The 54,558-nt window shown below is 65.7% G+C and carries 58 protein-coding genes and 4 tRNA genes (1 of these 62 only partly in view); 49 read left to right on the top strand and 13 right to left on the bottom strand.

Annotation, left to right across the window (positions count from 1 at the left end):
- Nucleotides 1-198: the final stretch of a phosphoglucosamine mutase gene (gene glmM, locus A7X97_RS00335; protein ID WP_072168494.1), read on the top strand. The gene continues 1,164 nt to the left of window position 1, outside the view; 198 of the gene's 1,362 nt are visible here — the last part of the coding sequence; the start codon falls outside the window, past its left edge; it ends in the stop codon at nt 196-198.
- A gap of 81 nt (nt 199-279) precedes the next feature.
- On the opposite strand, the gene A7X97_RS00330 is transcribed toward glmM, so the two are convergent.
- From A7X97_RS00330 to A7X97_RS00320, 3 genes are read right to left on the bottom strand one after another with little or no spacing between them, the layout of a single operon-like run.
- Nucleotides 280-1,137 (bottom strand): polysaccharide deacetylase family protein, encoded by an 858-nt coding sequence (locus tag A7X97_RS00330; RefSeq protein ID WP_061480014.1) that lies wholly within the window; start codon nt 1,135-1,137, stop codon nt 280-282.
- Nucleotides 1,130-2,275: a glycosyltransferase family 4 protein gene (locus tag A7X97_RS00325; protein ID WP_088497825.1), complete on the bottom strand. Its 1,146-nt coding sequence runs from the start codon at nt 2,273-2,275 to the stop codon at nt 1,130-1,132. Before A7X97_RS00325 ends, A7X97_RS00330 begins: the two co-directional genes overlap by 8 nt.
- Nucleotides 2,276-2,295: 20 nt before the next feature.
- Nucleotides 2,296-4,173, bottom strand: a complete 1,878-nt coding sequence (locus A7X97_RS00320) for a DUF3413 domain-containing protein (RefSeq protein WP_072168492.1) — start codon at nt 4,171-4,173, stop codon at nt 2,296-2,298.
- A gap of 150 nt (nt 4,174-4,323) precedes the next feature.
- Between A7X97_RS00320 and A7X97_RS00315 the strand changes: the two genes are divergently transcribed.
- The 28 genes from A7X97_RS00315 (at nt 4,324) to A7X97_RS00180 (ending at nt 33,605) form a co-directional block, all read left to right on the top strand.
- On the top strand, nt 4,324-5,301 hold the full coding sequence (locus A7X97_RS00315; RefSeq protein ID WP_049414703.1) for an isopenicillin N synthase family dioxygenase: 978 nt from the start codon (nt 4,324-4,326) through the stop codon (nt 5,299-5,301).
- A gap of 628 nt (nt 5,302-5,929) precedes the next feature.
- Complete coding sequence (gene tpiA, locus A7X97_RS00310; RefSeq protein WP_072168490.1) at nt 5,930-6,685, top strand: triose-phosphate isomerase; 756 nt, start codon at nt 5,930-5,932, stop codon at nt 6,683-6,685.
- 31 nt (nt 6,686-6,716) lie between these two features.
- Nucleotides 6,717-7,154 (top strand): preprotein translocase subunit SecG, encoded by a 438-nt coding sequence (secG, locus tag A7X97_RS00305; RefSeq protein ID WP_111007444.1) that lies wholly within the window; start codon nt 6,717-6,719, stop codon nt 7,152-7,154.
- Between the two features lie 51 nt (nt 7,155-7,205).
- Nucleotides 7,206-7,290 (top strand) — tRNA-Leu (locus tag A7X97_RS00300).
- A gap of 111 nt (nt 7,291-7,401) precedes the next feature.
- Nucleotides 7,402-7,758: an NADH-quinone oxidoreductase subunit A gene (locus A7X97_RS00295; protein ID WP_005417937.1), complete on the top strand. Its 357-nt coding sequence runs from the start codon at nt 7,402-7,404 to the stop codon at nt 7,756-7,758.
- Nucleotides 7,749-8,303, top strand: a complete 555-nt coding sequence (locus A7X97_RS00290; RefSeq protein WP_005417936.1) for a NuoB/complex I 20 kDa subunit family protein — start codon at nt 7,749-7,751, stop codon at nt 8,301-8,303. The genes A7X97_RS00295 and A7X97_RS00290 overlap by 10 nt, the downstream gene beginning before the upstream one ends.
- Before the next feature lie 33 nt (nt 8,304-8,336).
- Nucleotides 8,337-9,086 (top strand): NADH-quinone oxidoreductase subunit C, encoded by a 750-nt coding sequence (locus A7X97_RS00285; protein ID WP_010486428.1) that lies wholly within the window; start codon nt 8,337-8,339, stop codon nt 9,084-9,086.
- The gene (locus A7X97_RS00280; RefSeq protein ID WP_005417935.1) at nt 9,083-10,390 is read left to right on the top strand and encodes an NADH-quinone oxidoreductase subunit D; all 1,308 of its coding nucleotides are present in this window, start codon (nt 9,083-9,085) and stop codon (nt 10,388-10,390) included. The genes A7X97_RS00285 and A7X97_RS00280 overlap by 4 nt, the downstream gene beginning before the upstream one ends.
- A 97-nt stretch (nt 10,391-10,487) precedes the next feature.
- Nucleotides 10,488-11,015 carry an NADH-quinone oxidoreductase subunit NuoE gene (nuoE, locus tag A7X97_RS00275; protein ID WP_005410460.1) on the top strand — a complete coding sequence of 176 codons (528 nt, stop codon included), beginning with the start codon at nt 10,488-10,490 and terminating at the stop codon, nt 11,013-11,015.
- 4 nt (nt 11,016-11,019) lie between these two features.
- Nucleotides 11,020-12,360: an NADH-quinone oxidoreductase subunit NuoF gene (nuoF, locus tag A7X97_RS00270; RefSeq protein WP_072168489.1), complete on the top strand. Its 1,341-nt coding sequence runs from the start codon at nt 11,020-11,022 to the stop codon at nt 12,358-12,360.
- Complete coding sequence (gene nuoG / locus A7X97_RS00265) at nt 12,357-14,591, top strand: NADH-quinone oxidoreductase subunit NuoG (RefSeq protein ID WP_111007443.1); 2,235 nt, start codon at nt 12,357-12,359, stop codon at nt 14,589-14,591. The genes nuoF and nuoG overlap by 4 nt, the downstream gene beginning before the upstream one ends.
- The gene (nuoH, locus tag A7X97_RS00260; RefSeq protein ID WP_072168488.1) at nt 14,588-15,682 is read left to right on the top strand and encodes an NADH-quinone oxidoreductase subunit NuoH; all 1,095 of its coding nucleotides are present in this window, start codon (nt 14,588-14,590) and stop codon (nt 15,680-15,682) included. Before nuoG ends, nuoH begins: the two co-directional genes overlap by 4 nt.
- Nucleotides 15,683-15,685: 3 nt before the next feature.
- Nucleotides 15,686-16,174 (top strand): NADH-quinone oxidoreductase subunit NuoI, encoded by a 489-nt coding sequence (gene nuoI / locus A7X97_RS00255; RefSeq protein WP_005417924.1) that lies wholly within the window; start codon nt 15,686-15,688, stop codon nt 16,172-16,174.
- Nucleotides 16,175-16,183: 9 nt separating this feature from the next.
- Nucleotides 16,184-16,840: an NADH-quinone oxidoreductase subunit J gene (locus A7X97_RS00250; protein ID WP_005417923.1), complete on the top strand. Its 657-nt coding sequence runs from the start codon at nt 16,184-16,186 to the stop codon at nt 16,838-16,840.
- Nucleotides 16,837-17,142, top strand: coding sequence for an NADH-quinone oxidoreductase subunit NuoK (gene nuoK / locus A7X97_RS00245; RefSeq protein ID WP_005417921.1), 306 nt, complete (start codon nt 16,837-16,839; stop codon nt 17,140-17,142). Before A7X97_RS00250 ends, nuoK begins: the two co-directional genes overlap by 4 nt.
- Before the next feature lie 7 nt (nt 17,143-17,149).
- A complete protein-coding gene (nuoL, locus tag A7X97_RS00240; RefSeq protein WP_111007442.1) occupies nt 17,150-19,318 on the top strand; it encodes an NADH-quinone oxidoreductase subunit L in 2,169 nt (722 codons plus the stop codon).
- A gap of 23 nt (nt 19,319-19,341) precedes the next feature.
- Nucleotides 19,342-20,850 carry an NADH-quinone oxidoreductase subunit M gene (locus A7X97_RS00235; protein ID WP_005410452.1) on the top strand — a complete coding sequence of 503 codons (1,509 nt, stop codon included), beginning with the start codon at nt 19,342-19,344 and terminating at the stop codon, nt 20,848-20,850.
- 15 nt (nt 20,851-20,865) lie between these two features.
- Entirely contained in the window at nt 20,866-22,326 is a 1,461-nt protein-coding gene (gene nuoN, locus A7X97_RS00230) for an NADH-quinone oxidoreductase subunit NuoN (protein ID WP_111007441.1), read from the top strand.
- Between the two features lie 127 nt (nt 22,327-22,453).
- A tRNA-Met gene (locus A7X97_RS00225) sits at nt 22,454-22,530 on the top strand.
- 82 nt (nt 22,531-22,612) lie between these two features.
- Nucleotides 22,613-22,689 (top strand) — tRNA-Met (locus tag A7X97_RS00220).
- Between the two features lie 366 nt (nt 22,690-23,055).
- A complete protein-coding gene (gene rimP / locus A7X97_RS00215) occupies nt 23,056-23,646 on the top strand; it encodes a ribosome maturation factor RimP (RefSeq protein WP_005417913.1) in 591 nt (196 codons plus the stop codon).
- A gap of 4 nt (nt 23,647-23,650) precedes the next feature.
- The gene (gene nusA, locus A7X97_RS00210) at nt 23,651-25,162 is read left to right on the top strand and encodes a transcription termination factor NusA (RefSeq protein ID WP_005417911.1); all 1,512 of its coding nucleotides are present in this window, start codon (nt 23,651-23,653) and stop codon (nt 25,160-25,162) included.
- 93 nt (nt 25,163-25,255) lie between these two features.
- Complete coding sequence (gene infB / locus A7X97_RS00205) at nt 25,256-27,904, top strand: translation initiation factor IF-2 (protein WP_053499259.1); 2,649 nt, start codon at nt 25,256-25,258, stop codon at nt 27,902-27,904.
- A 132-nt stretch (nt 27,905-28,036) separates the two neighbouring features.
- Nucleotides 28,037-28,420: a 30S ribosome-binding factor RbfA gene (gene rbfA, locus A7X97_RS00200; protein ID WP_005410447.1), complete on the top strand. Its 384-nt coding sequence runs from the start codon at nt 28,037-28,039 to the stop codon at nt 28,418-28,420.
- A gap of 105 nt (nt 28,421-28,525) precedes the next feature.
- The gene (truB, locus tag A7X97_RS00195; protein ID WP_072169119.1) at nt 28,526-29,434 is read left to right on the top strand and encodes a tRNA pseudouridine(55) synthase TruB; all 909 of its coding nucleotides are present in this window, start codon (nt 28,526-28,528) and stop codon (nt 29,432-29,434) included.
- A 173-nt stretch (nt 29,435-29,607) separates the two neighbouring features.
- Entirely contained in the window at nt 29,608-29,868 is a 261-nt protein-coding gene (rpsO, locus tag A7X97_RS00190) for a 30S ribosomal protein S15 (RefSeq protein ID WP_005417886.1), read from the top strand.
- A 151-nt stretch (nt 29,869-30,019) separates the two neighbouring features.
- Nucleotides 30,020-32,128: a polyribonucleotide nucleotidyltransferase gene (gene pnp, locus A7X97_RS00185; RefSeq protein ID WP_005417884.1), complete on the top strand. Its 2,109-nt coding sequence runs from the start codon at nt 30,020-30,022 to the stop codon at nt 32,126-32,128.
- A 286-nt stretch (nt 32,129-32,414) separates the two neighbouring features.
- The gene (locus tag A7X97_RS00180) at nt 32,415-33,605 is read left to right on the top strand and encodes a glycoside hydrolase family 18 protein (protein ID WP_088496153.1); all 1,191 of its coding nucleotides are present in this window, start codon (nt 32,415-32,417) and stop codon (nt 33,603-33,605) included.
- Nucleotides 33,606-33,642: 37 nt separating this feature from the next.
- Here the strand turns inward: A7X97_RS00180 and A7X97_RS00175 are convergent, their stop codons facing one another.
- The 3 genes from A7X97_RS00175 to A7X97_RS00165 are packed head-to-tail and all read right to left on the bottom strand — an operon-like array spanning nt 33,643 to nt 35,772.
- Nucleotides 33,643-35,202 (bottom strand): PepSY-associated TM helix domain-containing protein, encoded by a 1,560-nt coding sequence (locus A7X97_RS00175; RefSeq protein WP_072169122.1) that lies wholly within the window; start codon nt 35,200-35,202, stop codon nt 33,643-33,645.
- Between the two features lie 10 nt (nt 35,203-35,212).
- Nucleotides 35,213-35,476, bottom strand: coding sequence for a hypothetical protein (locus A7X97_RS00170; RefSeq protein ID WP_061478092.1), 264 nt, complete (start codon nt 35,474-35,476; stop codon nt 35,213-35,215).
- On the bottom strand, nt 35,476-35,772 hold the full coding sequence (locus A7X97_RS00165; protein ID WP_005410439.1) for a hypothetical protein: 297 nt from the start codon (nt 35,770-35,772) through the stop codon (nt 35,476-35,478). Before A7X97_RS00165 ends, A7X97_RS00170 begins: the two co-directional genes overlap by 1 nt.
- A gap of 428 nt (nt 35,773-36,200) precedes the next feature.
- Here A7X97_RS00165 and thrS point away from each other — a divergent pair, with 428 nt between their 5' ends.
- The 11 genes from thrS to A7X97_RS00110 all read left to right on the top strand — a co-directional run bounded on the left by thrS (nt 36,201) and on the right by A7X97_RS00110 (nt 44,651).
- Nucleotides 36,201-38,102: a threonine--tRNA ligase gene (gene thrS, locus A7X97_RS00160; RefSeq protein WP_088496155.1), complete on the top strand. Its 1,902-nt coding sequence runs from the start codon at nt 36,201-36,203 to the stop codon at nt 38,100-38,102.
- 48 nt (nt 38,103-38,150) lie between these two features.
- Complete coding sequence (gene infC, locus A7X97_RS00155; RefSeq protein ID WP_080104334.1) at nt 38,151-38,693, top strand: translation initiation factor IF-3; 543 nt, start codon at nt 38,151-38,153, stop codon at nt 38,691-38,693.
- Between the two features lie 266 nt (nt 38,694-38,959).
- Nucleotides 38,960-39,157, top strand: coding sequence for a 50S ribosomal protein L35 (gene rpmI, locus A7X97_RS00150; RefSeq protein ID WP_005410436.1), 198 nt, complete (start codon nt 38,960-38,962; stop codon nt 39,155-39,157).
- Between the two features lie 11 nt (nt 39,158-39,168).
- Complete coding sequence (gene rplT, locus A7X97_RS00145; RefSeq protein ID WP_005410435.1) at nt 39,169-39,528, top strand: 50S ribosomal protein L20; 360 nt, start codon at nt 39,169-39,171, stop codon at nt 39,526-39,528.
- A gap of 193 nt (nt 39,529-39,721) precedes the next feature.
- Complete coding sequence (locus A7X97_RS00140; protein ID WP_088496156.1) at nt 39,722-40,717, top strand: phenylalanine--tRNA ligase subunit alpha; 996 nt, start codon at nt 39,722-39,724, stop codon at nt 40,715-40,717.
- 87 nt (nt 40,718-40,804) lie between these two features.
- Nucleotides 40,805-43,186 (top strand): phenylalanine--tRNA ligase subunit beta, encoded by a 2,382-nt coding sequence (gene pheT / locus A7X97_RS00135; protein ID WP_088496162.1) that lies wholly within the window; start codon nt 40,805-40,807, stop codon nt 43,184-43,186.
- 27 nt (nt 43,187-43,213) lie between these two features.
- Nucleotides 43,214-43,513 (top strand): integration host factor subunit alpha, encoded by a 300-nt coding sequence (locus A7X97_RS00130; protein ID WP_005410432.1) that lies wholly within the window; start codon nt 43,214-43,216, stop codon nt 43,511-43,513.
- The gene (locus A7X97_RS00125) at nt 43,494-43,850 is read left to right on the top strand and encodes a MerR family transcriptional regulator (RefSeq protein WP_053518690.1); all 357 of its coding nucleotides are present in this window, start codon (nt 43,494-43,496) and stop codon (nt 43,848-43,850) included. The genes A7X97_RS00130 and A7X97_RS00125 overlap by 20 nt, the downstream gene beginning before the upstream one ends.
- 68 nt (nt 43,851-43,918) lie before the next feature.
- Nucleotides 43,919-43,995, top strand: a tRNA-Pro gene (locus A7X97_RS00120).
- 117 nt (nt 43,996-44,112) lie between these two features.
- Nucleotides 44,113-44,313: a hypothetical protein gene (locus tag A7X97_RS00115; RefSeq protein ID WP_088496157.1), complete on the top strand. Its 201-nt coding sequence runs from the start codon at nt 44,113-44,115 to the stop codon at nt 44,311-44,313.
- Nucleotides 44,310-44,651, top strand: coding sequence for a low molecular weight protein tyrosine phosphatase family protein (locus A7X97_RS00110; RefSeq protein ID WP_088496158.1), 342 nt, complete (start codon nt 44,310-44,312; stop codon nt 44,649-44,651). The genes A7X97_RS00115 and A7X97_RS00110 overlap by 4 nt, the downstream gene beginning before the upstream one ends.
- Before the next feature lie 203 nt (nt 44,652-44,854).
- On the opposite strand, the gene A7X97_RS00105 is transcribed toward A7X97_RS00110, so the two are convergent.
- A complete protein-coding gene (locus tag A7X97_RS00105) occupies nt 44,855-45,370 on the bottom strand; it encodes a DUF3011 domain-containing protein (RefSeq protein ID WP_088496159.1) in 516 nt (171 codons plus the stop codon).
- Between the two features lie 242 nt (nt 45,371-45,612).
- On the opposite strand from A7X97_RS00105, the gene A7X97_RS00100 reads away from it, so the two are divergent.
- Nucleotides 45,613-46,008, top strand: a complete 396-nt coding sequence (locus A7X97_RS00100; RefSeq protein ID WP_061478088.1) for a hypothetical protein — start codon at nt 45,613-45,615, stop codon at nt 46,006-46,008.
- Between the two features lie 12 nt (nt 46,009-46,020).
- Here the strand turns inward: A7X97_RS00100 and A7X97_RS00095 are convergent, their stop codons facing one another.
- Entirely contained in the window at nt 46,021-46,713 is a 693-nt protein-coding gene (locus A7X97_RS00095; protein WP_088496163.1) for an aspartate/glutamate racemase family protein, read from the bottom strand.
- A gap of 86 nt (nt 46,714-46,799) precedes the next feature.
- Between A7X97_RS00095 and A7X97_RS00090 the strand changes: the two genes are divergently transcribed.
- The 5 genes from A7X97_RS00090 to A7X97_RS00070 all read left to right on the top strand — a co-directional run bounded on the left by A7X97_RS00090 (nt 46,800) and on the right by A7X97_RS00070 (nt 49,115).
- On the top strand, nt 46,800-47,111 hold the full coding sequence (locus A7X97_RS00090; protein WP_072169128.1) for an ArsR/SmtB family transcription factor: 312 nt from the start codon (nt 46,800-46,802) through the stop codon (nt 47,109-47,111).
- Nucleotides 47,111-47,461 (top strand): SRPBCC family protein, encoded by a 351-nt coding sequence (locus A7X97_RS00085; protein WP_072169129.1) that lies wholly within the window; start codon nt 47,111-47,113, stop codon nt 47,459-47,461. Before A7X97_RS00090 ends, A7X97_RS00085 begins: the two co-directional genes overlap by 1 nt.
- 37 nt (nt 47,462-47,498) lie before the next feature.
- Complete coding sequence (locus A7X97_RS00080) at nt 47,499-48,107, top strand: ATP-dependent Clp protease proteolytic subunit (RefSeq protein ID WP_005417839.1); 609 nt, start codon at nt 47,499-47,501, stop codon at nt 48,105-48,107.
- 98 nt (nt 48,108-48,205) lie between these two features.
- On the top strand, nt 48,206-48,847 hold the full coding sequence (locus A7X97_RS00075; RefSeq protein ID WP_111007440.1) for a LysE family translocator: 642 nt from the start codon (nt 48,206-48,208) through the stop codon (nt 48,845-48,847).
- A 94-nt stretch (nt 48,848-48,941) separates the two neighbouring features.
- Nucleotides 48,942-49,115, top strand: coding sequence for a DUF1328 domain-containing protein (locus tag A7X97_RS00070; protein ID WP_005417836.1), 174 nt, complete (start codon nt 48,942-48,944; stop codon nt 49,113-49,115).
- 22 nt (nt 49,116-49,137) lie between these two features.
- On the opposite strand, the gene A7X97_RS00065 is transcribed toward A7X97_RS00070, so the two are convergent.
- Genes A7X97_RS00065 through A7X97_RS00055 form a run of 3 tightly spaced genes read right to left on the bottom strand, consistent with a single transcriptional unit; the run spans nt 49,138 to nt 50,034 of the window.
- Nucleotides 49,138-49,470 (bottom strand): SMR family transporter, encoded by a 333-nt coding sequence (locus A7X97_RS00065; RefSeq protein ID WP_053499229.1) that lies wholly within the window; start codon nt 49,468-49,470, stop codon nt 49,138-49,140.
- A 33-nt stretch (nt 49,471-49,503) separates the two neighbouring features.
- Nucleotides 49,504-49,737: a DUF1653 domain-containing protein gene (locus A7X97_RS00060; RefSeq protein ID WP_072169132.1), complete on the bottom strand. Its 234-nt coding sequence runs from the start codon at nt 49,735-49,737 to the stop codon at nt 49,504-49,506.
- A gap of 12 nt (nt 49,738-49,749) precedes the next feature.
- Complete coding sequence (locus A7X97_RS00055; RefSeq protein ID WP_072169133.1) at nt 49,750-50,034, bottom strand: hypothetical protein; 285 nt, start codon at nt 50,032-50,034, stop codon at nt 49,750-49,752.
- Between the two features lie 401 nt (nt 50,035-50,435).
- Between A7X97_RS00055 and A7X97_RS00050 the strand changes: the two genes are divergently transcribed.
- From A7X97_RS00050 to A7X97_RS00040, 3 genes are all read left to right on the top strand, one after another.
- Complete coding sequence (locus A7X97_RS00050) at nt 50,436-50,642, top strand: hypothetical protein (protein ID WP_072169134.1); 207 nt, start codon at nt 50,436-50,438, stop codon at nt 50,640-50,642.
- A gap of 132 nt (nt 50,643-50,774) precedes the next feature.
- Nucleotides 50,775-51,332 (top strand): DUF3011 domain-containing protein, encoded by a 558-nt coding sequence (locus A7X97_RS00045; RefSeq protein ID WP_005417825.1) that lies wholly within the window; start codon nt 50,775-50,777, stop codon nt 51,330-51,332.
- A gap of 174 nt (nt 51,333-51,506) precedes the next feature.
- Nucleotides 51,507-51,710 (top strand): hypothetical protein, encoded by a 204-nt coding sequence (locus tag A7X97_RS00040; protein WP_005417823.1) that lies wholly within the window; start codon nt 51,507-51,509, stop codon nt 51,708-51,710.
- A 132-nt stretch (nt 51,711-51,842) separates the two neighbouring features.
- Here the strand turns inward: A7X97_RS00040 and dxs are convergent, their stop codons facing one another.
- Together dxs and A7X97_RS00030 are read right to left on the bottom strand one after the other, a co-directional pair.
- The gene (dxs, locus tag A7X97_RS00035) at nt 51,843-53,750 is read right to left on the bottom strand and encodes a 1-deoxy-D-xylulose-5-phosphate synthase (RefSeq protein WP_111007447.1); all 1,908 of its coding nucleotides are present in this window, start codon (nt 53,748-53,750) and stop codon (nt 51,843-51,845) included.
- Between the two features lie 105 nt (nt 53,751-53,855).
- Nucleotides 53,856-54,521 (bottom strand): HNH endonuclease, encoded by a 666-nt coding sequence (locus A7X97_RS00030; protein ID WP_032954353.1) that lies wholly within the window; start codon nt 54,519-54,521, stop codon nt 53,856-53,858.
- Nucleotides 54,522-54,558: the final 37 nt, after the last annotated feature.

Below are 54,558 nucleotides of genomic sequence, written 5' to 3'. Positions count from 1 at the left end.
AAGGCCACCGTGCAGGCCGACAGCGTGCAGGCCGCGCTGGCCGTCGCGCAGCAGTCAGTGGCCGGCCGTGGCCGTGCGTTCCTGCGCCCGTCCGGTACCGAGCCGGTGGTGCGTGTCACGGTCGAGGCCGATGATGCAACGCTGATGCAGGACACGCTGGACCGCCTGTCTGCAGCGGTCCGTGAAGCCGCCGCCTAAGGCAGCTGTGCATTTGTCCAAACAGAAACGCCCCGCAATGCCGGGGCGTTTTTTCGTTCAGGCGGCAAGGCTGCGCGAGGCTCACGGCCCCGGCACCATCTTCTTCTGCCGCGCCTTGAAGCCATTGAACAGCGGCGCGATCAGGGGGGTGTAGCTCTGGGCGATGCGCTTGCGCAACCAGCTCGCCGGGCGGTTGCGGATCGCGAAGCGGTAGATGCGTTCCGGATCGCCGCCGACCACGTTACGGCCGAACGGGTGGGTGGTGTGCAGGTAGCGGAAGCCGTGCTCGCGTGCCACCTCGATGTGGTCCTGGTCGAAATCGCCGTAAGGCCAGCACAGCGTATCGGACACCTCGCCGAGCTTGTCCCGCAGGACTTCGCGCGAGACTGCCAGGTCGTGGCTCAGGCCCGCACGGCGCTGTGCGCGGTCCAGGTCGTCGCGGCGCAGCCAGCGGGTGTGGGTATGGGTGTGGCAATGCACTTCGAAGGTGCCGGCGGCGATGGCCGCGCGCGCTTCGCTCCAGCGCATCATCACGTCGTCGCTGCGGTTCTGCTCGTAGATCGCCGCTTCGCAACCGCGGTGGTCCGGCGTGGCAGGCAGCACTGCCCCGGCAAGCCCCGCGTGGGGCCGCTCCGGGCCTTCACCCATCCAGCCGGTGACCACGAACACCACTGCGTGCATGCCGTACTTCTGCAGGATCGGGTGCGCATACACCCAGTTGTCCAGGTAGCCATCGTCGAAGGTGATCACGATCGACTTGCGCGGCACCGGCTTGCCGGCCAGGAAGCCGGCGTACTGGTCCAGTGTCAGCGAAGTCCAGCCGTTGCCGGCCAACCAGGCGATCTGGCTTTCGAAATTTTCCGGTGACACGGTGATCATGCCCGGCGACGGACTGACGTGGTGGTGCATGAGCACCGGTACGGTTCGGGCATCAGCCATGTCCCAGCTCCTTCAGCCACTGGCGGTAGTAGTGTTCGGTGGTCTCACCGTGGCCATCGGGGGTGAACCGGTGCGCGCTGTGCATCCAGTCCCACCCGGCGCGGCCCATCTGCCGCCGCCGTTCCGGATCTTCCACCAGCAGGCGCAGTGCGCCTGTCAGGGCTGCATTGTCGCCCAATCGGGTGAGGATCGCATTGCTGCCCTCGACCACCATCTCCGGCACGCCACCTACGCGCGTGGCCACGATCGGTACCCCGACATAGGCAGCCTCCAGCAACACGGTACCGGCCGCTTCCTTGTGCGAAGCCAGCGCGAAGATGTCGAAGCCGGCCATCAGCCGGCACGCGCCGTCACGATAGCCGAGCAGGTGGACCTGTTGCTGCAGCCCATGCTCGTCGCGCAGCGCCTGCAGCCGATCCATGACCGGCTGGCCATCGCCGATCACCACCAGGTGCAGGTTCGGATGCGTCCTGCACAGCGGCACCATCGCCTGCAGGAGGTCGGCATGGCCCTTGGGTCCGCGCAGCACCGCCACGCAACCGACCACGATGTCCTGCTCGCCGAAACCGAGCTCGGCGCGCACCTCCGCGCGCACCTCCTGCAGGCATTGCCAGGGATCGGCCTTGCGGATCTCGCTCCAGCGCGGCGGGACTGCAATTGGCGGCACGATACCGATGTGCTCGGCCGGAATGCCGCGCTCCGTCAGCAGCTGCTTGACGAAGCTGCTGACGGTCATCACCCGGTGCGGCAGGCCGGTATAGGTCAGCAGCGAGTTGACCGGGCTCATCAGGTGGCGCGAGCGTATTACCAGCGGTGTGCCGCCCAGGCGTGCACCGGCGGCGGCGATCAGCGCGTCACGGCGGCTGGTGGTGTTGACCACGTCGTAGCGCTCGCGACGCACCAGGCGCGAGACCGACCAGATGCCGCGCAGCAGGCGCAGCAGGCCCCCCATGCGCAGGGTGTGTACGGTGAAACCGTCGTCGCGTGCCAGCTTGGCCAGTCGCGCTTCGGGCTGGCACAGCAGCGCCACCTCATGGCCACGCGCGCGCATCACCTGCATGTGGCGGAAGATGTAGATCTCCTGTCCGCCCATTCCCTTGGCGGCTTCGGTGTGCAGGATGCGCAGCGGACGGTTCATGCGGGATCGATCCTTGAAGGTCAACGATTGCGGAAGCGGGTCAACGCTTCCCATGCAGTGCGTACGGCAGCCGCATCAGGGGCCTGCTGGGGCAGCGGGAGGTAGTGCCGGTCCAGCGCTGTGGCGTTGCCGAACTTGTCGAACACGTAGATCGCGTCGCCATGGCGTATCGCGCGCTGCGACCAGCTTTCGACCACCAGGGCACGCGGGCCCTGCGGTTCGGCCAGCAGGTCCTGGCCGGTGCTGTAATCGCTCAGCGCGTTCTCGCAGCCCAGCGCATGGCGCATCAGTGTCGGTACCCAGTCTTCGTGCGAGCTGGTGCGGGCGTCGCGGCCAGCGGCCCTGCCTGGCCAATGCAGCACGAACGGGACCTGCAGCTGGTAGTCGGAGAAGTTGCCGTTGTGGCCCCAATAGTTCAGCTTGAGGTCGTTGAACTCTTCGGCATGGTCGCCGGTGACCAGCACGATGGTGTCCTCGGCCAGGCCCTGTGCGCGCAGGTCGTCCAGCAGCGAGCCGATCAGGCTGTCTGCGTAGTGCACGGCGGTGCGGTAGCGGTTGAGTTCCGGCGTCGGGTCATGCTCCGGGCCGAATTTGAGGAAGTCGATGTCCGCAGCCATCGGCGTCGCCACGGGCGGGTAACCATCGGGCATGTGGTACGGCGCGTGGGTGGAGTCGAGGAACACGAAGCCAAACCACGGGCGCTGCGCCGCCTGGCTGGCGCGGATGTCCTGCTGCAGTGCACTGATGATCGCGCGGTCGCGGCCGTCGGACTTCAGTGCCGATGGCCCCTGGTGCAGCTGGTCGCGCACATCGGCGAATGCCGTGCGATCGAATTCCGGGCTGTACAACGGCGCACTGCCGTACAGGTGCAGGTCGTAGCCCTGCTGGCCCAGCACCTGGAACAGCTGCGAGCCGCGCTGCTCGTCGAGCATGCTTGGCCAGTAACCACCGGGCAGGCCGTACAGCAGCCCGAACAGGCCGTAGCGGGTGGCATTGCCGGTGCTGAAGTGCTGGTCGAACACGCGCGCGTCCTGCGCCAGCGCCGACGTGTTGGGCATCAGCTGCGGTGTCAGCACGTCCTGGCGCAGCGATTCCAGCACCACCATCAGCACATTGGGACGATGCGGGTTCTGGCACCGCAGCGGGTGCAGTGGGTACTGCAGCTGCGCATGGCGCGGGTCGGGCAGGCCGGCCTGCTGCTGGCTGACCACGCCCAGGCGCCGCATGAAGCTCTTGGCGGTGATCGGTTGCGCCCACGGCAGGTAGTTCCACTGCGCGATCACATCGCGGTCGCCGCGGGCGTCGTAGTAGGCGGTGGCCACCTGGCCGCCGGCCATCAGAAGCGCGACCGCTGCCCACGCCTGCAGCACCCGTCGCCGGCGCGGCACTGCCGGCAGCAGCTTCCAGCACGCCCAGGCCAGCAGGCCTTCGGCGGCGAAGACCGCGGCGACCAGCAGCGCGACCTGCAGCCAGGTCTTCCAGGACAGGGCGACCTGGTCCTGCAGGGCGCCGCCGAACACCATGTTCACGACCATGGCGTTGAGGTGGAAGCGGTACAGGGTGAACACCTTGGCGTCGACCAGCAGCAGGCACAGCCACAGGCCCTGCAGGAGAACGGCGCTGATGCTCAGCGTACGGGCAGTGCGTGGCCACAGCCCCAGCAGCAACGGCAGCAGGCCGGCCAGCGCGCCGAACGCGAGCAGGTGGCCGGGCAGGGCGATCGCGAGGTAGGCCAGGCCCGCGCTGCCGCCTGGATTGTCCCGCAGCGGCACGTTGCCCAGTGCGATCGCCGCAGCCAGGACCGCATTGCCGGCGACGAACAGCGACCACCAGGCCAGCCGGCGCCAACGCCGGGTGAAGCCTTCAAGGGCGAGTGCGGCAGGGGCGGCTGCAGACATGGCGAAGCGGATTCAGGGAGCGGGGAAAAGGTCGGGCCCCACGTGACGGAAGCGTTAATCCGCGCGCGGGTCGCGCATTGTATCGGTTTGTTTCTTCGTATCGAGTGGCGTCCCCCGGGCGATCTGTCACAATGTTCAGGCGGGCCATGAATGCGCTGGCCCCCCAGACCCAATGACAAGCCAGGAACCGCTGTGAGCCAGATCCCCACCCTCGACATCACCCGTTTCGACAGCGACCGCGAGGCCTTCGTGGCCGAGCTGGGCGCGGCCTATCGCCAATGGGGATTCGCGGGCATCCGCAACCACGGCATCCCGCAGGCCGACATCGACGCGGCCTACGATGCCTTCAAGGCCTTCTTCGCCCTGCCGGAAGAGGTCAAGCGCAAGTACCACGTGCCTGGCAGCGGCGGGGCCCGCGGCTATACCCCCTTCGGCGTGGAGACCGCCAAGGGCTCCAAGCACTTCGACCTGAAGGAGTTCTGGCACATCGGCCGCGAGATCGCCGACGACTCCAAGTACCGTGACGTGATGGCGCCGAACCTGTGGCCGACCGAAGTAGAGGGCTTCCGCGAGCGGGGGTACGGCCTGTACCAGGCGCTGGACAACCTGGGGTCGCGCGTGCTGTCGGCGCTCGCCCTGCACATCGGCCTGCCGGAGAATTTCTTCGCCGACAAGACCAACTTCGGCAATTCGATCCTGCGCCCGATCCACTACCCGCCGATCACCACCGACGACATCCCGAACGTTCGTGCCGGTGCTCATGGCGACATCAACTTCATCACCTTGCTGGTGGGTGCCAGTGCCGCGGGCCTGGAAGTGCAGTCGCACGACGGCGAGTGGGTGCCGTTCACCTCGGACGCGGACACCATCGTGGTCAACATCGGCGACATGCTGCAGCGCCTGACCAACCATGTGTATCCGTCGACCATCCACCGCGTGGTCAATCCTCCGGGCGAGCTGGCGCGCCAGCCGCGCTACTCGGTGCCGTTCTTCCTGCACCCGAACCCGGACTTCCTGATCGACGTGCTGCCCTCGTGCATCACCCCGGAGAACCCGAGCCGGTACCCGGAGCCGATCACCGCCCACGGCTTCCTCGAGGAGCGCCTGCGCGAGATCAAGCTGAAGTAAAGAGAAGTGAGGCCGCCGAAAGGCGGCCTTGTTTTTTGCAGGGTCGCACCCTGCGCCCGCAGTAGTGCCGGCCGCTGGCCAGCAAGCCCAAAGCCAAAGCGGCTCTGGATTCGTGCCGGTTGAGCGGGGCGGCGTGGGTTGGCAGGACACGCCGTGAACCCGTCCATGGGAGCTCGATGGCGCCATCCATGGCGCCAACGGTCCTGCCAACCCACACCGCCCCACCCCCGACAGTTTCCCGGTGACGGTGGGTAAATCCCGATTCTCGGTAGGTGTCGACCTTGGTCGACACGGTAGATCCACGCCATGCGTGGATGAGATCTGTCAGATCGAAGTGGGGCAGGGCACCCGGAATGCCGCTTTTGCTCTTGCTCTTCTTTTTTCTTTCCGTGGCGGGCGGAACCGTCGGAATGTGTCAGAGGCCGGGCGGGCGGGGATGACGGGGGTGTTCGCGGCAACCATGCCGCGGCCAAGCCCCAGATCCAGCCGGGCTCTCCGCGACCAACCCGACCCCCGCCACGAGGGGCTGCGCCGTTGGCTGAAAACCCATGTAACCGCTTACACAGAAACGGATTTTTGCCGTAGCGGGTATCATGACCGGCTGACTTCACACAGGAGCCACCCGCTCATGCGCCGCAAGATCGTCGCCGGAAACTGGAAGCTGCACGGCAGCCGTCAATTCGCCAATGAACTGCTGGAGCAGGTGGCCGCCGGGCTGCCACTGGAGGGCGTGGACGTGGTGATCCTGCCGCCGCTGCCGTACCTGGGCGAGCTGGTCGAGGACTTCGGCGCGACCGGCCTGGCCTTTGGTGCACAGGACGTCAGCAGCAACGAGAAGGGCGCCTACACCGGCGAGGTCTGCGCAGCCATGCTGGTTGAGGTCGGGGCCCGCTATGGTCTGGTCGGCCACTCCGAGCGCCGCCAGTACCACCATGAAAGCAGCGAGCTGGTCGCGCGCAAGTTCGCCGCCGCCCAGCATGCTGGCCTGGTCCCGGTGCTGTGCGTGGGCGAGACCCTGGAACAGCGGGAGGCCGGGCAGACCGAAACGGTCATCGCCAGCCAGCTGGCGCCGGTACTGGAACTGGCCGGTGCGGCCGGTTTCGCCAGCGCCGTGGTCGCCTACGAGCCGGTCTGGGCCATCGGCACCGGCCGTACCGCCAGCAAGGAGCAGGCGCAGCAGGTGCACGCGTTCATCCGTGGCGAAGTCGCGCGTATCGATGCTAGAATCGCCGATTCACTGCCCATTGTTTACGGCGGTAGCGTGAAGCCCGACAATGCCGGGGAACTGTTCGCGCAGCCGGATGTCGATGGTGGGCTGGTCGGCGGCGCCTCCCTGGTGGCCGCGGACTTCCTGGCCATCGCACGGGCGGCGGCCGCGAACTAATCCTAGAAGTATTGTCCGAGGGCGGTTTCCAATGCTGATGTTGATCCTCAATGTCGTCTACGTGCTGGTCGCTGTGGCCATGATCGCGCTGATCCTGATGCAGCGTGGCTCGGGTGCGGCGGCAGGTTCGGGCTTTGGTGCCGGTGCCTCGGGCACGGTGTTCGGTGCGCGTGGCGCCTCGAACTTCCTGTCCAAGTCGACCAAGTGGCTGGCTGTCGTGTTCTTTGGCATCAGCCTCTTCATGGCCTGGTATGCCGGTCACGGCACCCGTCCGGCGGCCGACCAGGATCTGGGTCTGATGTCCGCCCCGGCAGCGACCGCTCCGGCGGCGCCGACGGGCGAGCTGCCGGCCGTCCCGAAGGCCGATGCGGTCCCGGCAGCCCCGGTTCCGGCCGCCAATGTGCCGGCTCAGGCGGAATCTTCGGTTTCTGGTGAAGAAAAGCCTTCGGAAGGCTCCCAGAAAGACTGAAGCCGGTTACAATACGCGGCGCATCGGAAAGATAGTCTGATGTGATCGTTTGCCCAGGTGGCGGAATTGGTAGACGCACTACCTTGAGGTGGTAGCGACGCAAGTCGTAGGGGTTCGAGTCCCCTCTTGGGCACCATTTGTAAGTAAAGCGGGTTCGTCTGGCGCGCAAGGCGCCAGGCAGGTTCCCGTCCACTCCCCCATGCCAAAGCGCCTGCAGGCGCAGCGGCAGAGGCAAGAGAGAATCGCTGTGCTGGCCGAATATTTGCCGTCTCTGCTGTTTCTGATCGTTGCCACCGGTATCGGCGTTACGCTGATGCTGGTTGGTCGATTCCTCGGTCCCCGCCGCCCCGATCTGGAAAAGCTGTCGCCGTATGAGTGCGGCTTCGAAGCCTTCGAAGACGCGCGCATGAAGTTCGACGTGCGCTACTACCTGATCGCGATCCAGTTCATCGTCTTCGACCTGGAAATCATCTTTATCGTGCCGTGGACCCAGGTCTTCATGGAACTGGGCGCCCGTTCGCTGGTCACCATGGGCCTGTTCGTCGGCATGCTGTTCCTCGGTTTCATTTACGTCTGGAAGAAGGGAGCGCTGGAATGGGAGTGATTCAGACTCTCGATGGCCTCATGAACAATCCGTCGCCGGAAGGCCGGGTTGATGACATCCTGCGGCCGGAAGGCGACAACCCGCTGCTGGAAAAGGGCTTCGTCACCACCAGCGTCGACGCACTGCTGAACTGGGCGCGCACCGGCTCGATGTGGCCGATGACCTTCGGCCTGGCCTGCTGCGCCGTCGAGATGATGCACGCCGGCGCCGCGCGCCTGGACCTGGATCGCTACGGCGTGGTGTTCCGCCCGTCGCCGCGTCAGTCCGACGTGATGATCGTGGCCGGTACCCTGGTCAACAAGATGGCCCCGGCGCTGCGCAAGGTCTACGACCAGATGCCGGACCCGAAGTGGGTCATCTCGATGGGTAGCTGCGCCAACGGTGGCGGCTACTACCACTACTCCTATTCTGTGGTGCGCGGCTGTGATCGCGTGGTGCCGGTGGACGTCTACGTCCCGGGCTGCCCGCCGACCGCCGAGGCGCTGGTGTACGGGATCCTGCAGCTGCAGAAGAAGATCTGGCGTACACAGACCATCGCCCGCTGACCCCTTCACCTGACTAGAGCGCGCCAAGCCCCCATGGCAGAGCAAGCATCCTTCATCGACCGACTCTCCGCACGTTTCGCTGGTGCGAAGGTCATCGTGGTCGAACCCCGCGGCGAAGTGACGCTGGAAGTGCCTGCCGCCGAGTGGCACGCCACCGCCCTGGCGCTGCGTGACGAGTTTGGTTTCGAGCAGGCCGTGGATCTGTGCGGCGTCGACTACCTCGGTTATGGCTCCGACGAATGGGACACCGCCGATGTGTCCTCGCAGGGCTTCAGCCGAGGCGTCGAAGGCAAGGCCCAGGGCCGCTTCGCGTGGGGCGAGTTCCCCACCGAGGAAAACGGTGCCGACGGTGCCCGCCCGCAGCACATGCCGACCCAGCGCTTCGCCGTGGTCGCGCAGCTGCGTTCCTACCAGCACAACCTGATGATGCACCTGCGCTGCTTCGCTCCTGACGAAGCGCTGCCGGTGGTGTCCTCGCTGACCAGTATCTGGCCGGGCCTGAACTGGTTCGAGCGCGAGGCGTTCGACCTGTACGGCGTGATCTTCGAAGGCCACCCGGACCTGCGCCGGATCCTGACCGACTACGGTTTCGTCGGCCATCCGTTCCGCAAGGACTTCCCGCTGATCGGCAATGTCGAAGTCCGCTACGACGAAGAGAAGAAGCGCGTGATCTACGAACCGGTCACCTCGGTGGAGCCGCGTGTCGGCGTGCCGCGCGTGATCCGCGACGACGCCCGTCTGCAGACCGCAGAAGGTGAGCGCGCGCAGGAGGCAGTGAAGTGAGCCACGTACACCAGGCCGGCGAAGCATTCGCCAGCAACGCCGCCGAGAGCCGGCAGGAAATCCGCAACTACACCATGAACTTCGGCCCGCAGCATCCGGCCGCTCACGGTGTGCTGCGCCTGATCCTGGAAATGGACGGTGAAACCATCATGCGCGCCGACCCGCACGTGGGTCTGCTGCACCGTGGTACCGAAAAGCTGGCCGAGTCCAAGCCGTTCAACCAGTCGATCGGCTACATGGATCGACTGGACTACGTGTCGATGATGTGCAACGAGCACGCCTACGTACGCGCGATCGAGACCCTGATGGGCATCGAGGCGCCGGAGCGTGCCCAGTACATCCGCACCATGTACGATGAAATCACCCGCATCCTCAACCACCTGATGTGGCTGGGCTCCAACGCGCTCGACCTGGGCGCGATGGCGGTGATGCTGTACGCCTTCCGCGAACGCGAAGAGCTGATGGACTGCTACGAAGCGGTTTCCGGCGCGCGCATGCACGCGGCGTACTACCGTCCGGGCGGTGTCTACCGCGACCTGCCGGACCACATGCCGAAGTACAAGGAATCGCGCTGGCACAAGGGCAAGGCGCTGAAGCAGCTCAATGCTTCGCGCGAGGGTTCGCTGCTGGACTTCCTGGAGAACTTCACCGTCGAGTTCCCCAAGCGCATCGACGAATACGAAACCCTGCTGACCGACAACCGCATCTGGAAGCAGCGTACCGTCGGCATCGGCGTGGTCACTCCCGAACTGGCCCACCAGTGGGGCATGACCGGCGTGATGCTGCGCGGTTCGGGCATTGCCTGGGACCTGCGCAAGAAGCGTCCGTACGCCAAGTACGATGCCGTCGATTTCGACATCCCGCTGGGCAAGGAAGGCGACTGCTACGACCGCTATCTGGTCCGCGTTGCCGAAATGCGCGAATCCAACCGCATCATCAAGCAGTGCGTGGCGTGGCTGAAGGCCAACCCGGGCCCGGTGATGGTGAAGAACTTCAAGGTCGCTCCGCCCAGGCGCGAGGACATGAAGGACGACATGGAAGCGCTGATCCACCACTTCAAGCTGTTCAGCGAAGGCTACTGCGTGCCGGCCGGCGAGACCTACTCGGCGGTGGAAGCCCCGAAGGGCGAATTCGGCTGCTACCTGGTCTCCGATGGCGCCAACAAGCCGTTCCGCGTGCACCTGCGTGCGCCGGGCTTCGCCCACCTGTCCTCGATCGATTCGGTCGTGCGCGGCCACATGCTGGCTGACGTGGTGGCGATGATCGGCACCTACGACCTGGTGTTCGGCGAGGTTGACCGGTAATGCCGTCCGCCACGCCAACGCCCGCTGCAGGCAGCCGGCGCAAGCCGGCGCCGCAGTTTCTGGAATTTCACGTTATGCATTTCGCTGAGGTCGGCCGATGAAGGCGACAGGTAATTTCGAGGCGGCGCGCGACGTCGACCCGATGGTGGTGCTGAGCGACAAGACCCGCGCTCACATCGATCACTGGCTGTCCAAGTTCCCGCCGGACCGCAAGCGCTCTGCCGTGCTGCAGGGCCTGCATGCGGCCCAGGAGCAGAACCAGGGCTGGCTGACCGACGAACTGATCGCCGGCGTGGCCAAGTACCTGGACCTGCCACCGGTGTGGGCCTACGAGGTCGCCAGCTTCTACTCGATGTTCGAGACCGAGAAGGTGGGCCGCAACAACGTGGCCATCTGCACCAACATCAGCTGCTGGCTCAATGGCGCCGAGGACATCGTGCGCCATTGCGAGAAGAAGCTGGGCATCAAGCACGGTGAATCGACCCCTGACGGCCGCGTCTACCTCAAGCGCGAGGAAGAGTGCCTGGCCGGCTGCGGTGGCGCGCCGATGATGGTCATCAACGGTCACTACCATGAGCGTCTGACCCTGGAAAAGGTCGACGAGCTGCTGGACGGGCTGGAGTAAGGGCATGGCACATCACCACGAATCCAAGGGTCCGGTCGGCCCCGCGCCGCTGCCGCACCAGGTGGTCTATACCACCCTGCATTACGACACCCCGTGGTCGTACGAAAGCTACCTGAAGACCGGTGGCTACGCTGCCCTGCGCAAGATCCTCGAAGAGAAGATCACGCCGGAGCAGGTCATCGAGATGGTCAAGGCCTCGGGCCTGCGCGGCCGCGGTGGCGCCGGCTTCCCGACCGGCCTGAAGTGGTCGTTCATGCCCAAGGGCAACATGCAGAAGTACATCCTCTGCAACTCGGACGAATCCGAGCCGGGCACCTGCAAGGATCGCGACATCCTGCGCTACAACCCGCATTCGGTCGTGGAAGGCATGGCGATCGCCTGCTACGCCACCGGTTCGACCGTGGGCTACAACTACCTGCGCGGTGAATTCCACCACGAGCCGTTCGAGCACTTCGAGCAGGCCCTGGCCGACGCCTATGCGAACGGCTGGCTGGGCAAGAACATCCTCGGCAGCGGCGTGGACATCGACATCTACGGCGCGCTGGGCGCCGGCGCGTACATCTGCGGCGAAGAAACCGCGCTGATGGAATCGCTGGAAGGCAAGAAGGGCCAGCCGCGCTACAAGCCGCCGTTCCCGGCCAACTTCGGCCTGTACGGCAAGCCGTCGACGATCAACAACACCGAAACCTACGGTTCAGTGCCGGCGATCATCCGCAACGGCCCGGAGTGGTTCAAGGGCCTGAGCCTGACCGCCAACGGTGGCCCGAAGTGCTTCTCGGTGTCCGGCTGCGTGCAGAACGGCGGCAACTTCGAAGTGCCGCTGGGCACCACCTTCGACGACCTGCTGGAAATGGCCGGTGGCCTGCGTCCGGGCCGCAAGCTCAAGGGCGCGATCCCGGGCGGCGTGTCGATGCCGGTGCTGACCGCGGCCGAGCTGAAGGGCCTGCCGATGGACTACGACACCATCCGTGCGCTGGGCTCCGGCCTGGGCTCGGGTGCGATCGTCGTGCTCGACGACAGCGTCTGCTGCGTCAAGTTCGCCTGCCGCATCAGCCAGTTCTTCCACAAGGAATCCTGCGGCCAGTGCACCCCGTGCCGTGAAGGCACCGGCTGGATGCACCGCGTGCTGGAGCGCATCGTCGCCGGCAAGGCCACGATGGAAGACCTGCACCAGCTGAAGGCAGTGGCCGGGCAGATCGAAGGCCACACCATCTGTGCGTTCGGCGAAGCGGCTGCATGGCCCATCCAGGGCTTCCTGCGCCAGTTCTGGGACGAGTTCGAGTACTACATCGTCAACGGTCATTCGATGGTTGACGGCAAGAAGGTGGAGGCAGCCGCTGCATGAGCGCGCAACCCGTAAATCCGAGCGTCCCACCCGATCACGTCACCATCGAGATCGATGGCAAGTCGCTGGTCGTGCCCAAGGGCTCGATGATCATCCAGGCGGCCGACAAGGCCGGCATTCCGATTCCGCGCTTCTGCTATCACGAGAAGCTGCCGATCGCCGCCAACTGCCGCATGTGCCTGGTGGACGTGGAGAAGTCGCCGAAGCCGGCGCCGGCCTGTGCCACCCCGGTGATGGACGGCATGAAGGTCGCCACCCGCAGCGAAAAGGCGCTGAAGTTCCAGCGCTCGGTGATGGAGTTCCTGCTCATCAACCACCCGCTGGACTGCCCGATCTGTGATCAGGGCGGCGAGTGCGAGCTGCAGGACGTGTCGCTGGGCTATGGCCGTTCGGTCAGCCGCTTCAACGAGCGCAAGCGCGTGGTGCCTGACGAGGACATGGGTCCGCTGGTTGCCACCGAGATGACCCGCTGCATCCAGTGCACCCGCTGCGTCCGCTTCACCGCCGACGTTGCCGGTACCTACGAACTGGGTGGCATGTACCGCGGTGAGAACCTGCAGATCGGTACCTTCGACGGCAAGCCGCTGACCACCGAGCTGTCCGGCAACGTCGTCGACGTCTGCCCGGTCGGCGCGCTGACCAACAAGGTGTTCCAGTTCCGCGCCCGCCCGTGGGAACTGACCGCGCGCGAGTCGCTGGGCTATCACGACGCGATGGGTTCGAACCTGTTCCTGCACGTGCGTCGCGGCGAAGTGCTGCGCACCGTGCCGCGCGACAACGAAGCCGTGAACGAGTGCTGGCTGTCCGACCGTGACCGCTACTCGCACCAGGGCCTGTACAGCGAAGACCGTGCGGTCAAGCCGCTGCGCAAGGTCAACGGCGAGTGGAGGGAAGTGAGCTGGGCCGAAGGCCTGGCCGCGGCCGCCGAAATCCTCAAGGCCAACCAGGGCGACAACCTGGGCTTGCTGGTGCACCCGTCGACCTCGAACGAGGAAGGCGCACTGCTGGCCCGCCTGGCCAAGGGCCTGGGCTCGGGCAACATCGACCACCGCATCAACAACCGCGATTTCTCCGACGCCGCAACCGCCGAAGTGTTCGGCCTGCCGCTGGCCGAGATCGAGGGCGCCGACCGCATCGTGGTCCTGGGCAGCAACATCCGCCACGAACTGCCGCTGCTGCACGCTCGCCTGCGCAAGGCGCAGACCACCAAGGGCGCGAAGATCCACGTCGTCAATCCGGTGGACTTCGACTTCGCCTTCAGTGTCGCCGGCAAGCAGATCGTTGCCCCGTCGAAGTTCGTCGACGCGCTGGCCAACGCCGAGCTGCGTTCGGCAGTGCAGGGCGGCAACAACACCGTGCTGATCGTTGGTGGCATCGCCGAGAACCACCCGCAGGCTGCCGCGATCCGCGCTGCCGCGCGTGACTTCGCTGCCGCTACCGGTGCCAAGCTGTGCCGCATCCCGCAGGGCGCCAACGCCGTTGGCCTGACCCGCGCCGGCGTGCTGCCGGCTGGCAAGGACGTCGCCGCGATGCTGGCGCAGCCGCGCCAGGCCTACGTGGTGTACGGCCTTGAGCCGGGCCTGGACTTCGCCGACGCCCCGGCCGCCCGCAAGGCGCTGGCCGGTGCGCAGGTGGTGGCCTTCAGCCAGTTCGCCTGCGCCTCGACCCGCGACGTTGCCGACGTGATCCTGCCGATCGGTGCGCTGCCGGAAATCGATGCCACCCTGACCAACCTCGATGGTCGCGAGCAGTCGGCCCGTGCCGGCGGCAAGCTGCCGGGCGAGGCCCGCGAAGGCTGGCGCGTGCTGCGCGCACTGGGCGGCGACATGGCCCTGGCCGGTTTCGACTTCACCGACCTGGCCGGCCTGCGTGCCAGCCTGGCCCCGGTGTCGGTCACCGTCGCTGCTTCGGCGCAGCCGGCAGTTGCCGGTGAAGGCCTGGAAGTGGCTTCGACCGCCGCGATCTACCGCACCGATGCGGTGGTCCGTCGCGCGCCGGCACTGCAGTCGCATCCGCTCAACAACGCCCCGCGCATCGTGCTGAACGCAGAAGATGCCGCTCGCCTGCAGCTGCAGGAAGGGCAGATGGCCAAGGTCGGCACCGACGCCGGCAAGGCCACCCTGCCGGTGGTGGTCGACGCCCGCGTCGCTGCGGGTTCGGTCTGGATTGAATCGGGCCACGGCGCGACCGCGCCGCTGGGTGCCGCTCGCGTATCGGTGGTGGCTGCATGAACGAATTGCTGTTGAACGCGGTCGACCCGCTGCACCAGTGGCTGCTGGGCCTCGGTGACATCGGCGCGCTGATCTGGATCATCCTGAAGATCCTGGTGATCGCCGTGCCGGTGATCATCTCGGTGGCCTTCTACGTGGTCTGGGAACGCAAGCTGATCGGCTGGATGCACGTCCGCCACGGCCCGATGTACGTGGGCATGGGCATCTTCCAGGCCTTCGCCGACGTCTTCAAGCTGCTGTTCAAGGAAGTGGTCCAGCCGAGCAGCGCCAACAAGGCGATCTATCTTCTGGCCCCGCTGATCACCCTGGCCCCGGCCTTCGCGGCCTGGTCGGTGGTGCCCTTCGATTCGCAGATCGTGCTGTCCAATGCCAACGCCGGCCTGCTGTACCTGCTGGCGATGACCTCGCTGGGCATCTACGGCATCATCCTGGCCGGTTGGGCATCGAACTCGAAGTACGCGTTCCTGGGTGCCATGCGCGCCTCGGCGCAGATGATCAGCTACGAAATCGCCATGGGCTTCGCCCTGGTCGGTGTGATGATCGCCGCCGGCAGCCTGAACCTGAGCAACATCGTCGCTGCGCAGGCCGGCAGTTCCGGCTTCTTCGACTGGTTCCTGCTGCCGCTGTTCCCGCTGTTCGTCATCTACTGGGTGTCGGGCGTGGCTGAAACCAACCGCGCGCCGTTCGACGTGGTGGAAGGCGAATCGGAAATCGTTGCCGGCCACATGGTCGAGTACTCCGGCGGTGCGTTCGCCCTGTTCTTCCTGGCCGAATACGCGAACATGATCCTGATCAGCTTCCTGATCTCGATCTTCTTCCTCGGCGGCTGGCTGAGCCCGGTCCAGGGCTGGGTCGATTTCGGCAATGTCTCGCCGCTGGTCGACTGGATCTGGAAGGGCGGTGCACCGTGGTTGTTCGTCAAGGTGTTCTTCTTCGCCAGTGCCTACATCTGGTTCCGTGCCAGCTTCCCGCGCTTCCGCTATGACCAGATCATGCGCCTGGGCTGGAAGGTCTTCATCCCGCTGGCCATTCTGTGGATCGCGGTTACCGCCGTCATGGTGTTCTTCGGCGTGATTCAAAAGGGCGTCTAAGTGATGAACAGGATTACCCATTACTTCAAGAGCCTGCTGCTGCTCGAACTGCTGGCCGGCCTCTGGCTGACGCTGAAGTACAGCTTCAAGCCGAAGTACACGATGATGTACCCGATGGAGAAGTTCCCGCAGTCGCCGCGCTTCCGCGGCCTGCACGCCCTGCGCCGTTATCCCAACGGCGAAGAGCGCTGCATTGCCTGCAAGCTGTGTGAAGCGGTGTGCCCGGCGCTGGCCATCACCATCGACTCGGCCAAGCGCGAGGACGGCACCCGCCGCACCACCCGCTACGACATCGACCTGTTCAAGTGCATCTTCTGCGGCTTCTGCGAAGAAAGCTGCCCGGTGGACTCGATCGTCGAAACCCACATCCTCGAGTACCACTTCGAGAACCGTGGGGAAAACATCGTTACCAAGCCGCAGCTGCTGGCCCTTGGCGACCGTCTCGAGTCCGAGATCGCCGAGCGTCGTGCCGCCGATGCCGCTTACCGCTGAGGTCGAGAGATGGATTGGGTAAATATCGCTTTCTGGGTGTTCGCCATCGCGGCAACGGTTTCGGCCGGTGCGGTGATCAGCGTGCGCAACCCGGTTCACGCCGTGCTCTGCCTGGTGCTGACCTTCTTCTCCATTGCCTGCGTGTGGCTGCTGGTGGGCGCCGAGTTCCTCGGCGTGGCGCTGGTGCTGGTCTACGTTGGCGCGGTGATGGTGCTGTTCCTGTTCGTGGTGATGATGCTGGACATCGACCCCACCAAGCTGCGTGAGGGCTGGGTGCGCTACCTGCCGGTCGGCCTCATTGTGGCGGTGGCGATGCTGGCGCAGATGCTGATCCTGATCGGCGTCAAGGCACGCTCGGTCACGCCGTTCCCGGCCGACAACGCCGCTGCGGTCGCCGCCGACAGTTCCAACATCACCTGGCTGGCACGCACGCTGTTCACCGAGTACCTGCTGCCGTTCGAGTTCGCCGCCGTCATCCTGACCGTGGCCGTGGTTGCCGCCGTGATGTTGACCCTGCGCCGCCGTACCGGCGTCAAGAGCCAGAACCCGGGCGAGCAGACCATGGTCAAGGCCGGCCAGCGCCTGCGCATGGTCAAGATGGGTGCCGAAGCACCGGTCGTGCACAGCAACAGCAAGCCGGCCACCGGCGAGGAGACCCAGCCGTGATTACCCTTGGCCACATCCTTGCGCTTGGCGCGGTGCTGTTCGCCATCAGCCTGGCCGGCATCTTCCTCAACCGGAAGAACGTCATCGTCCTGCTGATGTCGATCGAACTGATGCTGCTGTCGGTGAACATCAACTTCGTCGGCTTCTCGCGCCAGCTGGGCGATCCGTCCGGCCAGCTGTTCGTGTTCTTCATCCTGACCGTCGCCGCCGCGGAAGCCGCCATCGGCCTGGCGATCCTGGTGACCCTGTTCCGTACCCGCCGCACGATCAATGTCGGCGAAGTCGATTCGTTGAAGGGCTGATCCACAGATGGAAATCACTCTCTCCAAGAGTCTGTTGATCGCAGTGGTGCTCGCACCGCTGTTCGGCAGCATCATCGCCGGCCTGTTCGGTCGCCAGGTCAAGCGCTTCGGCGCGCAGACCATCACCATCCTCGGCGTCGCGGTGGCCTGCGGCCTGTCGATGTACACGTTCTACCAGTTGATGTGGGGCGGCGCGCAGCCGTTCAACCAGAACATCTACACGTTCTTCGAAGTCGGCCAGTACTCGGCCCACGTCGGCTTCATGGTCGACAAGCTGACCGCGATGATGATGGTGGTGGTGACCTTCGTGTCGCTGCTGGTCCACATCTACACGATCGGCTACATGCAGGACGATCCGGGCTACCAGCGGTTCTTCAGCTACATCTCGCTGTTCACGTTCTCGATGCTCACCCTGGTGATGAGCAACAACTTCCTGCAGCTGTTCTTTGGCTGGGAAGCGGTGGGCCTGGTGTCGTACCTGCTGATCGGCTTCTGGTTCAAGCGCCCGACCGCGATCTTCGCCAACATGAAGGCGTTCCTGGTCAACCGCGTCGGTGACTTCGGCTTCCTGCTCGGCATCGCCGGCGTGCTGTGGGTGTTCGGCACCCTGGACTACTCGCAGGTGTTCTCGCAGGCCGGCATGCTGGCCGACCCGCGCGCCCAGCTGCAGATCTGGGACGGCACCCTCCTGGGCATGCAGCTGCTGAACGAGCCGGTGATCTGGTCGATCGCCACCGTCATCTGTATCTGCCTGTTCATCGGTGCCATGGGCAAGTCGGCCCAGGTCCCGCTGCACGTGTGGCTGCCCGACTCGATGGAAGGCCCGACCCCGATCTCGGCACTGATCCACGCCGCGACGATGGTGACCGCCGGCATCTTCATGGTCACCCGCATGTCGCCGCTGTTCGAGCTGTCGCAGACCGCGCTGAATTTCGTGCTGTTCATCGGTGCCACCACCGCCTTCTTCACTGGCCTGATCGGCATCGTGCAGAACGACATCAAGCGCGTCGTCGCGTACTCCACGCTGTCGCAGCTGGGCTACATGACGGTTGCACTGGGCGTGTCGGCCTACTCGGCAGCCGTGTTCCACCTGATGACCCACGCCTTCTTCAAGGCGCTGCTGTTCCTGGGTGCCGGCTCGGTCATCATTGCCATGCACCACGAGCAGGACATGCGCAAGATGGGTGGCCTGCGCAAGTACATGCCGATCACCTTCATCACCATGTGGATCGGTACGCTGGCACTGGTGGGTACGCCGTTCTTCTCCGGCTTCTACTCGAAGGACACCATCATCGAGGCCGCCGAGCTGCACGCGCACCTGTCCAACAACTGGGTGGCCACCTACGGCTACTGGGCAGTGCTGGGTGGCGTGATCGTCACCAGCTTCTACAGCTTCCGCCTGCTGTTCCTGACCTTCCACGGCAAGGAGCGTTTCCGCGACGTGCATCATGACGATCATGGTCACGGCCATGACGATCACCACGCCGCCGACGCCCACCACGGCGATGCGCATCACGATGACCACGGCCATGGCCACGGTGGTCCGCATGAGCCGCACGAAACCCCGTGGGTGGTGACCCTGCCGCTGATCCTGCTGGCCATCCCGTCGATCGCCATCGGTTTCTTCAGCATCGGTCCGATGCTGTACGGCACCGACTGGGCCGGCCACCATGTCCACGATGCCATCAAGGGCCAGGCGCATACGTTCTTCACCGGCATCGTCGACTTCTACGATCCGGCCAAGAACACCATCGGCTTCCTGGGTGAGGAGTTCCACGGCCCGATCGCCTTCGCGCTGCACGGCATGATGGCTCCGGCGTTCATGCTGACCGTCGCGGGCTTCCTGCTGGCCGTACTGTTCTACCTGTGGAAGCCGGACCTGTCGGGCAAGGCGCGCAAGGCCTTCGCTCCGCTGGTGTCGGTGCTGGAAAACAAGTACGGCTTCGACAAGCTGTGGATCGATGGCTTTGCCGGTGGCAGCGTCAAGCTGGGCAAGGTCTCGCGCTGGATCGACAGCAACATCGTCGACGGCGTGGTCAATCTCTCGGCACGTGTTGTGGACGTCGCAGCCGGCGTGCTGCGTCGTACCCAATCCGGTTTCCTCTATCACTACGCCTTCGCGATGATCATCGGCCTGATTGCCCTGCTGGGCGTGCTGATGCATTACCTGCGTTGATGACCTGTACGGAATAAGAAGACGTGTCGAACTGGCCTCTACTCAGTGTCCTCATCTGGCTGCCGATCATCGGTGGCGCCCTGATCCTCGCGATCCGTGATGCGCAGACCGCCCGCTGGGCGTCGCTGGGCGTAGCGGTGCTGACTTTCGTGGCGAGCCTCTCGCTGCTGAGCGGCTACAACGCGGGCATCGACGGTCTGCAGTTCGTCGAGACCCATGCGTGGATCCCGGCGTACAAGATCGGCTACAACCTGGGCGTGGACGGCATTGCCGTGGCGCTGATCCTGCTGACTACCCTGGTCAGCGTGCTTGCCCTGATCGGCGCCTGGAGCGCCATCGACAAGCGCGTGAACCAGTACGTGGCGGCCTTCCTGATCCTGGAAGGCGTCACGGTCGGTATCTTCGCGGCGACGGACGCGATGCTGTTCTACGTGTTCTTCGAGGCGATGCTGATCCCGATGTTCCTGATCATCGGTGTCTGGGGCGGCCCGCGCCGCATCTACGCTGCGCTGAAGTTCTTCCTGTACACCTTCCTCGGCTCGGTGCTGATGCTGGTGGCGTTGATCTACCTGTACATGAAGGGCGGCAGCTTCCAGCTGGCCGACCTGTATGCACTGCCGCTGTCGGCCAAGGAACAGACCTGGATCTTCTTCGCGTTCCTGATCGCCTTCGCGGTCAAGGTGCCGATGTTCCCGGTCCATACCTGGCTGCCGGACGCCCACGTGGAAGCGCCGACCGCCGGTTCGGTGATCCTGGCCGCCATCGCCCTGAAGATCGGTGGCTATGGCTTCCTGCGCTTCAACCTGCCGATCGTCCCGGACGCTTCGCAGGAATGGGCCTGGCTGGTGATCGCGCTGTCGTTGATCGCGGTGATCTACGTTGGCCTGGTCGCCCTGGTGCAGGACGACATGAAGAAGCTGATCGCCTATTCGTCGATCGCGCACATGGGCTTCGTCACCCTGGGCACCTTTATTGCCCTGTGGCTGGTGCGTGAAGCCGGCAACGCCGATGCCGCCCGCCTGGGCCTGCAGGGCGCCATGGTGCAGATGATCTCGCACGGCTTCGTGTCCGGCGCGATGTTCTCCTGCGTCGGCGTGCTGTACGACCGCATGCACAGCCGCCGCATCGCCGATTACGGCGGCGTGGTCAACGTGATGCCGTGGTTCGCCACCTTCGCCATGCTGTTCTTCATGGCCAACGCGGGCCTGCCCGGTACCAGCGGTTTCGTCGGCGAGTTCATGGTCATCCTCTCGGCCTTCCAGCGTAATCCGTGGATCGCGCTGGGCGCGGCCACCACCCTGATCATCGGCGCCGCCTACACCCTGTGGCTGTACAAGCGCATCTTCTTCGGTGAAGTGGCCAACAGCCATGTTGCCGAACTGAAGGACATCAACGGCCGCGAATGGCTGGTGCTGGGCGTGTTCGCCATCGGCGTGCTGGCCCTGGGCATCTATCCCAAGCCGCTGACCGACCTGATGGAGCCCTCGATCGCGAAGCTGGCGATGCAGATCGCATCCAGCAAGCTGCTGTAATTCCAGGATTTGATGATGACCACCTCGCCGCTGCTGCCATTGACCGCCGCTGACCTGCCACCGCTCGCTCCCGAGCTGGTGCTGATCGGCAGCGCCTTCGCCCTGATGATCCTCGACCTGTTCGTCAGCAACCGGAACAAGATCGTCACCCACCTGTTCTCGCTCGCTGCGCTGGCCGTGGTGCTGTTCATGCTGGCCACCGGCGTGGGCGGGCAGGGCGAGGTCTTCCATGGCATGTTCGTGCGCGATACCGCCGCGGACGTGATGAAGACCGGGATCGTGCTGCTCAGCGGCCTGACCCTGGTCTATGGCTGGCGTTATCTGCGTGACCGCAACCTGTTCCAGGGCGAGATCCCGGTGCTGATCCTGTTCGGCACCGCCGGCATGATGATCCTGGTGTCGGCCGGCAGCCTGCTGATGGTCTACCTGGGCCTGGAACTGCTGGCGCTGTGCTCCTACGCCCTGGTCGCCAGCAACCGCGAAAACGGCCTGGCCTCGGAAGCGGCGATGAAGTACATCGTGCTCGGCTCGCTGGCCTCTGGCCTGCTGCTGTACGGCATGTCGCTGATCTACGGTGCTACCGGCAGCCTGCACCTGGACGTCATCCGTGACGCCATCCCGCACTCGGAAGAGCGCGTGCTGCTGATCACCGGTGCGGTGTTCATGATCGCCGGCGTCGCCTTCAAGCTGGGTGCGGCACCGTTCCACATGTGGCTGCCGGACGTGTACCAGGGTGCCCCGGCACCGATCGCGCTGTTCATCAGCTCGGCGCCGAAGCTGGCCGCCTTCGGCATGGCCTACCGCCTGCTGGAAATGGGCGTGGGCCCGCTGTCGACGGAACTGCAGCTGCTGATCGCCGGCCTGGCCGCAGTCTCGTTGGTCATCGGCAACCTGATGGCCATCGCGCAGAGCAATCTCAAGCGCATGCTGGCGTTCTCCACCGTTTCGCACATCGGCTTCCTGCTGATGGGCATCGCCGGTGGTGGCGCACAGGGCTATGCCGCTGCGCTGTTCTACGCACTGGCCTACGCCATCATGTCGACCGCCGCCTTCGGCGCGATCATCGCGCTGTCGCGTGCCGGCTTTGAAGCCGAGAACATCGAGGACTTCAAGGGCCTCAATGCCCGCAACCCGTGGATGGCAGGCCTGGTGCTGTGCATCATGGCGTCGCTGGCCGGCATCCCGCCGTTCCTGGGCTTCTGGACCAAGCTGGCGGTGCTGGGCGCGGCCGTCAACGGCGGCCTGCTGTGGCTGGCCATCCTGGGCGTGCTGTGCGCCGTGGTCGGCTGCTTCTACTACCTGCGCGTCATCAAGGTCATGTACTTCGATGAGCCGGTGGGCGGGGCCATGCCGCGCAACAACGACCGCGTGCTGGGTGTGGTGCTGGGCGTCAATGCCCTGGCGCTGCTGGCCCTGGGCCTGGCCTGGAACCCGATCATGGTCTGGTGCCAGCAGGCATTTGCGCATCTTGCATAAAAGTTGACACAAAGCTGCGCGATTCGTGTAATATGCGCAGCCTGAGTTGTCACTGCAGCGGTTCAGCCAGAACATCGTTGCGGTAGCCCTCCTCGAAAGAGCAGGGCAGCAGTTCAAGCACTTCCGGTGCGGGGTGGAGCAGTCTGGCAGCTCGTCGGGCTCATAACCCGAAGGTCGCAGGTTCAAATCCTGCCCCCGCTACCAACTTCGGATCGGCGCCAACCGATTTGATGAATGAGGGAAAGCTTGCAGTTTTTGGAGCCATCGCTCATAATTCCGCTTCTGATGCGGGGTGGAGCAGTCTGGCAGCTCGTCGGGCTCATAACCCGAAGGTCGCAGGTTCAAATCCTGCCCCCGCTACCAAGTAAGGAGATCGCCTTCGAAGTCCCGCTTCGAGGGCGTTTTTCTTTGGGCGGGTTCCGTTCTTGCAGAGTCGAGCCATGCTCGACTTCCGGTATGGAAAAGGGATCTGACCCGGCCCCGCACCTTGCACCAGCGCGGTGCAGCCGCTATCATCAGCGGCCTAGCAGTACCCCTGAAGGCGGCCTCCCAGCGGGAGTCCGGACCCGGAAGGAGGGCCGCGACCGGCAGGCAATGCAGGTTGCAACCGGAATCCAGTCACCGGAGTCTTTCCGGAAAAGGGGCCCAACGGGCCCTTTGTCGTTTCCGGGGCGTCATGTTTCCACGCCGGCCAAGGCCGGCACCCAACCATAGAGATCAAGGCAGGCTGTGAGCGACAAGGCAACCGACATCGCGAATCTGCTCGCCCCGACCGTTGTGTCGCTGGGCCTGGAGCTGCTGGGCGTTGAGTATCTGCCGGCCCCCGGCGGTGCGACCCTGCGCCTTTACATCGACGTGCCGCTGGCTGAACAGCCCGAGCGCATCATCAATGTCGACGACTGCGAGCGGGTCAGCCGCGAAGTCTCGGCGCAGCTGGACGTCGAAGACCCGATCAGCGGCAATTACACGCTGGAAGTGTCCTCGCCGGGCGTGGACCGCCCGCTGTTCAACCTGGAGCAGTTCGGCCGCCACCAGGGTGAATCGGCCAAGGTGACGCTGAAGCTGCCGCAGGACAACCGTCGTCGCCTGCAGGGCCGCATCGAAGCGATCGACGAGGCCGCGGGCACCATCACCTTCATCGTCGACAAGGCTGAAGTGGTCGTGTCGGCCGACAACATCGACAAGGCACGGATCATGCCCGACTGGGTGGCGCTGGGGCTGGCCCCGAGCAAGCCGACCGGTCCGGCACCGAAGCGTCCGAAGCCGAACACGAATTCTTCTTCCAACGAGCCGGCGGCAAAGAAGCCGCGCGCGGAGTGAGCCAATGAGCAAGGAACTGTTGCTGGTAGTCGACGCAGTCGCCAACGAGAAGGGCGTGCCGCGTGAAGTGATCTTCGATGCCATCGAGGCCGCCCTGGCCTCGGCAGCGAAGAAGCGCTATCCCGAGGAGGAAGTGCTGACCCGCGTGGTCATCGACCACAAGGATGGCAGCTACGAAACCTTCCGCCGCTGGGAAGTGGTGGCTGATGACGTGGTCATGGAATCCCCGGATCGCCAGATCCGCCTGATGGACGCCGTCGACGAGGCCGAAGGCGTCGAGGTCGGCGACTACATCGAAGAGCAGATCGAGAACCCGGACTTCGGCCGCATCGCTGCCCAGGCCGCCAAGCAGGTCATCGTCCAGCGCGTGCGCGAAGCCGAGCGCCAGCAGGTCGTGGATGCATGGAAGGATCGCGTGGGTGAGCTGATCACCGGTGTGGTCAAGCGCGCCGAGCGCGGCAACATCTACGTCGACCTCGGTGGCAATGCCGAAGGCTTCATTCCGAAGGACAAGGGCATTCCGCGCGACGTGCTGCGTGCCGGCGACCGCGTGCGCGGCTACCTGGCCGAAGTGCGCTCGGAGCCGCGTGGCCCGCAGCTGTTCATCAGCCGCGCCGCGCCGGAGTTCATGATCGAGCTGTTCAAGCTGGAAGTGCCGGAAGTCGGCCAGGGCCTGGTCGAAATCAAGGCCTGCGCCCGCGATCCGGGCGACCGCGCCAAGATCGCCGTGCTGGCCCACGACCAGCGCACCGATCCGATCGGTGCCTGCATCGGCATGCGCGGTTCGCGCGTGCAGGCCGTGTCCAACGAGCTCAATGGCGAGCGCGTGGACATCGTGCTGTGGAACGACAACCCGGCCAACTTCGTCATCAACGCGATGGCGCCGGCCGAAGTGCAGTCGATCATCGTCGATGAGGACAAGCACTCGATGGACCTGGCCGTTGCCGAAGACCGCCTGGCCCAGGCGATCGGCAAGGGCGGCCAGAACGTGCGCCTGGCCAGCCGCCTGACCGGCTGGCAGCTCAACGTGATGACCCAGGACCAGGTCACTGCCAAGTCGGAGGCCGAGCAGGCTGCCGCCCGCCAGCTGTTCATGGACAAGCTGGAAGTGGACGAGGAAATCGCCGGCATCCTGGTCAGCGAAGGCTTTGGCACCGTCGAGGAAATCGCATATGTCCCGGTCGGCGAACTGCTGGCCGTGGAAGGTTTCGACGAGGACATCGTCGAAGAGCTGCGCGCTCGTGCCCGCGATGCGCTGCTCAATGAGGCCCTGGCAGTCGAGGAAGGCCTTGAAGACGGCCAGCCGGCGCAGGACCTGCTGTCCCTGAAGGGCATGGACGAAGCCACCGCATATGCGCTGGCCGGCCACGGCGTGCGTACCAGCGAGGACCTGTCCGACCTGGCCGCCGACGAGGTCATGGACTTCGGCATCGAAGGACTGGATCAGGCGCGCGCCGCTGCGCTGATCCTGGCCGCCCGTGCCGAGGAGATCGCCCGACTGGAACGCGGCGAATGAGCCGGCAATGAACAGGGCCCTGAGCCGCTCAGGGCGTAGAATCCGCGCCACCTCCAGATGCGGGGGGGGCGCCCACAAGATCATAGGATCCGAATGTCGCAGCAAACCACCATCCGCAAGCTTGCCGAACTGGTCAACACGCCGGTCGAAAAACTGCTGGAACAGCTGGCCGGTGCCGGCATGAAGTTCAGCGGTCCCGACCAGGTCGTGACCAGCTCCGAGAAGGTAAAGCTCCTGGGCTTCCTTCGTCGTTCGCACGGCAAGCCCGAGCAGGCCCCGGAAGAGACCGATCAGTCTGCGAAGAAGATCACGCTCAACCGCCGGAAGCAGCAGGAAGTGACGGTCAATTCCGGTCGCAGCAAGACGACCGTGAATGTCGAGGTGCGCCAGAAGCGTACCTACGTCAAGGATGGTGCTCGCGCCATGACGCCGGACGAAGAGCGCGCCGACATCCTGCGCAAGCTGGAAGAGTCGCGTGCGCGCAACCTCGCCGAACAGCAGGCCCTGGCCGAGAAGGATCGTCTGCGCGACGAGGCCATCGTCCGTGCCCGTGAGGAAGAGGCCGCCGCCAAGGAACGCGCCGAAGCCGAGAAGAAGGCTGCCGAGGAAGCTGCGGCTGCGGCCAAGGCGGCCGAGGCACTGGCCGCCAGCAAGCCCAAGCGTGCTCCGATCGACGAAACCGCGCCGCGCCCGCCGCGCGCCCCGGCCGCCGCCCCGGCTGCGCCGCGTGGTGCTCCGCCGCCGCCGCCGCGCAACGACGAGCGCAACAACCGCAGCGCGCCGCGCAACGAGCGTGGCCCGGGCGACCGCTTCGCCGGCCAGATGCACCTGTCGGCCGCCGATCGTGCGCGTCGCGGCAACAGCAACAACAGCAATTCGCGTGGACGTCCGGGTGGCCGCAACCAGTCCGGTGGCCGTCGCGACATGTCGCGTGGTGGCAACAATGCCGGCCCGCACGCGTTCGAACGCCCGACCGCCCCGGTCGTGCGTGAAGTCGCGATCGGCGAGACCATCACCGTGGCCGACCTGGCGCAGAAGCTCGCGCTGAAGGGCGGCGAGGTGGTGAAGGCGCTGTTCAAGATGGGCGTGATGGCGACCATCACCCAGTCCATCGACCACGACACCGCTGCGCTGGTGACCGAAGAACTCGGCCACAAGGCGATCCGTGCCAACGACAACGATGCCGAAGACGCGCTGCTGGCTTCGACCGGTGAAAACCAGGGCGAAGCCGTGCAGCGCCCGCCGGTGGTCACCATCATGGGGCACGTCGACCACGGCAAGACCTCGCTGCTGGACTACATCCGCCGCACCAAGGTTGCCCACGGCGAAGCCGGCGGCATCACCCAGCATATCGGTGCCTATCACGTCGAAACGCCCAAGGGCGTCATCAGCTTCCTGGATACCCCGGGCCACGCCGCGTTCACCTCGATGCGTGCCCGCGGCGCCAAGCTGACCGACATCGTGGTGCTGGTGGTTGCTGCCGACGACGGCGTCATGCCGCAGACCAAGGAAGCGATCCAGCACGCCCGTTCGGCGGGTGTGCCGCTGATCGTGGCGATCAACAAGATCGACAAGTCCGGTGCCGATCCGATGCGGGTCAAGAACGAGCTGCTCTCCGAGCAGGTCGTGGCCGAAGAGTTCGGTGGTGACATCCAGATGGTGGAGATCTCGGCCAAGACCGGCCTGGGCATCGACGACCTGCTGGACGCGGTGTCGGTGCAGGCCGAACTGCTGGAACTGAAGGCCGTCGACGAAGGCCGCGCCTCGGGCGTGGTGATCGAATCGTCGCTGGACAAGGGCCGCGGCCCGGTCGCTACGGTGCTGGTGCAGCAGGGCCGCCTGAAGAAGGGCGACTACCTGGTGTGCGGTATCCAGTACGGCCGCGTGCGTGCGCTGTTCGACGAAACCGGCAAGCAGCCGGAGTTCGCCGGCCCGTCGATCCCGGTGCAGGTCCTGGGCCTGTCCGGTGTGCCGGAAGCCGGAGACGACTTCGTGGTGGTCGAGGACGAGCGCCTGGCCAAGGATGTTGCGCAGCAGCGTGAGACCAAGCGTCGTGAGTCGCGCCTGGTCGCCACCGCTGGCAGCCGCATGGAAGACATCATGGCGACCCTGGGCAAGGGCGAGGGCCAGCAGGTCCTCAACCTGGTCATCAAGGCCGACGTGCAGGGTTCGGTGCAGGCCCTGAGCCAGGCACTGGTCGCGCTGTCCAACGAAGACATCCGCATCAACGTGATCCACTCCGGCGTCGGCGGCATCACCGAATCGGACGCCAACTCGGCGGCTGCTTCGAAGGCCACCGTCATCGGCTTCAACGTGCGTGCGGATGCTTCGGCCCGTCGCATCATCGAATCCAACGGCGTCGACCTGCGTTACTTCTCGATCATCTATGACGTGATCGATCAGGTGAAGCAGGTGGCATCCGGTCTGCTGGGCGTGGAGATCCGCGAAGAGATCATCGGTATCGCCGAGGTCCGCGACGTCTTCCGCAGCTCCAAGCTGGGCGCCGTTGCCGGCTCGATGGTCATCGAGGGCGTGGTCAAGCGCAACAAGCCGATCCGCGTGCTGCGCGACAGCGTGGTGATCTTCGAGGGCGAGCTGGAATCGCTGCGTCGCTTCAAGGAGAACGTCGAGGAAGTCCGCAACGGTACCGAATGCGGTATCGCGGTGAAGGCCTACAACGACGTCAAGCCAGGCGACCAGATCGAGTGCTTCGAGCGTATCGAAGTGCCGCGCACCCTGTAATGCTGCAAGGTGGCCCGACCAACGGTCGGGCCCTACCATGTACCTGTAGCGCCCGGCCGTTGGTCGGGCGACAATCGAATCAAAGGTAGTGCCCGACCGTTGGTCGGGCGACAACTGAACCAAGAGCTCCTCGTGCCCAAGACTTTCCATCGAACCGACCGTGTCTCCGCCCAGCTGCGCCGTGAGCTCGGCACCCTGGTGCACAACGCCGTGCGCGAGCACGGGTTGCCCTCGGTGAGCGTGTCCGACGTGGAAATCACCCGCGACATGGCCCATGCCAAGGTGTTCGTCACCGCGCTGATGCCGGAACGCTCGGCTGAAGCCGTGGCCGGCCTGAAGGAGCTGGGTTACCGCCTGCGCATGGATCTGGCCCGCGCGATGAAGCTGCGCCACGTGCCGGAGCTGCATTTCCACTACGACGATTCGGTCGACCGTGGTGAGCACATCGACAACATCCTGCGCGACCTGCCCGATACGCTGGCCGCGGAGAAGCGTCGCGAGAGCGACGAAGAATAAGCTAGCGCCGGGCCCATGCCCGGCGTCTTTCCATTCCGGCAACGCGATGCCTGTGCGGGCCGCGCCGCTGCAGCCGAGCATGGCTCGGCTCTACAACATCCTGTCATGACCCGAATTCAGTTCCGCCGCCTGGATGGCATCCTGCTGCTCGACAAGTCGACCGGCATGAGCTCCAACGCCGCCCTGCAGGTGGCGCGCCGCCTGTTCCGTGCCCAGAAGGGCGGCCACACCGGCAGCCTCGACCCGTTGGCCACCGGCCTGCTGCCGCTATGCTTCGGCGAGGCAACCAAGATCGCCGGCCTGCTGCTGGGTTCGGCCAAGGCGTACGATGCCGAGATCGTGCTCGGCCAGACCACGGATACCGATGATGCCGAGGGCCAGGTACTGCTGCAGCGCCCGGTGCCGGCGATCAGCGCCGAGGCCCTGCAGGCTGCGCTGGCGCCACTGACGGGGAACATCCGCCAGCGGGCTCCGATCTATTCGGCGCTGAAGCAGGGCGGTGAACCGTTGTATGTGAAGGCCCGCCGCGGCGAGGCCATCGAGGCCCCGGAGCGCGAGGTCCAGGTGCACGCCATCGAGGTACTCGAGCAGCAGCCGGAACGGCTGCGGCTGCGCGTGACCTGTGGCTCCGGCACCTACATCCGCAGCCTGGCACGCGACCTCGGCGAACGCCTGGGCTGTGGCGCCCATATCAGTGCGCTGCGCCGGCTGTGGGTCGAGCCGTTCCGTGAACCGGTGATGGTCACCCTGGACCAGCTGCGGGTGATGGCTGAGGCCGGCGACGAGGCGGGCATGGACGCGCTGCTGCTGCCGCTGGCGGCTGGCCTGGCCGAGTATCCGCGGGTCGACCTCGACGCCGCCCAGGCTCACCGTTTCTGCGTCGGCCAGCGCCAGCGTGACATGTCCTGGCCGCATGGCCTGGTGGCCGTGTTCGGTCCGGACGATGCTGTCCAGGGCCTGGGCCAGGTCGACGACAGTGGCCTGCTGGCCCCGCAGCGCCGTTTCAACCTCTGACCGGGGCAGGGTGGTTCAGCCCCGGTCCTTGTCCCGGAAGCCCCTGGCCGTTACAATTTCGCGGCCGTTTTCCGGCAACCTGCCTCGCGCAGGTTTCATCCTCGTAGTCCACGGCGAGCCTGGCGGTGCGCGAAGCGCGTTCCTGCCGGCCACGCATCACAGAGAAAAAAGAAATGTCGATCGACACCCAGAAGGTCATTGAAGACAACAAGCGCAGCGCCGCTGACACCGGCTCCCCGGAAGTCCAGGTTGCCCTGCTGACCGCCCGCATCGAACTGCTGACCGGCCACTTCAAGACCCACAAGAAGGATCACCACAGCCGCCGCGGCCTGCTGCAGATGGTCAACCGCCGTCGCAGCCTGCTCGACTACCTGAAGAAGAAGGACGTCGAGCGTTACAAGGCCCTGATCGAAAAGCTTGGCCTGCGTCGCTAAGCAACGAATCCCCCGCGGCGCAGCGATGCGCCGCGGTTTTGTTTTGTAGCACCGCAATCCCCGATTCAGGCCGGAACGATCCGGCCACCCGCTGGCGGCAAGGGTCGCCGACGGTCCAAATTCGCAGACAGCATCCCCAAGGACACCCTCCGTGGCAAAAATCACCAAAACCTTCCAGTACGGCAAGCACACCGTCACGCTTGAGACCGGCGAAGTCGCCCGCCAGGCCAGCGGCGCGGTCATCGTCAAGATGGACGACACCGTACTGCTGGTCACCGCCGTCGCCGCCAAGAGCGCGCGCGAAGGCCAGGACTTCTTCCCGCTGACCGTCGATTATCAGGAAAAGTTCTACGCCGGCGGCCGCATCCCGGGTGGTTTCTTCAAGCGTGAAGGCCGTGCAACCGAGAAGGAAACGCTGATCTCGCGTCTGATCGACCGTCCGATCCGTCCGCTGTTCCCGGAAGACTACAAGAACGAAGTGCAGATCATCGCCACGGTCATGTCGCTGAACCCGGACGTGGACGGCGACATCCCGGCCCTGATCGGCGCCTCGGCTGCGCTGGCCCTGGCCGGCACCCCGTTCATGGGCCCGATCGGCGCTGCCAAGGTCGGCTACAAGAACGGCGAGTACATCCTGAACCCGACCGTCAGCGAACTGGCTGACTCGCAGCTGGAACTGGTTGTCGCCGGTACCTCCAACGCCGTGCTGATGGTCGAATCCGAAGCCGCGCTGCTGTCCGAAGAAGTGATGCTGGGCGCCGTGACCTTCGGTCACCGCGAAATGCAGAAGGTCATCAACGCGATCAACGAGCTGACCGTCGAAGCTGGCACCAAGCCGTCGACCTGGGAAGCCCCGGCCAAGAACGACGCGCTGATCTCCGCCCTGAAGGAAGCCATCGGCCCGCGCCTGGGCGAAGCCTTCCAGGTGCGTGACAAGCTGCAGCGCCGTGACGCCATCTCGGCGATCAAGAAGGACGTGTTCGAAGCCCTGGCCGGCCGTGTGGCCGCCGAAGGCTGGAACCCTGCCGAGCTGTCGAAGGAATTCGGCGAACTGGAATACCGCACCATGCGTGACTCGGTGCTGGACACCAAGGTCCGCATCGACGGCCGTGCGCTGGACACCGTCCGCCCGATCACCGTGAAGACCGGCGTGCTGCCGCGTACCCACGGTTCCTCGCTGTTCACCCGTGGCGAAACCCAGGCCATCGTGACCATCACGCTGGGCACCGCCCGTGACGGCCAGGTCATCGACGCCGTTGCCGGTGAGTACAAGGAAAACTTCCTGTTCCACTACAACTTCCCTCCGTTCTCGGTGGGTGAGTGCGGCCGCATGATGGGCCCGAAGCGCCGCGAAATCGGCCACGGTCGTCTGGCCAAGCGCGGCGTGCTGGCTGTCATGCCGTCGCTGGAAGCCTTCCCGTACACCATCCGCGTCGTCTCGGAAATCACCGAGTCGAACGGTTCTTCGTCGATGGCCTCGGTCTGCGGCTCGTCGCTGGCCCTGATGGACGCCGGCGTGCCGGTGAAGGCACCGGTGGCCGGTATTGCCATGGGCCTGGTCAAGGAAGGCGACCGTTTCGTGGTCCTGTCCGACATCCTGGGTGACGAAGATCATCTGGGCGACATGGACTTCAAGGTGGCCGGTACCGCTGAGGGCATCTCCGCCCTGCAGATGGACATCAAGATCGAAGGCATCACCGAAGAGATCATGAAGCAGGCCCTGCAGCAGGCCAAGGCTGGCCGTCTGCACATCCTGGGTGAAATGGCCCACGGCCTGACCGCTCCGCGTGAGGAGCTGTCGGACTACGCGCCGCGCCTGCTGACCATCAAGATCCACCCGGACAAGATCCGCGAAGTGATCGGCAAGGGTGGCTCGACCATCCAGGCCATCACCAAGGAAACCGGCACCCAGATCGACATCCAGGACGACGGCACCATCGTCATCGCGTCGGTCAACGCCATCGCTGCCCAGGCTGCCAAGGCCCGCATCGAGCAGATCACCTCGGACGTCGAGCCGGGCCGCATCTACGAAGGCAAGGTCGCCAAGATCATGGACTTCGGTGCGTTCGTCACCATCCTGCCGGGCAAGGACGGCCTGGTCCACGTGTCGCAGATCTCCAGCGAGCGCGTCGAGAAGGTCGGCGACAAGCTGAAGGAAGGCGATGTGGTCAAGGTCAAGGTGCTGGAAGTCGACAAGCAGGGCCGTATCCGCCTGTCGATGAAGGCCGTCGAAGAAGGCGAAGGCGCCAGCGCCGAATAATCGACCTCCGGTCATTACGGTAGGTGTCAACCCTGGTTGACACGCTTCTGGAATGGCTGAAATGAAAAAGCGGGCTTCGGCCCGCTTTTTCTTTGCCTCGATGTTGTGAAGAGACGCTCATCCAGGTCGCTGCATGTCCTGCTGCAGTGCATGATCGCCGCCACGCAGCCATCGTTCTGTCACCGTTGCACGGATCGCGCCTGTCCATGGGACGACATGCCGCGACATCCGTACCGCAGCCCTATCGGTTTGCTAACGTGGCGGCGCCTTTGAACCGGGAGATCCCATGTTCCGCCAGACCGTGGCCGTCCTTGCCGTGCTGATTGCCGGAGCCTTGCCCATTGCCGCGCACGCAGCGCCCGCACAGCAGCCGATCTTCGGCGCCTATTACCCTGGTGGATCGGCCGAGCGCTATCCGGTGTCGAGCATTCCGGCCGAGCGCCTGACCCACCTGTTCTACGCGTTCTCCACCATCGAGGACGGCCGCTGCACGGTCGGTGCGGAAGCGCCGAAGAATTTCGCCGCACTGGCCGAACTCAAGAAGGCGCACCCGCACCTGCGCACGCTGATTTCCATTGGCGGCTGGGGCGCAGGCGGCTTCTCCGATGCGGCACTGACCGAAACCAGCCGCAAGCGCCTGGTCGACTCATGCATGGCGCTGTTCTTCGAGCGCCATGCAGGCAGCTTCGATGGTGTGGACATCGACTGGGAATTCCCGGTCAGTGGTGGGCCGGAGGAGCTGGCACACCGCCCGCAGGATCGCGCCAACCTGACCCGGCTTGCGCAGGCCTTCCGCCAGGCACTCGATGCGCGCGGTCGCAAGGTTGGCCAGCCGATGCTGCTGACCGCCGCGTTGGCCGCCGGTCGCCTGCAGACCGATGGCCCCTATGATCCGGCGGCGAGCTACGACCTGCCGGCGCTGGCCAGGGTGTTCGATTTCATCAACCTGATGAGCTACGACATGGGCACCGGCTTCTCGTCGGTGTCGACCTTCAATGCGCCCTTGCATGAAGTGCCGGCCGATCCGCTGGCGCCGGAGCTGCGCCGCTGGAACAACGTGGCCGGCGCGGTGCAGTACTACCGCGAGCACGGTGTACCGGCCGACAAGCTGGTGCTGGGCGTGCCGTTCTACGGGCGCGGCTTCAAGGTCACCGGCGTTGCACCGGATGGCCTGTATCAGCCTTACAGCGCACCGGCCGACGCCGGCGACTGGCGGGTGATCAAGGCGCGCTATCTCGACCACCCGGGCTGGACCAGGCACTGGCAGCCGCAGGCGCAGAGCCCGTGGCTGTACAACGCCGAACAGAAGGTCTTCATCAGCTATGAAGACCCGCGCTCGATCGGGCTGCGTGCGCAGTTCGCCCGCGAGCAGGGCCTGGCCGGGGTGTTCATGTGGGAGCTGACCGGCGACGACGAGCAGGCCAGCCTGCTCAACGCCATGCTCGGCCCGTGGCAGAAGGCGCGCATCGGCGATTGAGTCGCGTGCTGGCGCCGGGCTCATGCCCGGCGACGCTTCAGTTCGCCCAGACGCTGTTCGGATCGCCGTTGCGGGCGCGGCGCTGGCTGGCGACGGCCAGGCGGGCGAAGCCGAAGGCCATGGCCAGCGCGATGGCATCGATCCAGAACAGCGGCCACTGGCCACGCGCGGCGGCGCGCCACAGCCAGTCACCATTGAGTGCACCGTGCAGGACCGGCACCAGTGCAGTGCTGATCGCTGCGGCCCACAGCAGTTCGCGCGCGGCCTGCGCGGGGCGGCGCAGTGCAGCCCACAGCGCACAGGCTGCCCAGCTGCCGAAGCAGGCCCAGCGGATGCCGTGGTCGACCGCCGACGGTGCCAGCCGCTCCAGCACCAGTGCGGTGACGAACGCGATCGAGATCGCCACGCACAGGCCGATGCACACGCCGACCGTGGCCCGCGCCATGTTCACACCGGCACGTGGCTGTTGCGGCTGGCGACGCTTGCGCCGCGACTCGATCCACAACAGGTTGCCGGAGTAGAACAGGAACGCACCGCCGAGGCCGAGCAGGAAGTACAGCCAGACCACCACGCCGTTGCCGAACTCACCGAAGTGCAGCGCGTAGACGGCGCTGAGCGTGGCGTGGTTGGCGTCGCGCTGGCCCGGCAGCTGGGAGGCCAGCAGGTCGCCGCTGGCCACGTCCAATGCCACGGCACCAAGCGGACCGAGGGTGCCACTGGCCTCGCCGGTGATCTCGATCGTGGCGTTGGCATCGCCGCCATTGGCCAGCTTCAGGTAGGCCGGCTCGAAGTTGGCCACGCCCTGCGCGCGGGCCACTTCAAGTGCGCGCGCATGCAGCACGCGCAGGCTGCCCGGTGGCGCCGGAATCCCGCTGGCATCGCGCACCGGCGCAGTGTCCATCGCGGTCGGTACCGCCTGCAGCGCCTTGCCATCGTAGATCAGCGGATTGAGCAGGGCCATCTGCACGAACACCAGGCACAGCAGGGCGCCCGTGACCGCGAACATCAGGTGGAAGGGCAGGCTGAGCACGCCGATCACGTTGTGCGCGTCCTGCCACAGCTGCTTCAGGTTGCGACCCGGGCGCAGCGCGAACAGGTCGCCGAACAGCCTAGGCAGGTGGATCACCAGGCCGCTCAGCAGCGCCATGCCATACAGCAGGCTGACGATGCCCATCACATAGATGCCGGCCACCGGCAGGCCGAGGCTGTAGTGCAGTTCGTTGACCAGTTCGGCCAGTCCGGTCTGCGGCGGCGCGGGGCTGCCGGCGATCTGGCCCGGCCAGGCGTAGCGCCAGCTGCCGTCATCGGCCTGCCAGTACGCCAGGGGTTGCGGGTGTTCGGTACCGGGGAAGGTCATGCCAACGTGGCGGCGGGCCTCCGGGTGTGTCGCCAGTACATCTTCCAGCAGGTACTGCGCATCGTCCAGGCCCGCCGGCAAGGCGGTGGCGGCGCCCGGGGTCTGCCACAGCGGCAGGTCGTGATGGAACAGGGTCAGCGCACCCGCATAGAAGGCCACGAAAAGGCCGAAGCCGGCGACCAGGCCGACCCAGGTGTGCAGGGTGGTGAATGTGCGCAGCGTCTGCGAACTGAACTTCATGGGGGAGCTCTCATTGCACCGCGCCGGCCAGGCGCAGCAGCCCGAGCACGGCGAAGCCGGCCGCGGCGCTGCCACCCAGAACCAGCCAGGCGCGCAGTGCGCTGCGGAAGCTGAACGCCCACAGGGCGGCCAGCATCCATAACGGGATGAAGGCGATCAGGGTCGGCACCAGTGCGCGCTGCCACGGGCCGGGCGGTAGCCAGGCCAGCAGGCCGGTCGCGGCGGCCGCAAGCAGGAAGCCAGCGATGATGCCGGCGATGGCGCGCGACCACATCACGGCGACTCCGTGCCCGGGCGATGCCAGGCGGCCAGCGCCGGCAGCAGCATCGCGGCGAGCATCCAGGTGCACAGCATCGCCACCAGACCGGCAGCGAAGCCGAGTTCGGCCATCCACAGCCACAATGCGGCAGCCGCGGCGACCAGGCCGATCTGGCGGCCGAGGCGACCGGCGCGGCGCAGGCGCGGCCAACGGCAGTGCGGCGAGGCGGCATAGAAGGCCAGTGCCGAAAACATCGCTGCCAGCATGCCCAGGCTGCAGAAGCCCAGGGTGGAAAGGCCGACGGTGATCATTGCAGGCGGGCGCCGCGGCAGTGGGCCGGCGAACGCGGGGCACGGGCGGGGCCGGCGGGAGCCGGTCGGAGCGGGTGGCGCATCACGAGGTCCTGGGGGAAGCGGGCAGGCTGGCACGGGGCGGGCTGCGCGGACATGGTAATCATTGCGTTTTCACGCCGCCAGCGCCGGCCATTCAGCGGACCGTACGGCAGCCCTTGGGCTTTCCGGTGCGCTGGTTTAAGATCGTCGCAGACTCCTGACTGGAACAAGGTGGCCCGCGCCCAGCGCCGGCCGAGCGTGCGACATGAGCACTACCACCGCCCACTGTTGACCTGCCCCCGAAGGCCCTGTGTTCCAGGCGCCCTCGCGGCGCTTTTTTATTGCCCGGGCCGCGGCCCGGGAACGCTTTCCAGCCCGCCCCGCGGGCCCCGCACGAAGCCAATGCGATGATCAACATTACCCTCCCCGACGGCAGCCGCCGCGAGTTCGAAAATCCCGTCAGCGTCATGGACGTCGCCCAGTCGATCGGTGCCGGCCTGGCCAAGGCCACCATCGCCGGTTCCGTCGATGGCGTGCTGGTCGATGCCAGCGACGTCATCGACCACGATGCCAGCCTGCGCATCATCACCGCCAAGGACGAGGAGGGCGTGGAGATCATCCGCCACTCCTGCGCCCACCTGGTCGGCCACGCCGTCAAGCAGCTGTACCCGGACGTGAAGATGGTGATCGGCCCGGTGATCGCCGAGGGCTTCTACTACGACATCTATTCCGAGCGCCCGTTCACGCCGGACGACATGGCCGCGATCGAGAAGCGCATGGGTGAACTGATCGCCCAGGACTACGACGTCATCAAGAAGATGACGCCGCGCGCCGAGGTGATCGAGATCTTCAAGGCCCGTGGCGAGGACTACAAGCTGCGCCTGATCGAAGACATGTCCGACGACATCCAGGCGATGGGCATGTACTACCACCAGGAATACGTGGACATGTGCCGCGGCCCCCACGTGCCGAACACGCGCTTCCTGAAGGCCTTCAAGCTGACCCGCATCTCCGGCGCCTACTGGCGCGGCGATGCGCAGAACGAGCAGCTGCAGCGCATCTACGGCACCGCCTGGGCCGACAAGAAGCAGCTGGAGGCGTACATCAAGCGCATCGAGGAAGCCGAGATGCGCGACCACCGCCGCATCGGCAAGCAGCAGGACCTGTTCCACCTGCAGGAAGAAGCCCCGGGCCTGGTGTTCTGGCACCCGAAGGGCTGGGCACTGTGGCAGGTGGTCGAGCAGTACATGCGCAAGGTCTACCGCAGCAGCGGCTACGGCGAAGTGCGCTGCCCGCAGATCCTGGACGTGAGCCTGTGGAAGAAGTCCGGCCACTGGGACAACTACCAGGACAACATGTTCTTCACCGAATCGGAGAAGCGCACGTACGCGGTCAAGCCGATGAACTGCCCGGGCCACATCCAGGTGTTCAACCAGGGCCTGCACAGCTACCGCGACCTGCCGATCCGCTACGGTGAGTTCGGTTCCTGCCACCGCAACGAGCCGTCCGGCGCGCTGCACGGCATCCTGCGCGTGCGTGGCTTCACCCAGGACGACGGCCACGTGTTCTGCACGGAAGACCAGATCGAGTCGGAAGTGACGGCCTTCCACCAGCAGGCGCTGGCGGTTTACCGGCACTTCGGCTTCGACGAGATCCAGATCAAGATCGCGCTGCGTCCGGAATCGCGCCTGGGTGACGACGCCACCTGGGACAAGGCCGAAGGCGCGCTGCGCTCGGCACTGACCGCCTGTGGTGTGGAATGGCAGGAGCTGCCGGGCGAGGGTGCCTTCTACGGCCCGAAGATCGAGTACCACCTGAAGGACGCGATCGGCCGTACCTGGCAGCTGGGCACCATGCAGGTCGACTTCATGATGCCGGGTCGCCTCGGCGCCGAGTACGTGGACGAGAACAGCCAGAAGAAGCACCCGGTCATGCTGCATCGCGCCATCGTCGGCTCGATGGAGCGCTTCCTGGGCATCCTGATCGAGCACCATGCCGGCCAGTTCCCGGCCTGGCTGGCGCCGACCCAGGTGGTGGTGGCCAACATCACCGATGCCCAGGCCGACTACGTCGCGGGCGTGACCAAAACCCTTGCGGAGCAAGGCTTCCGCGTCAGCTCGGATTTGCGTAACGAGAAGATCGGCTATAAAATCCGCGAGCATACGTTGCAGCGCGTGCCCTACCTGCTGGTCATCGGTGACCGCGAGAAGGAGAATGGGGCTGTAGCGGTGCGTACGCGTTCTGGCGAAGACCTGGGCAGCATGAGCCTGCAGGCCTTCATCGAGCGGCTCCACGCCGAGGGCGCGTAAGCAAAGGTCCGGTCCGGGCGCACAGGCACCCGGACCGGTTCGATACCCTTGGGAGAACGTAATATCAGCACCCCTGACAACAAACAGAACCGCAAGAATCAGGAAATCCGTGTGCCGCGCGTCCGCGTGATCGGCAGTGACGGAGAAATGATCGGCGTGTTGTCGCGCGACGAAGCGCTGTCCATGGCCGAAGATGAAGGCCTGGACCTGGTCGAGATCCAGCCGCAGGCCGATCCGCCGGTCTGCAAGATCATGGACTTCGGCAAGTTCAAGTTCGAAGCGCAGAAGAAGGCCAGCGAGGCCAAGAAGAAGACCAAGCAGGTCGAGATCAAGGAAGTGAAGTTCCGTCCGGTCACGGACGAGGGCGACTACCAGATCAAGCTGCGCAAGATGCGCGGGTTCCTTGAAGAAGGCGACAAGATCAAGGTCAACATCCGCTTCCGTGGCCGTGAAATGAGCCACCAGGAACTGGGACGTGAAATGGCCAACCGGATCGAGGCCGATCTGGGCGAGGACATCGTCATCGAATCCCGTCCGCGCCTGGAAGGGCGTCAGATGGTCATGATGATCGCGCCGAAGAAGAAGACCTGAGGCATGACGGGCCGCCTTGCGGGGCGCCTGGCTGAATGGTTCAGAGTAAAGGGGCGCCGCTGGCGTCCCTTTGCTTTTGCAGGAGGCCGGTGAAGTGCCGGCGAAAGGGTTGCAGGGGCTGGTGGCAGGGCGGTTTTGCCTGTATCATGCCCGGCTCGACCCACCCAGGACGGGTCGTACGCCGATCATGGCAGGACGGAAAGAGCGGCCCAGGCCGCCGCCAGATCAGTCAGAAACCAGGGTCATATCCCATCAAGGACATTGCAATGCCCAAGATCAAGACCAACCGGGCAGCGGCCAAGCGTTTCCGCAAGACCGCCTCGGGCAAGTACAAGTGCGGCCACGCCAACCGTAGCCACATCCTCACGAAGAAAGCGACCAAGCGTAAGCGTAATCTGCGTCAGACGGGCCATGTCCGTGCAGAAGACGCAGGCCGTCTGGACCGCATGCTCCCTTACCTCTGAGGAACTGAAAAATGGCACGAGTTAAGCGTGGCGTACAGGCGCGTCGCCGCCACAAGAAGATTCTGGATCTCGCCAAGGGCTATTACAACGCCCGTCGCAAGGTCTTCCGCGTCGCCAAGCAGGCGGTCATCAAGGCACAGCAGTACGCCTACATCGGCCGTAAGCAGAAGAAGCGCAACTTCCGTTCGCTGTGGATCACCCGTATCAATGCGGCTGCCCGCATCAACGGCCTGAGCTACAGCCGCTTCATGAACGGCCTGCTGAAGGCTGGCATCACCCTGGATCGCAAGGTCCTGGCTGATATCGCCGTGCACGACGCAGCCGGTTTTGCCGCGCTGGCCGAAAAGGCCAAGGGCGCGCTGGCGGCATAAGTCCTTCCCGATGCCGTAACCGTTCACTCGGAACGGTGTCAGGTCAAGGCAATGCATGGGGAAGGGCGCAAGTCCTTCCCCATTCTTTTTTGGGTTCCGGCGAGGCCATGGCGGCAGCGCGGGGACGGCGGTGGCGACAGGGGTCGGCCCTTCGCGCATCGCGATGGCAGATCGACTGGAGTTCCGGCCCCCCATGAGCGACATCCAATCCCTCACCACCCAGGCGCTGGCCGATGTGGCCGCCGCACAGAGTCCCGACGTGCTGGAACAGCTGCGCGTTGCCCTGCTTGGCAAGAGTGGCAGCATCACCTCGCAGCTCAAGCAGCTCGGCGCCCTGCCGGCGGACGAGCGCAAGGCCGCTGGTGAAGCGATCAACCAGGCCCGCGACGCGCTGACCCGCGCGCTGGGCGAGCGCAAGGCGCTGCTGGAAGACGCGGCGCTGGATGCGCGCCTGGCCGCCGAAGCCATCGACATCACCCTGCCGGGCCGCAACTGCGAGCGTGCCGGCCTGCACCCGATCACCCGCACCCTGGAGCGCATCACCGGCATCTTCGGCCGGCTGGGCTACGAGCTGTCGGAAGGGCCGGAGATCGAGGACGACTGGCACAATTTCGAGGCGCTGAACTTCCCGCCGCACCATCCGGCGCGCGCCATGCACGACACCTTCTATTTCGGCGACGGCCGCCTGCTGCGCACGCACACCTCCGGCGTGCAGGTGCGCTACATGGGCGACCACGCGCCGCCACTGCGCATGATCGCCGCCGGCAAGGTGTACCGCAGCGACAGCGACCAGACCCACTCGCCGATGTTCCACCAGGTGGAAGGTCTGCTGGTCGACGAGCATTCGACCTTCGCCGACCTGAAGGGCACGCTGGCCGAGTTCGTGCGCGCGTTCTTCGAGCGCGATTTCGAGATGCGTTTCCGCCCCAGCTACTTCCCGTTCGTGGAGCCGGGTGCGGAAGTGGACATCGCCTGGCAGCAGCCCGACGGCAGCACCCGCTGGCTGGAAGTGCTGGGCTGCGGCATGGTCCATCCGAACGTGCTGCGCAACGTCGGCATCGATCCGGAGCGTTACACCGGCTTCGCGTTCGGCATGGGCGTGGAGCGTTTCGCGATGCTTCGTTACGGCGTCAACGATCTGCGCGCGTTCTTCGAGAACGACGTGCGATTCCTGAAACAGTTCGCGTAAGCCGCAGCCACGTAGAGCCGAGCCATGCTCGGCTGCTCCTAAATTTGCAGGCCCAGGCGCATGCGCCGGGCCCACCAGGGTGACACCATGAAATTCTCCGAAAACTGGCTGCGCAGCCATGTCCCGACCGGCGCCTCGCGCGATGAACTGAGTGCAGTGCTGACCGCCATCGGCCTGGAAGTGGAAGACGTGACCGCGCTGGGCGAAGGCCTCGATCACGTGGTCGTGGCGCGCATCGTCGAGGCCGTGCGCCATCCCGAAGCTGATCGCCTGCAGGTGTGCAAGGTCGACGCCGGGCAGGGCGAACTGCTGCAGATCGTCTGCGGCGCACCGAACGCGCGCCCGGGCCTGGTCGCGCCGCTGGCCATGGTGGGTGCGCAGATCGGCGAGCTGAAGATCAAGCCGGCCAAGCTGCGCGGCGTGGAGTCCAACGGCATGCTGTGCTCGGCCAAGGAGCTGGGCCTGGACAACGATGCCTCCGGCCTGCTGGAGCTGCCCGATGACGCACCGGTCGGCCAGGCCCTGATCGAGTACCTGGGCCTGCCGGACGCCAGTATCGAGATCAAGCTGACCCCAAACCGCGCCGACTGCTTCAGCTTGCGCGGCATCGCCTACGACGTCGCCGCCGCCACCCGCAGCGAAGTGCTGGACTTCGCCGCCGATGCCATTCCGGCGGTCGGCAGCCGTGAGCTGAGCATCCAGCTCGACGCTGGCGCCGAAGCGCCGCGTTACCTGGGCCGCGTCATCGAAGGCGTCAACGCCGCCGCCAAAACCCCGTTGTGGATGGCCGAGCGCCTGCGCCGCAGTGGCGTGCGTCCGGTCTCGCTGCTGGTCGACATCACCCAGTACGTGATGCTGGAGCTGGGCCAGCCGATGCATGCCTACGACCTCGGCACCCTGCAGGGCAGCATTGCCGTGCGCCGTTCGCGCGCGGGCGAGACGCTGAAGCTGCTGGACGGCCGCGATGCCGCGCTGGACGAGAGCTTCCTGGTGGTCACCGACGCCGATCGTGCGATCGGCTTGGCCGGCCTGATGGGCGGCTTCGACACCCGCGTCACCGACGCGACGACTGCCGTGTTCCTGGAAGCCGCGCACTTCGCGCCGGCTGCAATCATGGGCCGTGGCCGCAAGCTGGGCCTGCACACCGATGCCGGCCACCGCTTCGAGCGTGGCGTAGATCCGGCACTGCCGCGCACCGCCATCGAATACGCCACCCGCCTGGTGCTGGACCTGGCCGGCGGTACCCCGGCGCCGGTCACCGAGGCCGTGCGTGAAGCCGATCTGCCGCAGCCGGCAACCATCGTGCTGCGCCGCGCCCGCATCACCCGCGTGCTCGGCATCACCATCGACGATGCGGAAGTCGAGCGCATCCTGCGCGCGCTGGGCATGGTCGTGGTTGCTGCTGCCGACGGCTGGCAGGTGGTCGCGCCGAGCCGCCGCTTCGACATCGCCATTGAAGAAGACCTGATCGAAGAGCTGGCCCGCATCCACGGTTACGAGCAGATCCCGACCACGCTGCCGGGCGGTGCCTCGCGCGTGGCGATGCCGAGCGAGACCCAGTTGGACGCGCTGAGCGTGCGTCGCCAGCTGATCGCCCGCGACCTGCAGGAAACCGTCAATTTCGCCTTCGTCGACGACGCACTGCTGGCCCAGTGGCAGCTGCGCGACGCCCTGGTGCCGCTGGCCAACCCGCTGTCGGCCGAACTGGCGGTGATGCGCCCGTCGCTGCTGCCGGGCCTGGTCGCCACGCTGGGCCGCAACGCCGCCCGCCAGCTCGGCCGCGTGCGCCTGTTCGAGCTCGGCCGCGTGTTCGCCGAGCAGGCCGGAGATGGCCAACCGGCACCGCTGGAAACGCCGCGCGTGGCGGCAGCTGTCTGCGGTGAGGCGCAGGCGGTGCAGTGGGGCCTGCCGACTCGCAAGGTCGACTTCCATGACCTGAAGGGCGACCTGGAATCGCTGGCGGCTGCCAGTGGTGCGGTACTGGAGTTCCGCCCGTCGTCCCGTGCCTACGGCCACCCGGCGCGGTCGGCCGAGGTGTTCCGCGATGGCGTGGCGATCGGCTGGATCGGCCAGATCCACCCGCGCCTGGCCAAGGCGATGGATATCGAGGCCGATGTCTACGCCTTCGAGCTGGATCTGGAACCGCTGACCGCCCGTCGCCTGCCCCGTGCCGGCGAGCTGTCGCGCTTCCCGGCGGTGCGTCGCGACCTGGCGTTCCTGGTGCCTGAACAGGTGGCCTGGGCCGATCTGGCCGCGACCGTCCGCCAGGCCGCCGGCCCGCTGCTGCGCGACCTGAACCTGTTCGACCGCTATGTTGGCCAGGGCGTCGAGCCGGGGTTCAAGAGTCTCGCTATGGGCTTGATTTTGCAGGACAAGTCGCGCACTCTGACGGACCGCGACGTGGATGCGGTGGTGGCCGAGGCGGTCGCTGCCATCGAGCGTGAACACCACGCCCGGATCCGCGGCTGAGCGGGCAGCACTCGGGGGTAGCAGGCAATGGCATTGACCAAGGCGGAGATGGCGGAAAAGCTGTTCGACGAAGTCGGTCTGAACAAGCGGGAAGCCAAGGAATTCGTCGACGCGTTTTTCGATGTGCTGCGTGAAGCATTGGAACAGGGACGTCAGGTGAAGCTGTCGGGTTTCGGTAATTTCGATCTGCGGCGCAAGAACCAGCGCCCGGGTCGCAACCCCAAGACCGGCGAGGAAATTCCGATTTCCGCCCGTACGGTGGTTACCTTCCGTCCGGGCCAGAAGCTCAAGGAGAGGGTGGAAGCTTATGCTGGATCCGGGCAGTAATCGCGAACTACCGCCGATTCCGGCCAAGCGCTACTTCACCATCGGTGAAGTCAGCGAGCTGTGCGACGTCAAGCCGCACGTCCTGCGCTACTGGGAAACCGAGTTTCCCAGCCTTGAGCCGGCCAAGCGCCGAGGCAACCGCCGCTACTACCAGCGCCATGACGTGCTGATGGTGCGGCAGATCCGCAGCCTGCTGTACGAACAGGGCTACACCATCGGCGGTGCACGCCTGCGCCTGGAGGGTCCCGATGCCCGCGAGGAATCGGCGCTGAGCAACCAGATCATCAAGCAGGTGCGCATGGAACTGGAAGAAGTGCTGCAGTTGCTGCGCCGCTGATCCCATTTCCATCGTAATCCGCTATACTTCACGGCCCGCCGCACTGGCGGGCACATCGCAGCATCAGTCGGGGCGTAGCGCAGCCTGGTAGCGCATCTGCCTGGGGGGCAGAGGGTCGTCGGTTCGAATCCGGCCGTCCCGACCACTGTGATGAATCAGGAAGCCCGCGCAGCGATGCGTGGGCTTTTTTGTGCGTGCGGTGTATGCTGCGCGCCACTCGTACTACCGCGGCTGCTGAACCCGGTACTCACGAGAACACATCATGGAATCTGCAAGAAACCGTGCCTGGCGTCGCAGCCAAGCCCGCAACCGTGGTGGCGACCGCGCCACGACGGCCTACCGCTACAAGCCCGAGAAGAACTGGAAGCTGCTGTATACGCGGGATGCCAAGCTCGCGCGTGCACGCCAGCTGGGTTTCACCTATCCGGTCCTCAGCGCCCGCCAACTGCAGGAACAGGAATGATCAACCTGCTGTTCGTCTGCAGCCGCAACCAGCTGCGGAGCCCGACCGCCGAAGCCATGTGGCGACGGCGGCCCGGCTTCAACGCGCTGTCGGCCGGCACCAGCCCGCACGCACGACGCCCCATCGGCCCGGCGGATATCCGCTGGGCCGATGTCATCTTCGTGATGGAGGCCAAGCACCAGCATCGCCTGCAGGCCGCGTACGCGCGCCTGCTGGAACACAAGCGCGTGCACTGCCTGGACATCCCCGACGACTATCGCTGCATGGATCCGGCGTTGATGGACCTGCTGGCCGCCAAGGTGGCCGTGTACCTCGATCAACTGTCGGCAAAGCGGTAGATCAGCTCCGGATCGCCTTCGTCCAAACCCTGCACGATGTCGCTGCCGGTGAGAACCCGAGGCGAGCATCGCCTCGCGGATATGCAGCATCGTCGAGGAAGGATCGGGTGGCGTCATCGAAGGCTCCTGGGCTGGATGCGCCCGGTCCATCGATCACGTCGGCCGTGTCTGCGTATCCGCCACAGCCAGCGTGTGGTCGGCAGTCAATACACGCGGAACTCGGCACGGCAGCCGTCGCTGACCCACACCCCGCGGCGGTCCCAGCCCCAGTTGCGGTCCTCGACGCACGGCGTCACCGACTTCTGCTTGACCAAGCGCACTCCATGGCGCACCCGGATGCGGCATTCCTTGTCCTTCTGTTCGTAGGACTCGCAGACCAGGCGCTCGCCGTCGTCATCCCGGTCACGGTCCCGGCCGCGCCCCGGCCAGCGGCCGCGTCCCTGTTCGTCGGCCACGAACTCAGCGCGGCAGCCTTCGGTGACCCAGAGCATGCGGCGGCTCTGGCCCCAGTTCTGGTCCTCGACGCAGCGGGTGACCGACAGCTGTCTGGCCATGCGCATGCGGCCTTCGATCGGGCACTGCTGGGTCTTGTTGAACTGCGACTCGCAACGCAGCGGCGGAATGTGATCGCTGACGTAGTCCTGGGCGGCCACCGTGGTGGCCACCAGCAGCAGGGCCAGGGCGGAGGTGGCAATGGGCGGCAACAGGCGATGGGTCATGGAGAGCCTCGGCAGGGGGAATGGGCCGCAAGAATGGACCAGCTCGAGGCCGTCGGAACGGATCGTTCCGGCGCTGGCTCAGTGGGGATTTAGTAGTGCGCACCGGCCCATGCAGGGCCTTACATCCCTTATCATCGCGGCACATCCGATCGCATCGGCTTACACCTTCTTACATGTCTCCCACGCATGCCGGCGCAGCCTGTGGCTGCCGTCACTGGCGTGCAGCCGGCTTGCGGAGGAGGATGCGCGGACCACGACGACCACAGGGGGTTGCGTTGATCAGCAGTACCGTCATTCATCGCTCGGCTGGCGCAGAGGCTGGGCAGGTGCGTGTCCTGGACACCACGTTCAAGGGCAAGCATGTGTTCATTGCGTGGGGCCTGCGCGGGCCGGAACTGACCCGCAGCGCAGACCCGCCCGCCACCGTGGCTGCGCGCAAGGCGTTGCACGCCGTGGCCGGCCACAGCGAAGGGCCGCGCAGCCCGGAGGTGTTCATCGCTAACCAGTCGGCGGTGGCGATTACCGTCTATCGGCTGCTGACCGAAGCGCGTTCGGGCGATGCCATCTTCTTCCTGTGTGATTCGCAAGCCGTGGTCGACTGGCTGATCACCGCACTGGAAGTCCAGGGCGAAGGCTGACGCTGCGCGCGGTCAGGCCAGCGCCGCGTCCACCGCCGCAAGCGCGTGCAGGGTGGTGGTGTCGAACAACGGCACCGCACTGTCTTCGGGGCGCACCAGCAGCATGATCTCGGTACAGCCGAGGATGATCGCTTCGGCGCCGCGCGCGACCAGCCGCGCGATCACGCCGGCGTACACCTGCCGCGAGTGCTCGCTGACCACGCCGGCGATCAGCTCCTGGTAGATGATGTCGTGCACGCAGCGGCGATCATCAGCCTCCGGAACCAGTACCTGCAGCCCGAAGCGGTCCTGCAGCCGGTCGCGGTAGAACGCCTGCTCCATGGTGAAGGCGGTGCCGAGCAGTCCCACCTTGCGGATGCCGGCCTGCAGGATCGCCGTGGCGGTCGGGTCGGCGATATGCAGCAGGGGCAACCGGCACTCGGCTTCGATCCGGTCGGCCAGCGTGTGCATGGTGTTGGTGCAGATCACCAGCAGCTCGGCGCCACCGGCCTGCAGTCGCCGTGCAGCATCGAGCATGTGGTTGCCCAGCACATCCCACCGACCGTCGTGCTGCAACTGCTTGATGCCGGCGAAATCCACCGACCACAGCAGCAGTTGCGCCGAATGGGCGCCACCGAGGCGGTTCCGCACCGCCTCGTTGATGAGACGGTAGTACTGCGCGGAGCTTTCCCAGCTCATGCCGCCGATCAGGCCAAGGGTCTTCATGCTCAGCTCCATGCCAGGGAGCCGTCATTGCAGCACAACCGATGCGGGACTTGCACGACACATTAGTAATCGCTAATGTATAGGCCATGATCGAGAACGCCCTGTTCAAGGCGCTGGCCGACCCCACCCGCCGCCATATCTTCGAAAAGCTGGCCGATGGCGGGCAACATGCCAGCGCGCTACGTGAGGGCATTGCGATCAGCCAGTCTGCGATGTCCCAGCACCTGGCAGTGCTGCGCGATGCAGGGCTGGTGCGTGAGCAGCGTCAGGGACGTTTCGTCCACTATGAAGTCGATCCGCGCGGGCTGGCCCACATCGGTCGCTGGCTGCAGCGGTACCGGGCCTACTGGCCGGCGCGGATGTCCGCACTGCAGAACCTGCTGGAGGAGATGGACTGATGGACGATGTTCTGGAGGAAGCGGCTCCCGCGCTGGTGATGGAGCAGCGGTTGCCTGTGCCACCGGAACGGGTCTGGCGCGCACTGTTCGATCCGGCACTGCGTGAGCGCTGGTTGCCTGCCGCCGATCTTGCCGATCCACAGCCCTGCCTGTGCGAGGAGGGGCGGGAGCTGGGATTCCGCTTGCGCGATGCACAGCCCCCACATCTGCACAGCCTGGTGTGTTTCCGGCTGCGCGGTGATGAGGATGGGGGAACGGTGCTGACCATCGTGCACCGGCTCACCGACCGGCGCGCGCTGATACCGCCGGCGTCCAACGATGACCATCGCACGGTGATGCGCGCGGCGTGAGCCGGCGCCTGGATCGAACGCTACAGGGAGCAGGCACATGCGGGACAGAATGCAGCTGGTACCGATGGTGGTGGAACGCAGCGAGCGCGGTGAGCGCTCCTATGACATCTACTCGCGGCTCCTGCGCGAGCGCATCATCTTTCTCAACGGCGAAGTCGATGACACCGTATCGGCGCTGGTCTGCGCGCAACTGCTGTTCCTTGAATCTGAAAATCCGGAGAAGCCGATCCATCTGTACATCAACTCGCCGGGCGGGGTGATCTCCAGCGGCTTGGCGATGTACGACACGATGCAATACATCTCGGCCCCGGTGCATACGCTGTGCATGGGCACCGCGCGGTCGATGGGTTCGTTCCTGCTGATGGCCGGCGAGCCGGGTCACCGCGCGGCGCTGGCCAATGCCAGCCTGCATGTGCACCAGCCGCTGGGCGGGGTGCAGGGCCAGGCTTCGGACATCTTCATCCACGCCGAGGAGATGCAGCGCACCAAGCAGCGCATCACCCAGCTGTATGCGCGGCATTGCGGACGCAGTTTCGAGGAGGTCGAACAGACCCTGGACCGCGATCGGTTCATGAGTGCCGAGCAGGCATGCGAATGGGGCCTGATCGACCAGGTACTGGTACGGCGCGACGCGCTCGCGGCCTGAGTCTGCCTCTGTAACCACCGCATCCATGCTGCACTGTGTGTGCCGCGCCAGGCCGGCGCACTCTATGCTGGTTGGATGTTCTGAAGTGGACGCCTGATATGGCCCTGCATACCTGGTGGTGGTTCCTGGCCACGGTCTTCGTGCTGTGCGGGACGCCCGGGCCCAACATGCTGCACATCCTTGGCCGCAGCGTCGGGCTGGGGTTCCGTGGCAGTGTGCCGGCCATGGCCGGCTGCCTGCTGGCGATGCTGCTGGCGCTGGCGGCTTCCGCAGCGGGCCTGAGTGCGCTGCTGCATTCCTCGCCGATGCTGTTCGAGGTGCTGCGCTATCTCGGTGTGGCCTACCTGGCCTGGCTCGGCATCAAGGCCTGGCGTGACAGTTGCCGGCCCGCACCCGCGGTGGCCGATGCTGCCGAGGTCACACTGGCGCCGGTACATGGCGCAGGCGCGGTGTTCCGCGGCGGCCTGTGGGTCGGCCTGAGCAATCCCAAACTACTGCTGTTCGCCGCAGCGTTCCTGCCACAGTTCGTGGACCCGTCGCGCAGCCAGGCCGTGCAGTACAGCGTGCTGGTGGCAACCTTCGCGGCCTGCGAACTGTTCTGGTACGTGATGTACGCAGCCGGTGGCCACGGCCTGCGCCGTTGGCTTGCAAAGCCATTCGCACGGCGCTGGTTCGAGCGGCTGGTGGGAAGCGTGTTCCTGGCCTTCGCAGTGGCGTTGTTGCGCTTCCGGCCGCGTTGATTCACGCCGCACACGCGGCCCGTTCACGAGCGCCGCATCGGTGGCGGCCTAGCCTGATCGCACCGTTTGCATTCCCTGCAGGGAAAGGATCGACATGATCAAGTGGGCCATCATCTTCGCCATCATCGGCATCATCGCGGGCGTGCTGGGCTTCGGCGGCATCGCTGGCGCCGCCGTGGGCATCGCCAAGTTCCTGTTCTGGGCAGGCATCATCATCGCCGTGGTCCTGTTCCTGATCGGCATGAGCGTGGCGAAGAAGGTCAGCTAGCGCCAGTCGCGCAGCAGCGTCTTCAGTGCGCGCTGCTGCGCGAGAACAGATTGATCACCAGTACGCCGGCGCAGATCAGGCCTATCCCGATCAATGCCGGTGCATCCAGCCGCTGCTTGAACACCACCAGGCCGATCAGCGAAATCAGCACGATGCCGACGCCGGACCAGATTGCATAGGCGATGCCGGTCGGCACCGACTTCATGGTGACCGACAGCAGGTAGAAGCACAGCCCATAGCCAACCAGCGCGCCCACTGTCGGCCACAGCCGGCTCATGCCGTCCGAGGCTTTCAGCAGTGACGTGGCGATCACTTCCAGCACGATGGCGGCGGCCAGGTAGATATAAGGGTTCATCGCGGGCTCCGGGTCACTGCGGGTCGCACCGGATCAATCGTCGATGCGAGCGAAGCGCGCCTGCGGGCCGTGTTCGCCCGGAACCTGCTCGATGAACATCGGGTAGGGGCGTACCCACAGGCCGCCTTCGCCATAGAGTGCGCGATAAAGCACCATCGGTTCCAACGTCTCGCTGCTGCGGACGATATCGATCACCTCGTATTCGCCGCCCTTGAAGTGGCGATACCGGCCACGGACGAGATCGGGCAGGGGAGTCAGCTCAGCCATGGCAGGGCGTGCTCACTTGCGCGCCGGGCTGGCAGGCTTGGCGCAGTACGCGTCGATGGCCTCGGCCGTGTTGGCCAGGCCCTGCGCCTGCGCCAGTTCCCAGGGGCGCTCGCAGCGCTGGCTGTGTTCGCACCATTGATAGCCAGCAGAGCCGATACAGCCGTGTGCGTCACGGTCGCCCCCCACCACCGGCGTCGCTGGCGACGCCTCAGCGGCATCAGCGCGCGCGGTCGCCGTGTCCTGGCTGGCACAGGCGGCCAGAACCAGCAGCGCTGGAATCAGAAGAAGCACCTTCATGCGCGAGCTCCGTGCGTAAAGCGACATTTTCTGTCGCAAATAGCCCGTCAGCAAGCGCTCAATGCACGGCGGCGCGGATCAACTCTTCGATCAGGATCAGATAGCAGGCCACGAAATAGAACTTCAGCAACGTCGAACGCTGGTGCGGGAGGAAGGTGCGCATGTGGAAGGGGCCCCTGTTGATGACGGTAGTGTGAAGCCAGCCTGACTCCGTGACAAGGATCACGGAATGAACGGGCTAAACGGACTCAGGGATGTGAGGAAAGCCGAGATCCGATGCGAGGGCGCGGCATTTTCGTACAAATCTGATAGGCCATCCCGGAGGCGGTCGCTAGCCTGATGGTGTAACGGCAAGCGGCCAACTGCCTGCCACTGCACCCTTTCATCCGCAGGAGACTCCGATGGTCATCACCGTCCAATGCAATGCCCAGCGCTGGTCCGTACTGCATCCGCAGCTGAGCGACACCACGGGTTACGCGCGGGGCGCCGACGCCTTTGATGCCGCCGCCGCGCTGGCCCTGGAGCATCACCGCCGCACCGGCCAGCGCAGCACGGTGCGGGTCGAGGCGCTTGGCAACACGGTAGACGCGCTTTACGTTGGAGAGTGACGCCAGCCCCCTTGGTGCAGTCAGCCACGGTTGAGTTGTTTGAATGGGGGAACAACTGCCATCGCCGCTCCCTCTGTGCGCCGGGCCGTGAATCCCGGATGCTTGCGCCATCGTATTCATCTGGAGATCTCGATGGGCAAGGCACTCACCTGGCGCACCCTGGCCTGCACCCTGTTGCCGATGCTGGCGGCCGCCGGCGGCGCCCAGGCGCAGAGCTATGGCTACGGCTACGACGACGACCGCTATGGCGGCCGCGATGGCAGTGGCATCGTGCGCTGCGAGTCGGTCAAGAACCGCAGCAATGAGTGCCGCCTGGATGGCCGCGCGCGGTTGATCCGCCAATTGTCCGGTTCGCCCTGTGTGGAAGGTGAGACCTGGGGCCAGTCGCGCAACGGCGTCTGGGTCACACAGGGGTGCCGTGCCGAATTCGTTGGTGAATACCGCCGCGGCGGCGGCTGGGGCGGCAATGGCGGCGGCTGGGGCAACGGCAATGGATGGGGTGGTGGCGATGTGGTCACCTGCCATTCCAATGGCCACCGGCAGGAGTACTGCGATGCCCGCATCCGCCGGGGCGTGCGCCTGATCCGCCAGGACTCGCGCAGTGCCTGCATCGAAGGCCAGAGCTGGGGCTGGGATCGCCGCGGCATCTGGGTGAGCGATGGCTGCAGGGCGCAGTTCCAGGTGAACTGAGCTTTACGGGTTCAACCCGTGAAAATCAGAATAATCTGATACAGCTCACATTTTGAACGACGTATCGTCTGTGATCAGGGCGCCCTGCGTGCCCTGATACCCGGTGATGTCGATTGCCGTAGCCGGCATCAGCATCGCGCCGCCGTCGATACGCTGCCTCAAGGAGTGAGCTGCATGTTGATCCGCCTGCAATGCGAACAGCGCCAGTGGCGCGTGCTGCACCCGGATAGGCCGGAGCCGATCGAGTTCCGTGATGGCGCACGAGCCTATGACTTTGCCGAGACCCTGGCCCGCCTGCACTTCGTCGACACCGGGCAGCGCGCCGCCGTGCGCGTGGAGGCCAGCGGGGCGTTCGTGGAAGCGGTCAGTTACGGTTGAGCGTGGGGCGCCTGCTGGGGCAGGCCTGCGGGGTTCGGCCATCCACGCATGGCGTGGAACCACCTGCTTCCACCGTGGAAGGTGCGAGCCTTCGGCTGCACCTTCCCGTGATGCGTGGATTCCTGATCGGCCTCAGCCCGCGGCACTCAGCGGCGGGTTGCCTGCGGCCAGCTGTGGCCAACGCTTGAGCACGGCGGCGCGGATGCCGGCCGCATCGATACCGGCTTCGGCCAGCAGGTCCTCGCGGCTGGCGTGGTGTTGGTAGCTGTCGGGCAGGCCCAGGTGCAGGATCGGACGCAGCACGCCTTCGGCATTGAGCAGCTCACCGACACCGGAACCGGCACCACCGGCCACGACGTTGTCTTCGATCGTGACCAGGCCCTCGTGCTGGGCGGCCATGGCCAGCACCAGCTCGCGATCCAGTGGCTTGATGAAGCGCATGTTGACCACGCTCAGGCCCAGTTCGCGGCCGACCTGCTCGGCGGCGGGCACGGTGCTGCCGAAGGCAAGCAGGGCGATGCGGTTGCCCTGCAGGCGCAGCTCGCCCTTGCCGATCGGCAGGGTCGACAGGTCGGTGCCGGCCGCAACGCCGGTACCCGTACCGCGCGGGTAGCGCACGGCAGCCGGACCTGAGTGCTGCAGGCCGGTGCTGAGCATCTGCCGGCACTCGGCTTCATTGGAGGGTGCCATCACCACCATGTTCGGCACGCAGCGCAGGAAGCTGAGGTCGAGGTTGCCGGCGTGGGTCGCGCCGTCCGGACCGACCACGCCAGCGCGGTCGATCGCAAACAGCACGTCCAGATCCTGGATCGCCACGTCGTGCACCAGCTGGTCGTACGCACGCTGCAGGAAGGTGGAGTAGATCGCCACCACCGGCTTGCCCCCCTGGGTGGCCATGCCGGCGGCGAGGGTGACCGCGTGCTGCTCGGCGATCGCCACGTCGAAATAGCGCTGCGGGTACTCCTTGCTGAAGCGCACCAGGCCAGAGCCTTCGCGCATGGCCGGAGTGATGCCGTAGAGGCGCGGCTCGGCGGCGGCGGCATCGCACAGCCAGTCGCTGAATACATCGGTATAGGTCGGCTTCTTGGCCCCGGCCTTGGCCACCAGGCCCTTGTCCGGATCGAATGGGCCCACGGCGTGGTAACCGATCTGATCGCCTTCCGCCGGCTCGTAGCCCTTGCCCTTGGTGGTCATCACATGCAGCAGCTTCGGGCCCTTGGAGGCGCGCAGCGTCTTCAGGGTGGACAACAGCGCCGGCATGTCGTGGCCGTCGATCGGGCCGGTGTAGTGGAAGCCCATTTCCTCGAACATCGTGGAGGGCACGAACATGCCCTTCCAGTGTTCTTCCCAGCGCTTCACGAAACGCGCCGGGTTGTTCTTCTTGTCACCGAGGATCTTCTTGCCACCTTCGCGCAGCGCGTTGAGCGTACGGCTGCCGGTCGCTCGGCCCAGCATCTTGGTCAGGCCGCCCACTGCCTCGGAGATCGACATGTTGTTGTCGTTGAGGATCACCAGCAGGTTCGGCTCCGGCTCCATGCCACCAGCGTGCATCAGCGCCTCGAACGCCATGCCGGCAGTCATCGCGCCGTCACCGATCACTGCCACGACCTTGCGGTCGTCGCCTTCGGACTGGCGGGCGATGGCCATGCCGAGCGCGGCCGAGATCGAGGTGGAAGAGTGGCCCACGCCGAAGGTGTCGTACTCGCTTTCCTCGCGCTTCGGGAACGGCGCGACACCGTCCTTCTGCTTGACGGTATGGATCTCGTCGCGGCGGCCGGTCAGGATCTTGTGCGGGTAGGTCTGGTGACCGACGTCCCACACCAGCTGGTCGACCGGGGTCTGGTACAGGTAGTGCAGGGCCACGGTGAGCTCGATGACGCCCAGGCCGGCGGCGAAGTGGCCTCCGCTCTTGCCCACCGATTCGATGAGGTAGGCGCGCAGTTCGTCGGCGACCGCCCTCAATTCGGATTCGTCGAACGTGCGCAGGTCATCCGGTGTCTGGATGCGCGCGAGGCGGGGATAGCGGGCAGAGTCGATCATCATGTTCGCACTTTTTCTGAACGCCCATTTTCGCCCTCAAACGGGGGTGGGGCAAGCAAACGCCGCCGTCCGTGACAGGACGGTGAGGGTTGCATGTTCGGGCGTTCAGGTGCTGAGTTTCGAGCGCTTGGGCAACTGCGCCTTCAGGAAGGCCATCTGGTCGGCCAGGATGTTGCGGTTGGACAGGATCAGGTGCTCGATCCAGCTGGGCCGGTAGGGCACTGCCAGCAGGGGCATGCCGGCCTGCTGCGGGGTGCGGTCGCTCTTACGCGAATTGCAGTGGAAGCACGCGGTGACCACGTTTTCCCAGCAGTCCAGGCCACCTTTGGACAGCGGCATGACATGGTCGCGGGTGAGCGTCGGGCGGGTGAACTGCTGGCCGCAGTACATGCACAGATGGGCGTCGCGGGCGAACAGGGCCTGGTTGGTCAGGTTCGGCGTCGGGTCGATCGCGCGGGAGCGGGCGTGGCCGCGGGCAGCGATGATCGGGTGCAGGTCCATGCCGCTCTGCAGGCCGCTGAAGCGGTTGGTGCCACCGTGGATGTGCAGGCAGGGATCGCCAAGCGTCCAGGCCACTGCCTCGCGGGCGTAGAGGCAGGCCGCATCCTGCCAGGTGATCCAGTCCAGTACGCGTCCGTGGGCATCAAGCGAGAGCAGCCGGACCGAACCGGGGCGATGCAGCGTCGTGGCGTTGGGCGATGCTTCGGCGCCCGGAGCAGAAAACGGAGCTCCGGCTTCGATCAGACCCAAGCGTGTAGTGTCTGTCTCCATCGGGAGAACAGCTTATACCTGAATGTTGACGATTTGT

Source organism: Stenotrophomonas sepilia (assembly GCF_003244875.1).
GTDB classification, from domain to species: Bacteria; Pseudomonadota; Gammaproteobacteria; order Xanthomonadales; family Xanthomonadaceae; genus Stenotrophomonas; species Stenotrophomonas sepilia.
Note: the sequence above shows the minus strand (reverse complement) of the source record. Positions and strands in the feature narration are given on the sequence as shown.

What these genes read in the sequence shown, in the direction of transcription:
- A7X97_RS00330 (WP_061480014.1), bottom strand. Translation starts at nt 1,137, where the DNA reads ATGGCTGATGCCCGAACCGTACCGGTGCTCATGCACCACCACGTCAGT.
- A7X97_RS00325 (WP_088497825.1), bottom strand. Translation starts at nt 2,275, where the DNA reads ATGAACCGTCCGCTGCGCATCCTGCACACCGAAGCCGCCAAGGGAATG.
- A7X97_RS00320 (WP_072168492.1), bottom strand. Translation starts at nt 4,173, where the DNA reads ATGTCTGCAGCCGCCCCTGCCGCACTCGCCCTTGAAGGCTTCACCCGG.
- A7X97_RS00315 (WP_049414703.1), top strand. Translation starts at nt 4,324, where the DNA reads ATGCGCTGGCCCCCCAGACCCAATGACAAGCCAGGAACCGCTGTGAGC.
- tpiA (WP_072168490.1), top strand. Translation starts at nt 5,930, where the DNA reads ATGCGCCGCAAGATCGTCGCCGGAAACTGGAAGCTGCACGGCAGCCGT.
- secG (WP_111007444.1), top strand. Translation starts at nt 6,717, where the DNA reads ATGCTGATGTTGATCCTCAATGTCGTCTACGTGCTGGTCGCTGTGGCC.
- A7X97_RS00290 (WP_005417936.1), top strand. Translation starts at nt 7,749, where the DNA reads ATGGGAGTGATTCAGACTCTCGATGGCCTCATGAACAATCCGTCGCCG.
- A7X97_RS00285 (WP_010486428.1), top strand. Translation starts at nt 8,337, where the DNA reads ATGGCAGAGCAAGCATCCTTCATCGACCGACTCTCCGCACGTTTCGCT.
- nuoE (WP_005410460.1), top strand. Translation starts at nt 10,488, where the DNA reads ATGAAGGCGACAGGTAATTTCGAGGCGGCGCGCGACGTCGACCCGATG.
- nuoF (WP_072168489.1), top strand. Translation starts at nt 11,020, where the DNA reads ATGGCACATCACCACGAATCCAAGGGTCCGGTCGGCCCCGCGCCGCTG.
- nuoG (WP_111007443.1), top strand. Translation starts at nt 12,357, where the DNA reads ATGAGCGCGCAACCCGTAAATCCGAGCGTCCCACCCGATCACGTCACC.
- nuoH (WP_072168488.1), top strand. Translation starts at nt 14,588, where the DNA reads ATGAACGAATTGCTGTTGAACGCGGTCGACCCGCTGCACCAGTGGCTG.
- nuoI (WP_005417924.1), top strand. Translation starts at nt 15,686, where the DNA reads ATGAACAGGATTACCCATTACTTCAAGAGCCTGCTGCTGCTCGAACTG.
- A7X97_RS00250 (WP_005417923.1), top strand. Translation starts at nt 16,184, where the DNA reads ATGGATTGGGTAAATATCGCTTTCTGGGTGTTCGCCATCGCGGCAACG.
- nuoL (WP_111007442.1), top strand. Translation starts at nt 17,150, where the DNA reads ATGGAAATCACTCTCTCCAAGAGTCTGTTGATCGCAGTGGTGCTCGCA.
- nuoN (WP_111007441.1), top strand. Translation starts at nt 20,866, where the DNA reads ATGACCACCTCGCCGCTGCTGCCATTGACCGCCGCTGACCTGCCACCG.
- nusA (WP_005417911.1), top strand. Translation starts at nt 23,651, where the DNA reads ATGAGCAAGGAACTGTTGCTGGTAGTCGACGCAGTCGCCAACGAGAAG.
- infB (WP_053499259.1), top strand. Translation starts at nt 25,256, where the DNA reads ATGTCGCAGCAAACCACCATCCGCAAGCTTGCCGAACTGGTCAACACG.
- truB (WP_072169119.1), top strand. Translation starts at nt 28,526, where the DNA reads ATGACCCGAATTCAGTTCCGCCGCCTGGATGGCATCCTGCTGCTCGAC.
- rpsO (WP_005417886.1), top strand. Translation starts at nt 29,608, where the DNA reads ATGTCGATCGACACCCAGAAGGTCATTGAAGACAACAAGCGCAGCGCC.
- A7X97_RS00180 (WP_088496153.1), top strand. Translation starts at nt 32,415, where the DNA reads ATGTTCCGCCAGACCGTGGCCGTCCTTGCCGTGCTGATTGCCGGAGCC.
- A7X97_RS00175 (WP_072169122.1), bottom strand. Translation starts at nt 35,202, where the DNA reads ATGAAGTTCAGTTCGCAGACGCTGCGCACATTCACCACCCTGCACACC.
- A7X97_RS00170 (WP_061478092.1), bottom strand. Translation starts at nt 35,476, where the DNA reads ATGTGGTCGCGCGCCATCGCCGGCATCATCGCTGGCTTCCTGCTTGCG.
- A7X97_RS00165 (WP_005410439.1), bottom strand. Translation starts at nt 35,772, where the DNA reads ATGATCACCGTCGGCCTTTCCACCCTGGGCTTCTGCAGCCTGGGCATG.
- thrS (WP_088496155.1), top strand. Translation starts at nt 36,201, where the DNA reads ATGATCAACATTACCCTCCCCGACGGCAGCCGCCGCGAGTTCGAAAAT.
- rpmI (WP_005410436.1), top strand. Translation starts at nt 38,960, where the DNA reads ATGCCCAAGATCAAGACCAACCGGGCAGCGGCCAAGCGTTTCCGCAAG.
- rplT (WP_005410435.1), top strand. Translation starts at nt 39,169, where the DNA reads ATGGCACGAGTTAAGCGTGGCGTACAGGCGCGTCGCCGCCACAAGAAG.
- A7X97_RS00140 (WP_088496156.1), top strand. Translation starts at nt 39,722, where the DNA reads ATGAGCGACATCCAATCCCTCACCACCCAGGCGCTGGCCGATGTGGCC.
- pheT (WP_088496162.1), top strand. Translation starts at nt 40,805, where the DNA reads ATGAAATTCTCCGAAAACTGGCTGCGCAGCCATGTCCCGACCGGCGCC.
- A7X97_RS00130 (WP_005410432.1), top strand. Translation starts at nt 43,214, where the DNA reads ATGGCATTGACCAAGGCGGAGATGGCGGAAAAGCTGTTCGACGAAGTC.
- A7X97_RS00125 (WP_053518690.1), top strand. Translation starts at nt 43,494, where the DNA reads ATGCTGGATCCGGGCAGTAATCGCGAACTACCGCCGATTCCGGCCAAG.
- A7X97_RS00115 (WP_088496157.1), top strand. Translation starts at nt 44,113, where the DNA reads ATGGAATCTGCAAGAAACCGTGCCTGGCGTCGCAGCCAAGCCCGCAAC.
- A7X97_RS00110 (WP_088496158.1), top strand. Translation starts at nt 44,310, where the DNA reads ATGATCAACCTGCTGTTCGTCTGCAGCCGCAACCAGCTGCGGAGCCCG.
- A7X97_RS00105 (WP_088496159.1), bottom strand. Translation starts at nt 45,370, where the DNA reads ATGACCCATCGCCTGTTGCCGCCCATTGCCACCTCCGCCCTGGCCCTG.
- A7X97_RS00100 (WP_061478088.1), top strand. Translation starts at nt 45,613, where the DNA reads ATGCGCGGACCACGACGACCACAGGGGGTTGCGTTGATCAGCAGTACC.
- A7X97_RS00095 (WP_088496163.1), bottom strand. Translation starts at nt 46,713, where the DNA reads ATGAAGACCCTTGGCCTGATCGGCGGCATGAGCTGGGAAAGCTCCGCG.
- A7X97_RS00090 (WP_072169128.1), top strand. Translation starts at nt 46,800, where the DNA reads ATGATCGAGAACGCCCTGTTCAAGGCGCTGGCCGACCCCACCCGCCGC.
- A7X97_RS00085 (WP_072169129.1), top strand. Translation starts at nt 47,111, where the DNA reads ATGGACGATGTTCTGGAGGAAGCGGCTCCCGCGCTGGTGATGGAGCAG.
- A7X97_RS00080 (WP_005417839.1), top strand. Translation starts at nt 47,499, where the DNA reads ATGCGGGACAGAATGCAGCTGGTACCGATGGTGGTGGAACGCAGCGAG.
- A7X97_RS00075 (WP_111007440.1), top strand. Translation starts at nt 48,206, where the DNA reads ATGGCCCTGCATACCTGGTGGTGGTTCCTGGCCACGGTCTTCGTGCTG.
- A7X97_RS00070 (WP_005417836.1), top strand. Translation starts at nt 48,942, where the DNA reads ATGATCAAGTGGGCCATCATCTTCGCCATCATCGGCATCATCGCGGGC.
- A7X97_RS00065 (WP_053499229.1), bottom strand. Translation starts at nt 49,470, where the DNA reads ATGAACCCTTATATCTACCTGGCCGCCGCCATCGTGCTGGAAGTGATC.
- A7X97_RS00060 (WP_072169132.1), bottom strand. Translation starts at nt 49,737, where the DNA reads ATGGCTGAGCTGACTCCCCTGCCCGATCTCGTCCGTGGCCGGTATCGC.
- A7X97_RS00055 (WP_072169133.1), bottom strand. Translation starts at nt 50,034, where the DNA reads ATGAAGGTGCTTCTTCTGATTCCAGCGCTGCTGGTTCTGGCCGCCTGT.
- A7X97_RS00050 (WP_072169134.1), top strand. Translation starts at nt 50,436, where the DNA reads ATGGTCATCACCGTCCAATGCAATGCCCAGCGCTGGTCCGTACTGCAT.
- A7X97_RS00045 (WP_005417825.1), top strand. Translation starts at nt 50,775, where the DNA reads ATGGGCAAGGCACTCACCTGGCGCACCCTGGCCTGCACCCTGTTGCCG.
- A7X97_RS00040 (WP_005417823.1), top strand. Translation starts at nt 51,507, where the DNA reads ATGTTGATCCGCCTGCAATGCGAACAGCGCCAGTGGCGCGTGCTGCAC.
- dxs (WP_111007447.1), bottom strand. Translation starts at nt 53,750, where the DNA reads ATGATCGACTCTGCCCGCTATCCCCGCCTCGCGCGCATCCAGACACCG.
- A7X97_RS00030 (WP_032954353.1), bottom strand. Translation starts at nt 54,521, where the DNA reads ATGGAGACAGACACTACACGCTTGGGTCTGATCGAAGCCGGAGCTCCG.